The sequence below is a fragment of the Actinobacillus lignieresii genome, assembly GCF_900444945.1.
Classification (GTDB): Bacteria; Pseudomonadota; Gammaproteobacteria; order Enterobacterales; family Pasteurellaceae; genus Actinobacillus; species Actinobacillus lignieresii.
In genome coordinates, this window is sequence record NZ_UFRM01000001.1 from 706,885 (window position 1) to 764,555 (window position 57,671).

Consider the following 57,671-nt stretch of genomic DNA (forward strand, 5'->3'; position numbering starts at 1 on the left):
TTACAAGCGATGTCGGCGGCGGCGGAGTTTTTACAGGCGGAAGGTTTTGTGCAAGATCCGTTGGAGGAACAGCACAGCCCCGCTCCCAATATTTTGCATAAATACCATAATCGTTTGCTGTTTATGATTAAGAACAGTTGTGCGATTAATTGCCGCTATTGTTTCCGCCGTCATTTCCCTTATGATGACGTAAAAAGCGGTAAAGCGGTTTGGCAACAAGGACTGGACTATATTGCGGCACATACGGAATTAGAAGAAGTGATTTTCTCCGGCGGTGATCCGCTGATGGCGAAAGACAGTGAATTAGACTGGCTGATTTCCGCTTTGGAACAGATTCCTCATATCAAAACTTTACGTATTCACACCCGTTTACCGGTGGTGATTCCGAGCCGTATCACCGAACAATTGTGTGACCGATTATCAAAATCTCGTTTAAAAGTGGTAATAGTGACTCATATCAATCACCCTAACGAAGTGGATGAGGTTTTAGTCGAAAGGTTGAATAAGTTACGCCAAGCAAATGTTGTGTTACTCAATCAATCCGTTTTACTCAAAGGAGTAAACGATAATGCGCAAACATTGAAAGCATTAAGCGATAAATTATTTGATAGCGGCGTACTGCCGTATTATTTACATTTATTGGATAAAGTGGAGGGCGCAAGTCATTTCTTTATCGAAGATAGACAAGCGGCGGAAATTTATAAAGAACTGCAGAGAATAACATCGGGTTATTTAGTACCGAAATTAGCCAGAGAAATTGCGAGAGAGCCAAATAAAACATTGATGGGATAGCGTATAAACAAGCGGTTAAATTTTGCTGATTTTGCAAATTTTGACCGCTTATATGCAAAAGGGCGAATAATCTTATTCGCCCTTTTTCGTTAGTTTCGATTAGAAATTCGCATTACGCGGTGCACGTGGGAACGGAATTACTTCACGGATATTTTGTAAACCGGTTACATAAACGATTAAACGTTCAAAACCTAAGCCGAAGCCGGAGTGCGGAACCGTACCGTATTTACGTAAATCGCGGTACCACCAGTAATCTTCCGGATTTAAGCCCATTTCAACCATACGTGTGTCTAATACGTCTAAACGTTCTTCACGCTGTGAACCGCCGATAATCTCACCGATTCCCGGTGCTAATACGTCCATTGCCGCCACGGTTTTACCGTCATCATTTAAACGCATATAGAACGCTTTAATATCTTTCGGATAGTTTTTTACCACCACAGGTGATTTAAAGTGTTCTTCAGCTAAGAAACGCTCGTGTTCGGAAGAAAGGTCAATCCCCCAAGATACAGGGAATTCAAACTCTTTGCCGGATTGTAATAAAATCTCAATGGCATCGGTATAATCCACTTGAGCGAACGGTGAGTTAATAAAGTTTTCTAAACGACTGATTGCGTCTTTATCAACGTGTTTGGCAAAGAATTCCATGTCATCTTTGCGTTCTTCAAGCACCGCGCGGAAAACGTATTTCAACATATCTTCCGCTAATTTAGCATTGTCGTTTAAGTCTGCGAATGCGACTTCCGGTTCCATCATCCAAAATTCGGCTAAGTGGCGAGTAGTGTTTGAATTTTCTGCACGGAAAGTCGGACCAAAGGTATAAACTTTACTTAATGCGCAAGCATAGGTTTCGGCATTTAGCTGCCCCGATACAGTTAAGAATGACTCTTTACCAAAGAAATCTTGGTTAAAATCCACCTTTCCAGTCTCAGTACGAGGTAGGTTTTCTAAATCTAAGGTTGAAACACGGAACATTTCACCCGCACCTTCCGTATCCGATGCAGTAATTAAAGGCGTAGCCACCCAATAGAAGCCTTGTTCGTGGAAGAAACGGTGAATCGCTTGAGCTAAACAGTGGCGAACACGAGCTACCGCACCAATTAAGTTTGTGCGAGGGCGTAAGTGGGCAACTTCACGCAGATATTCGATAGAATGGCGTTTTGCTGCCATTGGGTACGTATCAGGATCTTCAACCCAACCAACCACTTCAACTGCAGATGCTTGTAATTCTACGGCTTGCCCTTCTGCCGGTGATTCTACTACTTTACCTCTTACAACAACGGAACAGCCGGCCGTTAGACGTAAAACCTCACTATTATAATTTGGTAAATCGTTATTAATAATGGCTTGAATTGGGTCAAAACAAGAACCGTCATAAACGGCTAAAAATGATAAACCTGCTTTTGAGTCACGGCGGGTACGTACCCAACCGCGTACCGCAACTTCTTCGCCTACCGCAACTTTGCCTGATAGGATCTCCGAAACTGTTGGAAATTTAGACATTGAATACCTCAATCTTTATGGTGAGTTTTACAGAAAATAATCGTTCGGTATTTTACAAGAATAAGTAAGGAAATAAAGGAAATTGTCGATTTTTTTGGATATTTACGCCTTTCTAAGAAAAATAAATTGAAAATCCTTGATGAATCTTTATCCTTAACAAAAATTTCTTATATACGCGTTCCAGACTATGTTTACCCGTTCTAAAACTTTCACTTTTCAATTACATCGTTTTTTGCATAGAAAGATTCATCAAACACACCAAATATCTCGAAAAAGCGTTGAATTTACTTGTTTATTTATCGGTGCGGCTTTAGTCGCGTTTTTTTCCTTAGGGTTTGCTAAGCTGGCGGAGTTCGGTTTACATCTCAATGCGCAATGGACGAGCGCATATCCGCTCGCCGTTTGGGTTGTTATGCCGTTAGGTATGGCTTTTCTCGCTTGGTTTACTGTGAAATATACGCCTTATGTGGCAGGAAGCGGTATTCCGCAAGTGATTGCGTCGATGAGTTTACCTCATGGTGCAATAAAAGGTAAATTAGTCGCGTTTGGACAAACGTTATGGAAAATCCCGCTCACTTTCTTAGCGATGATCTGCGGTGCTTCCGTCGGGCGAGAAGGCCCTTCCGTTCAGGTCGGGGCGGCGGTAATGTTGGCATGGGGGAATTTCTGCCGTAAGCATGGCTATGCATTTAAAGGATTGAGCGCAAATGAACTTATGGCGGCAGGTGCGGGAGGCGGATTGGCGGCGGCATTCAATGCTCCGCTTGCCGGCGTGATTTTTGCCATAGAAGAACTGGGAAGAGGCGTTCTGTTACGCTGGGGCAGACGAGTCGTACTCGGTGTGTTGGCTTCGGGCTTTATTTTGATTGCGCTTGAAGGGAATAATCCTTATTTTCCTCAGTATCAGGGGGCGACTTCCGTCCCTAAAATGATCTTGTGGGTGGCGTTATGCGGTACGGTATGCGGAGTACTGGGCGGCATATTTGCCCGTTTATTAGCAAAAGGCGTAGCCGGCGTTTCTCCCCCTAAAATTAGGGGCTGGGTTCGCCGACACCCTATCTATATTGCGTTTATATTAGGATTAGTCCTTGCCGCATTGGGACATTTCTCTCAAGGTCAGACCTACGGCACGGGATATGATGTCGCGGCAAGAGCTTTAGAGGGCGAAGAAATCACACCGCAAGCGGTCGGAATTGCCAAACTCTTTGCAACGGTCGCCACTTATTGGACGGGTATTGCCGGCGGAATATTTACGCCGTCTTTAACAATAGGTGCGGGAATCGGCAGCGAAATATGGTTTTTGAGCGGCGGTACGGTTGATCAGCGATTATTGGTTTTATTGTGTATGGCGGCGTTTTTGGCAGGTGCAACGCAGTCGCCGATCAGTGCCAGCGTAGTCGTTATGGAAATGACGGGGAGCCAACCGGTTCTTTTTTGGGTGCTGATTGCAAGCCTGATTGCCTCAATCGTTTCCCGCTATTTTTGTCCAAAACCTTTTTATCACTTGGCTGCGGGTCGTTTCAGACAAAGAGTACAGGAAGAAGAAAAACGTGAGAAATCCCTTCTAAAACAAGAAGATAAAAGGATTAAATAAAAATATTATATTTTATTTAAAATATTTGGAACTTTTTTAAAACGGCTCAGTCTTAAATAACGCTAACTGACAGAATTTATGTAAGTTTTTTTCATTTCCTTAGGTAAGACCTCCCCCGGCATCGCTTTCTTGGTGTCGGGTTTTTTATGCCCGCAATTCTTTTAATTTGTAAAATTTCCTGCAAATTTAACCGCTTAGCTATGCTACAATGTGACTAATTTTTCCTAATTGAAGCGATCAATGAATAAAAATCTTACTTTTTTCTTTTATGATTATGAAAGTTTCGGCGTGAGTCCGGCGTTAGATCGTCCGGCACAGTTTGCCGGTATTCGTACCGATAGCGATTTTAACGTTATTGGTGAACCGGTGATGTTTTATTGTAAGCAAACACCGGATTATTTACCTTCGCCAGAAGCAGTGATGGTAACCGGTATTACTCCGCAACAGTGTAACGCTGAAGGTGTGCCGGAACCGGAATTTGCCGCACGAATCCACGCTGAATTCAGCCAACCGAATACCTGTATTTTAGGCTATAACAATATTCGTTATGATGACGAAATGACCCGTTATACCTTTTTCCGCAATTTCTTTGATCCGTATGAATATAGCTGGAAAAACGGCAATTCTCGCTGGGATCTGTTAGATCTAGTGCGAGCTTGTTATGCACTGCGTCCGGACGGAATCGAATGGGTAACGGACGAAAACGGTGTGCCGAATTTCAAATTAGAGAATCTTACCAAAGCGAACGGCATTGTTCATGAAAATGCGCACGATGCAATGGCGGATGTTTATGCCACGATTGCGATGGCGAAATTGATTAAGCAAAAGCAGCCGAAACTTTTCCAATTTTTCTTTGAACATCGTGGTAAGAAAGAAATTGAGAAAATGATTGATACCGGTGAAATGACCCCGTTGGTACACGTTTCCGGTATGTTCGGTAATGCGCGTGCTAATACCGCTTGGATTGCACCGATTGCGTGGCATCCGACCAATCAAAATCAAGTATTATGTTGCGATCTATCCGGCGATGTTAGTGCCTTACTGACAGATTCGGTGGAAGAATTGCGTACTCGTTTATACACTAAAAAAGAAGAGTTAGCTGAAAGTGTTGCACCCGTGCCGCTAAAAGGGGTGCATATCAATCGTTGTCCGATTATTGCACCGGCAAAAGTGTTGTTGCCTGAAAATGCGGCTCGCTTAGGCATTGATCGTGAGCGTTGTTTGGAAAATCTCAAATTACTGAAAGCGAATAAAAGTTTAGTGCGTGAGAAAGTGACCGAAATTTTTATGGAAGAACGGCGCTTTGAACCTTCTGCGAATGTGGAAACGACTCTGTATGACGGCTTTTTCTCACCGGCAGATAAAAATAATATGTCGATTTTGCGTACGTTACCGCCGCAAGAATTGGCGCATCACGGCTTACAATTCGCCGATGAACGAGTAGAAGCTTTGTTATTTCATTATCGAGCCAGACATTATCCCGAAACATTGAGCCGAGCGGAACAGATTAAATGGCAGAAATATTGTCATCAGCAGATAGATGCCAAATCGGCACAATTTGCCGAAGCGATTGATAGCTTATTCCAAATTCATCACGATAATCCGGAAAAGGTAAAATTATTGGAAAATTTGACCGCTTACGCTGCACAAATTGCGGAGTTTCAGGTAGTTAAACACACCGCTAATGCGCAAAGCGAGCAGCTAGTTTCAGCCTTAAACCAAGTGGCGGAACAGGGTATGGATAAAGCGGCGAAGTTGGAAATGCTAAAGGCATTAATTAAATAAGTGGGAGAAAACGGCTATGCAACAACCTTTAGAACATCATCCGTTTGAACCTGTGCTACCGACCTCTGCAACCGTAGTGATGATGGGGACTTTTCCGCCGACAGGTGAAAAACGCTGTATGGAATTTCATTACCCGAATTTCCAAAATGATATGTGGCGTATTATGGGCGCGGTTTTCTATGATGATACCGACCATTTCCGTGTCGGCGATGAAAAACGTTTTGATCCGATAAAAATCGAAGCGTTTTTACGAGAAAAGGGCATTGCGTTGTGTTCATCGGCACAAACGGCAATTCGTTTAAAGGGTAACGCTTCGGATAAGGATTTAAAAATCGTTGATCCGGTGGATATGTCGCAATTATTAAAAACGTTACCCCATGTAAAATGGATTTTTACCACCGGCGGTTTAGCAACGGATACGTTACTCGGTTTATTAAATGAGAAAATTAAAGCACCGAAAACAAACGCGTGGATTCACTATCCGTACTGTGCCGAGCGTGAACTTTTCCTTTACCGTTTGCCTTCTACCTCTCGGGCTTATCCATTGAGTTTAGCTAAGAAAATCGAGGCGTATCGACAATTTTTTATTCAAGCAGGATTACTTTAACGCATGAAATATGATTTACATTCACACAGTACCGCATCGGACGGTATGCTTAGCCCAACCGAACTGGTTCAGCGTGCGTTAGAGCAACAAATCGAAATGCTTGCCTTAACCGATCACGATACCGTAGCGGGGATTCAAGAAGCAAAACACGCAGCACAAGGGCAACCGATTCGCTTTATTGCCGGCGTGGAAATTTCTATCGTTTGGGAAGGCAAAAGTATTCATCTTGCCGCTTTAAATGTGGATGAAACGCATCCTGCATTAGTGGCATTGTTAGATAAGCAAGCGTTACTGCGTGAGCAAAGAGCGGTCGAAATCGGCGAAAAACTTGCAAAAGCCGGTATTCCGAACGCTTATGAAGGGGCAAAAGCGTTAGCAAGCGGAGAAGTTACCCGTGCGCATTATGGGCGTTTTTTACACGAAAACGGTCATGTACGAAGTATCGAACACGCCTTTAAAAAATATCTCGGTGGCGGTAAGCCGGCTTACGTTAAGCCGATGTGGTGCAGTTTAGAAGAAGCGATTGAAGTTACGCATCAAGCGGGCGGTGTGATTTGTATTGCGCATCCGTTACGTTATAAATTAACCGGACGTTGGATTCGCCGCTTAATCGCTGACTTTAAATTAGCCGGCGGTGACGGTATTGAGGTTGCCGGCTGCGGGCAAACACCGGATCAACGCCAACTGATCGCTCGTTGGGCAAAAGAGTTTGATTTATATGCTTCGGTCGGTTCGGATTTCCATTACCCGACCGGTTGGATTGAGCTTGGCAGAGGGCTAATACTGCCGGCGGATTGCAAACCGATTTGGGATTTATTTTAAGGAAAAGGGCGTGTTAAACGCCCTTTGATTTATCGAACTTTATTCACTTTAAATTGGCTAAACTCAGTCATTACCTCGCCTAATTCGGCTACTCGCCGTTCAATCTTAGCCATATCCGGTTTTTCAGCAGTAATCGCAATCCGCATTAATCCGAGTGAACGTTCAAATTTTCCATAGTGAGTTAAGCTCATCTCACGGATCGGTTTTTCGTATTTCGCCCAATTTTTACCGAAATGGCGTGCCGCCGTTCTGATTTGCTTAAGCTCTTTGGTTTGTACCGCACGTTGCAAATTGTGATAAAGCGGTATCATTTGTTTAACGAAAGTTTGCTGTTTCGCCGCATAGTCCACCGGGTTTTGTGCTTTCTCAAAACGATATAGATGCTTAGCGACATTTTCTACGTTGGCTAGATCCGTAGTTTTAATCGCTTGGTTTAAAGCGTCCGCTACATTGTTGCCCGCTTCCGAATGATGTCCCTCAAACTGATTAAAGGCTTGCTGTAGAGCGGTCAAATTTTGCTGAGATTTTGCAACTTCACCTTTTTTAAGTTCTGCCATTGCTTCAGAGAGTTGTACGAATAACGGGCTAACGTCTACTTTCGCTAATGTGATTGAACTAGCAAAGAGCAGAGGAATGATGATTAATTTTTTTAATGTCATTTGCTATTCCTTAGAGTAAATCGAATAAGGCTTTGCCAAGATAATCATGTTCGTCTTTTACACCGGCAAAGCAGGCAAATAAGCCGCTGCCGATATGGGTAATATATTCGTTCATTTTGTCGATATTTCCTAAAGCGTTTTGCACTTTGATAAATTGCTCGGGGCTTTGTTGGAACGAAATAAACAGTAAGCCCGAGTCAAATTGCCCTTTATCGTCAATACCGCTGGCGTAGGAGAACGAACGTCTGAGCATTTTTACTCCCGTTTTATGGGCAAGGTGCGTATGTGAAATTTCCGGCATCACCGGATTACCTTTATCATCTTTTTTCGCCAGATCGAATTTTTCAAATTCATGTTTATAGCCGAGTGCCGCACCGGAATCACGATAACGACCGAAGGTTTCTTCCTGCGATCTTAAATGCGTACGATCCCAGGTTTCTAAGAACATTTTGACACGGCGAACGGCTAAATAGGAACCGCCTTTCAGCCAACCGTCTTGTACCCAGACCACATTGTCCTGAGCTTTTAAACTCTCGGCATTTGCCGTACCGTCTTTAAATGCAAATAAGTTACGCGGCGTTTCATTATTTAAAAATGAATTAAAGCCCATTTGCGACCATTTCATTTTGACTTCACCGCGAGCCGCACGTACCAAATTACGCACTGCATGGAAGGCGACTTGAGGATCATCGGCACAGGCTTGAATACAAATATCGCCGCCGCTAAATTCGGCTTGCAATTGATCACGAGGGAAGTGCGGTAAATCTTGTAATTCGATCGGTTTATGCTTTTCAATACCCAGTTTTTTAAAGAACGAAGCACTTACACCGAAAGTGATAGTGAGATCTTGCGGGTCCAAACTATCCGCTTCACCGGTATCCGCAGGCGGAACATACGCGTTGTTGCTATAAGGCTTGACATTTTCACCTTGTGTCAGATTATTACTATAACGCGTCCAAGTTTGGAAAATCTCTTTCACTTTTGCAATATCGGCGGTATCTAAATCCAAGACGAGAAAATAGATATGTTTTTGTGCAGGGGTAACAATGCCGGCTTGGTGTTTACCATAAAAAGGATATTGGTTATGTGCTTGCGCAGTGAGTTGTCGTGATTCTAAAGCAAAAGCAGGAGCCGACAATAAGCCAGCTCCTACCAATGCGGTATTTTTTAGAAAATCACGGCGAGAATGGATTTCTGCCATAATTTATTCCTACCTTATTTCTCTAAGAGAACGCCTAATTGCGCCAACGGCTCGCCCAGTTGGTTTACTGCCTCGGCTAATGCTTTAACATCGTTTTTTGACAATTTGTTATAAGCTACGTAATCGTAACCGTTTTTCGCTTTATTGTGTTTTGCCAGTAAGCTATTGACCGCAGCAAAGCGAGCGGCGATTTCCGCCGAAAGTTTCGCATCGGTTTTGTCTAATTGCGGTTTAAAGATTTCATAGATTTTTTCCGCCCCCTCAATATTCGCTTTGAAATCGTAAAGGTCGGTTTTAGAGAAAATTTCCTCTTCACCGGTTACTTTAGTGGTGGACACCTCATTTAATAAATCCACCGCACCGGTGATCATTAATTCGGGAGTAACTTCCGCCGTCGGAATTTTGGCGCGTAATTCTTTAACGTCTTTTAGCAGTTGTTCCGCAGTCGCTTTTGTACCTTTAGTGGTATTTTTCTCCCATAAAACTTTTTCGATTTTATGGAAGCCGGACCAATCTTTTTCCGTTTTGCCTTCTTCGGTTAAATCGGCAAGGCGTGCGTCAATACGAGGATCCAAATCGCCAAAACTCTCGGCAATCGGTTCGGAACGTTCAAAATACATTCGTGCAAGCGGGTAAATTTGTTTCGCTTTTTGCACATCGCCTTTATCTAGATAAGCAACAAATTTCTCGGTGTCGGTAACTAAGCGGTCGATTTGCTCAACCACAAATTGTTTATAAGTTTCGGTTTCTTTGCTTAAGTCTAATGCAAAAGATTGAGTCGTCAGTAATACACCGGAAAGCAGCACGGCTAATTTTGTTAAACGCATAAAATTTTCCTCTATCTAAGAATAGTGTGGTAATCATATTCTTATTAATAATCATTATCAAAACAATGGTGTTGATTTTGTGATCTGATTCACATTTTAATTTGTAAATTTTTTTAGAAAATTGACCGCTTGCTTGTGCTAAAATCCTATCCGAAATTTCTTGGATAGGATGTGATATGAGCAAGCAAGGCAAACCTTTTATTTTACATAGCCCGTTTAAACCCTCTGGCGATCAGCCGTCAGCGATTGCCAAATTGACCGAAGGGCTAAATGACGGATTGGCGCATCAAACGTTACTGGGGGTAACCGGTTCGGGTAAAACCTTTACCATTGCTAATGTGATTGCTCAACTCAATCGTCCGGCAATGTTGCTTGCGCCGAATAAAACGCTTGCTGCTCAGCTGTATGCCGAGATGAAAGCCTTCTTCCCAGAAAATGCGGTGGAATACTTTGTGTCTTACTATGACTATTACCAACCGGAAGCCTATGTGCCGAGTAGCGATACTTTTATCGAAAAAGATGCGTCGATTAACGAACAAATCGAACAGATGCGACTGTCGGCAACCAAATCATTCCTTGAACGCCGAGATACTATCGTAGTGGCTTCTGTTTCCGCCATTTATGGTTTGGGGGACGTGGACGCTTATATGCAAATGATGTTGCATTTGCAAGTGGGGGCGATTATCGGCCAACGAGAGATCCTCGCTCGTCTTGCCGAATTGCAATATACCCGTAACGATCAAGCATTTCAGCGTTCGACTTTCCGTGTGCGTGGCGAAGTGATTGATATTTTCCCTGCCGAATCGGATGAAATAGCGTTACGGGTTGAATTGTTTGACGATGAAATCGAAAGCCTTTCGTTGTTTGATCCGCTTACCGGACATAGTTTGGGCAAAGTACCTCGCTATACCATTTATCCGAAAACCCACTACGTTACCCCTCGTGAACGCATTTTGAATGCGATTGAAGAAATCAAACAAGAGCTGGTGGAACGCCGAGAATACTTCATCAAAGAAAATAAATTGTTGGAAGAACAACGTATTACTCAACGCACGCAATTCGATATTGAAATGATGAATGAGCTGGGCTATTGCTCGGGGATCGAAAACTATTCACGCTATCTGTCGGGCAGAAAAGAGGGCGAACCGCCTCCGACATTATTCGACTATATGCCGGCGGACGGCTTGCTGATTATTGACGAAAGCCACGTTACCGTACCGCAAATCGGCGGTATGTATCGAGGCGACCGAGCCAGAAAAGAAACGTTGGTGCAATACGGTTTCCGCTTGCCGTCTGCGTTGGATAACCGCCCGTTACGCTTTGAAGAATTTGAACGTCTTGCGCCGCAGACGATTTATGTATCGGCAACACCGGGTAACTACGAGCTAGAAAAATCAAACGGCGATGTGGTGGATCAAGTGGTTCGCCCAACGGGATTATTAGACCCGATCATCGAAGTTCGTCCAGTCGCTACGCAGGTTGATGACGTACTATCCGAAATTCACAAACGAGTAGCGGTAGATGAACGTGTACTAATCACTACGCTAACCAAGAAAATGGCGGAAGATTTAACCGATTACCTCGATGAACACGGCGTGCGTGTGCGTTATCTGCATAGCGATATTGATACGGTTGAACGGGTAGAAATTATTCACGACTTGCGTATGGGAATGTTTGACGTATTGGTCGGCATCAACTTATTGCGTGAGGGCTTGGATATGCCGGAAGTGTCGCTGGTGGCGATTTTAGATGCGGATAAAGAAGGCTTTTTACGTTCCGAACGTTCATTAATTCAGACCATCGGACGTGCAGCTCGAAACCTGAACGGTAAAGCAATTCTTTACGGCGACCGCATTACTAACTCTATGCAAAAAGCGATTACCGAAACCGAACGCCGCCGAGAAAAACAACAAAAATACAACGAAGAACACGGTATTACTCCGCAAGCCCTCAACAAAAAAGTAGGCGAATTGCTCGACATCGGACAAACCGACAAGCCGAAACGAGGCAAACAAGCGGTTAAAATCGAAGAAAAATCTGCAAATACCTACAAACCAAAATCCCGCAAAGAGCTGGAAAAAGAACTCAAACAACTCGAACAACAAATGCGAGATTTTGCTAAGGATCTTGAGTTCGAAAAAGCGGCTGCGGTAAGGGACAAGATTGGGGAGTTGAAGGCGGTGTTGTTGGAGGTTTGATAGAAAAAAGCCCGATTACTCATCGGGCTTTAAGTTTTTATTATTTGACTTTTCTTTTTATCATATTATATACATCTCTAGCATTAGCTAAATTAAATAGATAATTAATAAAAATATACAAAGCCATTGTTAATATAAACATAAGATAGCGAAATAATATATGTTGCTCTCTTAATTTCTTATCTAGAAAATCTTGTTCTTCTTTGCTGGTAAATAAACTGCAAATAGTTTCCAGGTTATTTGGATGTATCTTGAATTTTATTTTACCTTCTTCACAGTGGTAAGCTGTTATTTCATTTTCTTGATTGCTAGGAGTGTAAAAAATATCGGAGTAACTAAACTTTCTTACCTTGTCATGACTTATCCAATAAGTCTCTCTACTATCTGTAAATTCTAGCAAGGCATAATTTCCAATAGATAAATTTATTAATATAGGTAGAAGAGCTAGAAAGCATATAAAAGCAATGATGAATCCGGCTATAGTACTTAACAATTTTCTTTTACTTGGTACATTACGAACACTTAGTGTTTCAATATCAAATTCTCCTTTAAGCTTAGATAGCAACCTATAATCTAATTCATATTTTCTTATCCATTTTTCAAATTCCTGCTTATGTTTTAAACTTGTTGCATTGGTTTATAATAAAAATTAAATTTTTCAATTTCTATTATGTCATTAATCAAAGAACCTTTCTCATTATTAGTTTTATCTTTCCCTATAATAAATATAAGCAACCGATGTGTAATGGAAAACGCTGACTTTGCCCTGCATTTATAATATAAAATAATTAGTAAGATTATAATTGGGGTGAGAATATAATAGACTATATTTGAATATTTTTGAAAGAAGCCAAAAAATCATTTCAATATCTTGCATAAAAAAATCCTCTTTAAAAATTTGATATTCGCAGTAGAATCTGTAGTCTATTTGCTCTCATCTATCTATACAAGCTAGTTAGTAAAAATTTTTAGTTTTCAATGAAACCTCAATGGCTTCTGCCTCCTGACTTGTACTTTTTTGTAAGATATGCCAAAAGTGTTACCTAGGGTAATTTTTATCTTATAGATTCCCCTCTCTCTGATTTTCGCAAAGTCGTTACTTTGCTCAAATCTGTCTCTCTCCCGCAAGGGGGAGAGAGACAGTTTGTTAAAGCGTGTAGCGAAACAAGCAGAGAGAGGGGAAAATATCCTTAAATTAGTTTAATTTACGATGTTATCTTAGATTAAACTGACTTTTTCTTTTTTATGTGGTGGCTTTGTGAAATTTGCGAGAAATCAGACCGCTTGCTTGTGTTAGAATAAATAGACATTTGAAGAGGAGAATAGTATGGATCTTGCCTACCTAGCCGAATTGCCGAGAGAAGAATTTATTGAGCGTAGAAATCGTGTGTTTGAGCAAATGCAGGATAATTCTGCGTTGGTGGTGTTTACCGAAACCGAGAAACGCCGTAATAGCGATTGCGATTATTTGTTCCGACCTGATAGTTATTTCTGGTATTTAACCGGTTTTGCCGAGCCGAAATCGGCATTGTTGCTGATTAAAAAAGACAGTAAAAATGAGAGTGTGATTTTTTTGCGTAAAAAAGATCCGCTAATGGAAACGTGGAACGGCCGCCGTTTGGGGATTGAAAAAGCCCCTGAAACCTTGAACGTGGATTTGGCATTTGATATTGAGGATATTGTGCGTGTTTTTGCAGAAAAAACGCAAAATTTGACCGCTTATTACTATGCGAAAGGCTTACAAGAATGGGGCGATAGCATAGTGGCGGAACAGTTTGCTGACGTGATTGACTGGCAGCCGATGTTGTCGGAAATGCGCTTAATTAAATCGACAGCGGAGATCGCTTTGATTCAGCAAGCCTGTCATATCTCGGGATTGGCACATATCCGAGCAATGAAACAAACTCGCCCAAATCGTTATGAATTGGAAATTGAGGGCGAGATTCAGCACGAATTTACCCGCTTTGGGGCGAGATTTCCTGCTTATAATTCGATTGTGGCAAGTGGTGAAAATGCCTGTATTTTGCACTACAACGAAAATGATCAGGTATTAAAAGACGGTGATTTATTGCTGATTGACGCAGGGGCGGAATTTGCTCATTATGCGGGCGATATTACTCGAACCTTCCCGATTAGTGGTAAATTTTCTGAACCGCAACGAGAGATTTATCAGCTCGTGTTGGACGCAATGAAAGAAGCAGCTAAATGGCTTATTCCGCAAAGCTCGATCAAAATTGCCAATGAAAAAGCGGTGCAAGTGCTAACCGAAGGTTTGGTTCGCTTAGGCATTTTGAAAGGCGAAGTCGAACAGTTAATCGCAGAGAAAGCCTATCGCCAATTCTATATGCACGGCTTGGGGCATTGGCTTGGTTTAGACGTTCACGATGTCGGCAATTATGGCACTGAGCGAGATCGTCCGCTTGAAATCGGTATGGTGCTAACCCTTGAACCGGGTTTATATATTTCAAGTGAGGCGGATGTACCTGAGCAATACAAAGGCATTGGTGTGCGTATTGAGGATAATTTATTGATTACTGAATATGGCAATAAAAATTTGACAAGCGGTTGCCCGAAAGAAATTGCTGATATTGAAGCAATTATGAATGTTCAGTAGATAGGAAAAGTAAATAACCACAGAACGCACGGAATACACAGAAATTTTTCGTATGACGTGAGAACTGTGGTTTTTTATTGGCTAAAGCTCGATATAAAAATAACCACGAAATACATAGCGTTCACAGAATAAATTTTCCGTGTATTCCGTGTAGTCCGTGGTTTTACAAAATAGTGACTAAAGCACTTTTACAATCGCTTCGCAAAGTGCATCAATGTTTTGGTCGGTGATACCTGCAACATTGATACGACCGGAACGTACCGCATAGATTGCGAAGTCTTCACGTAGGCGATCCACTTGTTCCGGTGTTAAACCACTAAATGAGAACATACCGTTTTGTTGTGCAATAAAGTCGAAATCTTGTTTTGCACCTTTCTCTTTTAATAATTGCACCATTCGATTACGCATATCTTTAATGCGATCACGCATTTCATCTAATTCAGCTACCCATTCTGCACGTAACGCTTCATCACCTAATACGCGAGCAACCGCATTTGCACCATGCGATGCCGGGTTAGAGTAAAGCACACGAATAATTGATTTAATTTGGGTGAAGGCTTTATTAGCTACTTCGGCATTTTCTGCAACTAAGGTAAATGCACCGACACGCTCGCTATATAAACCGAAGTTTTTCGAATATGAACTTGCGATTAATAATTCTTTGTGGTTTTTCACAAACGCACGTAAGCCGTATGCGTCTTGGTCTAATCCGTTACCGAAACCTTGGTAAGCAAAGTCAAATAACGGTAACCAGCCTTTTTCTGCAGAAAGTTTCGCTAATGCGTCCCATTGTTCAGGGGTTGGATCGATACCAGTCGGGTTATGGCAGCAGCCATGTAATAACACCACATCACCGGCTTCCGCTTGGCTTAAATCGGCAAGTAAGTTATCCCAATCTAAACCATGCGTTTCAGGGTTATAATAACGATAGCCTTTTACATTTAAACCGACCGCTTCTGCAATCGCATTGTGGTTTGGCCAAGTCGGGTTTGAAATCCAGATATTTTTTGCTGACGTTTGGCGTTTGATAAATTCCGCTGCAATACGTAACGCGCCCGTACCACCTAAACTTTGTGCGGTTTTTGCACGACCTGAAGCGATAATTTCCGCCCCTTTACCGAATAAAAGTTCTTGCGTATAAGCGTTAAATGCTTGTACACCGTCAATCGTGAGGTAGTTTTTATTCGTTTCTTGTTCTAATAATAACGCTTCCGCTTTTTTTACCGCTTTCACGATAGGTGTTTTACCTTCCGCATTCATATAAACACCAATACCGAGGTTGATTTTCCCTGCACGTTGTTCCGCTTTAAACGCTTCGCCTAAACCTAAAATCGGATCTGCCGGAGCAGCCTGAATGTGGTTGAACATTGACATAATGTGTCCTCTATAAAGTTGTGTTTGAAATTAGAAATATTTATACAACCCATTAGCTATTTTAGCAATAGAGAAGCGGTCTATTTTTGAAAATTTTTTGCAAATTTCACAAGAAAATAGACCGCTTGTACTTATTTGAGTTTATTAATCGCCCAATCTAACCCTGAATGGAAATCATTGGTTAAATGCGGACGAAGTTGTTCGAGTAATTGGATCAACTGAGCTTGTTCCGGATGACATAAATTGATATGTCCGACTTTACGTCCGGCACGAACCTCTTTGCCATACCAATGTAGTTGTGAGAACGGTACTTCTAGCCACGCATTATTGTGTTCGATACCAATCAGATTGACCATTACGCTCGGTGCAATTTGTTTAAGTTGCGGTGTCGGCAAGTCGAGTAATGCACGTAAATGCAATTCAAACTGGCTGATTGAACATCCTAATTGGGTCCAGTGTCCGCTGTTATGTACGCGCGGGGCGAGTTCATTAATTAATAATTTATCGCCTACCACAAAACATTCCATTGCCATTACGCCGACATATTCTAAATCTTGCATAATCGTGCTGAGCATTTGTTCAGCTTGGGTCTGGTAAGTTTGCTGATTCGGTAAATTCACATCACAAACGGAGTAACGTAAGATACCGTTTTGCTGCAAGTTATGACTAATAGGATAGAAACGGGTAGAGCCGTCACGGAAACGAGCGCCGACAATTGAAATTTCGCCGTCAAACGGAATAAATTTTTCCGCAATCACTTCACCGAACAGATCCGGTGTGATTTGGTCAATGCTGTCTTGCGTCACAATCCATTGACCTCTGCCGTCATAGCCGCCGGTACGGCGTTTTACCACCACTTTTTCACCGACATTGCTGAATACGCTTTGCCACTGTTCGGCGGATTCCAATAATTGCCATGGCGAAGTGGAAAGTTGGAGCTTGTCTAATAAGGATTTTTGAGTAAAACGATCCGCCGTTGTGCCGAATACGTTTAAATTGACAAAGTTTTTATGATTGCCGAGTAATTGTGTGAGCGGCGTTTCTGCCCAACGTTCGATTTCTGCGGTAATGATACTGTTTGGCTCAAGCTCAAAAACCGGCGCATCAAAAGCAAGCGGTTTTACTTCAATATCAAGCGGTGCGCCGGCATAGCGTAACATTCTGCCGAGCTGACCGTTACCAAGCACATAAATTGGGGGATAAATGGCACTTTTTTGCATTTTTTATGATTCCGTTTGCGGAAAGTTTGAGGCTCGATTTGCAATTTTTGGGGTAAATTTGACCGCTTGTACGGCTCGGAAACCCCAAACTTTCTGTGTTTATCAGAGATTAAAAATATTCGGCGAGCGGTTTACTCAAGTTTTGATTTAGCAAGACTAACAATTTGATACGTGCTTTCTGACCGCTTAAACCGGTGGTAAAAATCACATTTTGTTGTTTAAGCTGCTTACCACCGCCTAAATAGTCGTACACATCCTGAGTAACGCCGTTAAACGCACGAGAAACTAATACAACAGGAATATCGGCACGTAATAGCGCATCTAAACCGGCTAAACAACTCGGTGGTAAATTACCTGCACCTAATGCTTCAATTACCACGCCGTTACAGCCGTGATGAGCTAATTGTTCCAATAAGAAACTGTCCATACCGGCATAGGCTTTAACCAGCTGTACGTTAGTACGGGTAACGGTTTGTATCGGGAAGCGTTCGTATTCGGTTAATTGTTGGAAATACAGTACGCGGTTTTTCGCAATTAAGCCGCAAGGTCCGAAGGTTGGCGTTTGGAATGTCGCTACGTTGGTCGTATGCGTTTTAGTCACAAATTTAGCGTTATGAATTTCATCGTTCATCACCACTAATACGCCTTTATTTCGACTTTCCGGACAAAGTGCAACCAAAATCGCACTTTGTAAGTTAATTAAACCGTCCGAACCCAATTCGTTACTTGAACGCATTGCGCCGGTAATTGCAACCGGTACATTTACATTCAGCGCTAAGTCAAGGAAATAAGCGGTTTCTTCTAACGTATCCGTACCGTGGGTAATCACGATACCGTCATACTGTTCTTCATTTACCGCTTTTTCAATACGTGTTTTTAATAATGACCAATGCTGTAACGTGATATGCGGCGAAGGCACATTAAGCACAGATTCTTGGCTGAGTTGAGCCGGGTGATTTAAACGTTCTAATGCGGCAAGCAGCGGATTTTTTTCGGAAGGCGAAACTTTACCGTCTTCGCCTTCACTCATCGAAATCGTACCGCCCGTATGTAGGATTAAAAGTTTCTTTGTCATGAATTAATATAAGTTAATTGCGTGGATCCGGATTATCTAATACCGATTGCGTTTGTTCATTGCGGAATGCGTGTAACTTTTGAGCTAACTCAGGGTTAAACGCCGCTAAAATTTGAGCAGCGAGTAAACCGGCATTCGCCGCACCCGCAGGGCCAATCGCAAGCGTACCGACCGGAATACCCTTAGGCATTTGAACGATAGAGTATAAGCTATCTACACCGCTTAACATCGAACTTTTTACCGGAACGCCTAATACAGGAACGATGGTTTTTGCCGCAATCATACCCGGTAAATGCGCCGCACCGCCTGCCCCTGCGATAATCACTTTATAACCGTTTTGTTCCGCACTTTCTGCAAATGAGAAAAGTTTGTCCGGCGTACGGTGTGCCGAAACCACTTCAACGTGATAAGCAAGATTAAACTGATCTAAGATTTGTGTTGCTTCCGACATGGTCGCCCAGTCGCTTTTTGAACCCATAACAATTGCAATTTCAGGTTTTTCAGACATATTGATTCCTTTTGAAACAAGAGGGGAAAACTTTTTCAGTATAACATAATAGGCAAACGTTTGCTTGTGAATTTATACGGACGAATCAGACCAAATAATGTAAAGAATTATCGACAAAGCACAATTTAAAACTATCAACCCAGTTGCTAAATGTGTTACGATATACGACCATTTTTAAAATTTATGTGTTTGCAAGCAGAATCGGAGACAGAAGATATATGACGAGTAGTGCGAATAAACGTTCAGTAATGACCCTTTTTTCAGATAAAAACGATATTTACAGCCATCAAGTACGTATCGTATTGGCAGAGAAGGGCGTTCCTTATGAAATTGAAAATATTAGTCCTGATACGATTTCTGAAGATTTGGTGGAAGTAAACCCATACGGCAATGTGCCGACATTAGTTGATCGCGATTTAGTATTATTTAATTCACGTATCATTATGGAATACCTAGACGAGCGTTTTCCTCATCCGCCGTTGATGCCGGTATATCCCGTATTACGCGGTAAATGTCGTTTAACTATGCACCGTATCGAACAAGATTGGTACTCATTAATTGATATTGCAAACAAAGATCCTGAATCTAAAGAAGCGAAAAAAGCGTTGATGGAACTTCGTGACGAAATGTTGGCATTAGGTCCTGTCTTTGCCGCAACACCGTATTTTATGAGCGAAGAATTCAGTTTGGTCGATTGTTACGTTGCGCCGTTATTATGGAAAATGCACAGTTCAGGAATTGAATTTAGCGGTGCGGGCAGTAAGGCAATTAAAACCTATATGACTCGCGTATTCCAACGTGAGAGCTTCGTTCAGTCTATCGGCGGTGCGGCTCCGAAACACTTAATGGATGATAAAGACTAATGAAACCTTTGCGCCCTTATCTTTACCACGCGTACTACAACTGGATTTTAGATAACGATAATACGCCTTATTTATTAGTAAATGCGGAATATCCGGATGTAGATGTGCCGGTCGAATTTGTTCGGGACGGCAAAATTATTTTGAATATCGCACCGCGTTCCATCGGACAATATGTGATTAATGACGAGTCAATCAGCTTTAATGCTCGTTTCCAAGGGATGTTGCGTGATATTTATATTCCTTTTGGTGCAATGGAAGCCATTTATGCGCAAGAAACCGGCGACGGAATTATGTTCCAAGACGAGGCTTATTATAGTGAACAAGCATATAGCGAAAGGGTTAATCAGCAAGCCGACAGAGAAGAAAGTAAGCCTAAAGCTAAGAAAAAACCGACACATTTGAAATTAGTCAAATAGATAAATAAGCGGTTAAATTTCTTAAGTTATTTGCAAATATGTTCCGAACAAAAAAATACCACTATTAGAAAATAGTGGTATTTTTTGTTTTTATAAGGCTTACGCCGTTTGTATTACCGGAATTTGTGAACGTGTTACACCCGCCATATCGGTCAGTTCGTCCATACGATTGATGGTAATATATTTACCTTGTACCGTAATCATACCGCTTTTCTGGAAACGTCCTAATAAACGACTGATAGTTTCAATGGTTAAACCGAGATAGTTGCCGATATCGCCGCGAGTCATAGTCAGACGGAATTCACGAGCGGAAAAACCGCGTGCCGCATAACGTTGAGATAAATTATGTAAAAACGCCGCTAACTTTTCTTCCGCACTCATTTTTGAAAGTAATAAAATCATTTCTTGATCACTTTTAATTTCATTACTCATCAAACGCATAATTTGATGACGGATTTTAGGCATCTTGCCGGCGAGATCGTCTAAAATATCAAATGGAATCTCACAAATCATCGACGTTTCGAGCGCTTGTGCGAAACCGACATGTTTCATATTCATAATCGCATCAAATCCGACCAGATCACCGGGTAAATGGAACGCCGTAATTTGTTCTTCGCCGCTTTCGCTAATCGTATAACTTTTAATTGTACCTGAACGAATCGCATAGATAGAACGAAGATCATCGCCGGATTGGAAAATGATTTGAGATTTTTGAACCGGTTTTTTGCGTTCGATAATATTGTCAAGCTGAGTTAATTCGTGTTCGCTCAACGTAAAAGGTAAGCAAAGTTGGCTAATACTGCAATTCTGGCAATGTATAGTGCAAGCCGTTCGGCCTGTATGTTTAGCGTCAGGTACAATTTTCATAAGGGCTACCGTCTTTTAAAATAGGTAAAAGTTTGATTTCAAGCAAATTTTAACATTATTTATTAGGATAATAAAGTCGGTAATCGGTTTATTTAACCTTAAAAAGTTATTTTCAATCTTATGCTTATATGCTCCGAATTAAAAAATATTTCAGACATTGAAATGTTTTTTCAAAAATGAGATCTAGCTCAAGTTTTCTCTAAAAAGAATATGCTAGTATCTTTAAACAAAAAATGATTAGGCATACAAGAAGGAGTCTATTTATGTATAAACATATTTTAGTTGCGGTTGATCTCTCTGAAGAAAGTCTTGTTTTACTTCGTAAAGGCGCGGATTTAGCGGAAAAATGCGGCGCAAAACTTTCTTTGATTCATGTGGACGTTAATTTCTCCGATCTTTATACGGGATTAATTGATATTAATATGTCTTCGGTACAAGATAGCGTACTGGAAGAAACCACTAAAGCGTTAGACGAATTATCGGCTAAAGTGAATTATCCGGTTTCGGAACGTCTTAACGGCACGGGCGATTTCAGTCAAGTATTGGAAGATGCGGTTGAAAAACACAAAATTGATTTATTGATTACAGGGCATCATCAAGATTTTTGGAGTAAGTTTATGTCATCTACTCGCCAAGTAATGAATAATGTCACTGTTGATATGTTAGTTGTACCGTTAGCTGATGAATAATTGTAATGCCGACAACAATTTACATAAAAGCAGATAAATAACGTTAAACTCAACCGCTTAAAAGTTCTTTAGCTTTTCAAGCGGTTGTTTTTTAATAAATTATAGTAAATATAAGAAGTTTTTCATTAAAAAAGCCGTAGTCAATTATCAAAGGAATGAAAAACGTGTAGAATAAAGACATTTATCACTAGTTATTTACTTATACATTATTTAGAGTGTTATTAAATGAAAACAACTTCAGAAATCAGACAATCTTTCTTGGATTTCTTCCACAGTAAAGGACATACCGTTGTACCGAGTAGCTCATTGGTACCTGAAAATGACCCTACCTTATTATTCACTAATGCCGGGATGAATCAATTTAAAGATGTTTTTCTCGGCTTAGAAAAACGTCCTTATACTCGTGCGACCACCGCACAACGTTGCGTGCGTGCCGGCGGTAAACATAATGATTTAGAAAACGTAGGCTATACCGCGCGCCACCATACATTTTTTGAAATGATGGGTAATTTCAGTTTCGGTGATTACTTCAAACATGATGCGATTCAATTCGGTTGGGAATATTTAACTTCTCCGCAATGGCTTGGTCTGCCGAAAGAAAAATTATATGTAACCGTTTATGAGACGGACGATGAAGCTTATGACATTTGGAATAAAATCATAGGTGTTCCGACCGATCATATTATTCGTATCGGTGATAACAAAGGTGCGCCGTATGCTTCGGATAACTTCTGGGCAATGGGTGACACCGGTCCGTGCGGTCCTTGTACCGAAATCTTCTATGATCACGGCGAAACTTTCTGGGGAGGTTTACCGGGTAGTCCGGAAGAAGACGGCGATCGTTATATCGAAGTATGGAATATCGTATTTATGCAATTTAACCGTCTGGCAGACGGTACCATGGAAAAATTACCGAAACCGTCCGTAGATACGGGGATGGGTTTAGAGCGTATGACCGCTGTAATGCAACACGTGAACTCAAACTATGAAACGGATATTTTCCAAACGCTCATCAAGGAAGTTGCCGGTTTATTGAATGTAAGCGATTTAGATAATAAATCGTTACGTGTAGTGGCGGACCATATCCGTGCGTGTTCGTATTTAATTGCGGATGGCGTAGTTCCGTCAAATGAAGGTCGTGGCTATGTGTTACGTCGTATTATCCGTCGTGCGGTTCGTCACGGTAACCTTTTAGGTGCAAAAGAAGCGTTCTTCTATAAATTAGTACCGACACTTGCAACCGTAATGGGTCATGCCGGCGAAGTTTTAACGCAAAAACAAGCGCATATTCAAAAAACATTAAAAGCGGAAGAAGAACAATTTGCGCGCACGCTTGAGCGTGGTTTGGCATTATTAGAAGATGCGCTAACAAAAGTTGAAAACAATACGCTTTCGGGCGAAGTGGCATTTAAACTTTACGATACTTACGGCTTCCCGTTAGATTTAACTGCCGACGTATGCCGTGAACGTGAGATCACCATTGATGAAGCAGGTTTTGAAGCGGAAATGACCGCTCAACGCGAGCGTGCGAAAGCAAGTAGCAATTTCGGTGCCGACTACAACAATGTGATTAAAGTGGAAGGTCAAACCGATTTTATCGGCTATGATAATCTAGAAGCTCAAGCGACTATCGTCGGTTTATTTAGTAACGGTAAAGCGGTTGATACGATTCAATCCGGCGAGTCAGCGGTGATTATCCTAGACCAAACGCCATTTTATGCCGAAATGGGCGGACAAGTAGGGGACAGCGGTCTAATTTCAACGGAAATTTGCAATTTTGCAGTAAATGATACGCAAAAATACGGTCAAGTATTCGGACATATCGGTCAATTAACATCGGGTAGTTTATCAATCGGTGATAAAGTTACTGCAAGTGTTGAGCGTAGTCGTCGTGTAGCTATTACGGCAAACCACAGCGCAACTCACTTATTACATTCCGCATTAAGAGAAGTATTAGGTGATCATGTAGCGCAAAAAGGTTCGTTGGTTTCCGAGAATATTTTGCGTTTTGACTTCTCACAGCCGGAAGCAATTAGTAAATCTCAACTAGAAGAAATCGAACGTATTGTAAACCGTAAAATTCGTGAAAATATTCAGGTAACGATTGAAACCATGGATATTGAATCGGCGAAGAAAAAAGGTGCAATGGCATTATTCGGCGAAAAATACGGTGATGTTGTTCGCGTTGTCGGTATGACGGAATTTTCTATTGAGCTTTGCGGTGGTACTCATGTACAAAGAACCGGCGATATCGGCTTATTTAAACTGGTATCCGAAGGTGCGGTTGCCGCAGGAATCCGTCGTGTTGAAGCGGTAACTGCGGAAACGGCAATCGAATGGTTACACAATCAGCAAAAAGTATTGCAACAAAGTGCGGAATTCTTAAAAGCGGACAGTAATTCATTAGTTGAAAAAATTCAACAATTGCAAGATAAGGCAAAACGCACGGAAAAAGAACTGCAGCAGCTTAAAGATAAACTTGCCGCACAGGCGGGTTCGGAATTAGTGAAACAAGCTAACAAGATTAACGGTGTTAATGTTGTAGTGCAAAAACTTGAAAATGTAGAAGTTAAATCGTTACGTACTATGGTTGATGATTTAAAAAATCAACTTGAAAGCGCCATTGTCGTGTTCGGTACGGTAGCGGACGATAAAGTTAATTTAATTGTCGGTGTAACGAAAGATTTATCAAGTAAAGTGAATGCGGGTGAATTAGTCGGCGCTATGGCGCAACAAGTCGGTGGTAAAGGCGGCGGTCGAGCGGATATGGCAATGGCAGGCGGTTCTGAACCTCAAAACTTAGATGACGCACTCAAATTTGCGGAAGAATGGATTCAGGCAAAACTTTAATTAAATTATTAGGCAAGATCTACGGATTGATCTTGCCGTAAGTTCTAAATTTTTAGAGCTTTTGACTCGGGAGGCTACATGCTTATACTCACTCGTAAAATTGGGGAAAGTTTACTAATAGGAGATAATGTTGAGATTACCGTTCTCAGCGTTCGAGGCAATCAAGTTAAATTAGGTGTAAATGCGCCGAAAGAAGTTTCTGTTCATCGAGAAGAAATTTATCAAAGAATCAAAGCATTAGCGGATGATGTCGCTAGTGACACGCAACAGTAAATATTTTTATCACTAACAGAGTAAGGACGAATCTATGAGTAAACTCACTTGTTTTAAAGCCTATGACATTCGCGGTCAATTAGGCACAGAATTGAATACGGATATTGCATACCGTATCGGGCGTGCTTTTGGGCAATACCTCAAACCGAAAAGTATTGTTGTCGGTGGGGATGTTCGTTTAACAAGTAACGAATTAAAAAGTGCGGTGACTAACGGCTTGTTAGATTCGGGAGTGAACGTCATTGATTTAGGCCTTACCGGTACGGAAGAAGTTTATTTCGCCACATCGTTCCTTAAAACCGACGGCGGTATTCAAGTAACGGCAAGCCATAACCCGATGGATTATAACGGGATGAAATTAGTCAGAGAAGGTTCTCGTCCGATTAGTGCCGATACGGGCTTAGCCGATATCCAACGCCTAGCCGAAGAGAATAATTTTCCACCGGTTACGCAAAGAGGGACTTACACGCAAAAAAGCGTTCAGGGCGAATATGTAGAACACTTACTCTCTTATATTGACTTAGATAAACTTACCCCGAAAAAACTAGTAATTAACTCGGGTAATGGTGCGGCAGGTCATATCATTGATGCGATTGAAGCACAATTTAAAGCGCGTAACGTGCCGGTAGAATTTGTTAAAGTACATAATAATCCGGACGGCAATTTCCCTAACGGTATTCCTAACCCGATTCTGCATGAAAACCGTGAGGATTCAATTAAAGCCGTATTAGCGAATCATGCGGATGCGGGGATTGCATTCGACGGCGATTTCGACCGTTGCTTCTTCTTTGATGAAAAAGGCGGGTTTATCGAAGGTTACTATGTAGTAGGCTTATTATCTCAAGCATTCTTAGCGAAAAATAAAGGTGCTAAGATTATTTATGATCCGCGTTTAATTTGGAATACGGAAGAATTAGTATCGGAAGCGGGTGGCGAAGCGGTGATGTCAAAATCGGGTCACTCGTTTATTAAAGAGAAAATGCGCGCAGTAGATGCGATTTATGGTGGTGAAATGTCTGCTCACCATTATTTCCGTGATTTCTTCTACTGTGATAGCGGTATGATTCCATGGTTATTAACGTTAGAACTATTATGTACGACAGGTAAACCGTTAAGCGAATTAGTCGGTGCTCGTTTGGATAAATTCCCGTCACCGGGTGAAATTAACAGTAAATTAACCGATGCTAAAGCGGCTATTGAACGTGTTAAAGAAGCGTATAAAGACGGAAAAGTCGAAACTTTAGACGGTATCAGCGTTGAATTTGAAAACTGGCGTTTCAACTTACGCAGTTCAAATACCGAACCTGTTGTACGTTTAAATTTAGAAACTCGCGGCGATAAAGTATTAATGCAAGAGAAAACTGATGAAATCCTTGCATTACTTCGTCAGTAACGAGTAAAATTTAGATGAAATTAGACCGCTTGCTTATACGAGCGGTCTTTATTATGAGATACGATATCGTATTTGATTTAAACGGTGCTATGCACCTTATAAGGATTATGTAATGAAAGTAATTATTCCGGTAGCGGGTTTAGGGACGCGAATGCTTCCTGCAACCAAGGCAATTCCAAAAGAAATGCTGACGATTGCGGATAAACCGCTTATTCAATATATCGTGAACGAATGTGTAGCGGCTGGTATTAAAGAGATCGTATTAGTGACTCATTCTTCAAAAAATGCTATCGAAAACCATTTTGATACGTCTTTTGAACTTGAAACTATGTTGGAAAAACGCGTTAAACGCCAATTATTAGAAGAAGTGCGCTCAATTGTGCCAAAAGACGTTACATTAATGCATGTACGTCAAGGTCAAGCTAAAGGTTTAGGTCATGCGGTATTATGCGGTAGAGCGGTAGTCGGTAACGAACCTTTTGCAGTCGTATTACCGGATGTAATTTTAGCCGATTTTACTGCGAATCAAAAAACGGAAAACCTTGCGGCGATGATCAAACGTTTCAACGAAACACAACATAGCCAAATTATGGTTGCACCGGTACCGAGAGAAGATGTAAGTAGCTATGGCGTAGCGGATTGTGCAGGCGTGGAAATTCCTGCCGGCGAAACTGCAAAAATCGTGAAGATGGTTGAAAAACCGAGTGTAGAAGAAGCACCTTCTAATTTAGCGGTTGTCGGTCGTTACGTATTCTCTGCCGGCATTTGGGATTTATTAGAGAAAACACCGGTTGGTGTAGGCGATGAGATCCAATTAACCGATGCTATTGATATGTTAATTGAGCAAGAAACGGTAGAAGCATTTCATATGACAGGTCGTACTTTCGACTGCGGCGATAAATTAGGTTATATGCAGGCATTTACCGAATATAGTTTACGTCATGATAAGTTCGGCAATGACTTTAAAGAATTTATTAAAAAATTAGCTAAAACGTTATAACCAAGAATAACTAAGGACGCAATTAGCGTCCTTATATTTTAGATAGTTTTTCTTCCAACTCTTCAATAGCCTTTTGGCATTTCATCTTACGATATTCGGTTTCTTCAATTTGCAATTGCCAAGTGTTTTTTTCGGCTGCAGTATAGCTTTTTTCCAATAACCAACTGATTTTCTCATTCAATGCTCTTAACGCTTTACGATATTCATCTAATCGACGGGCAGGGGGGAGGGCGTGAATGTTTTTTGGGAATGAAAAAGACGTAGTAAATACTTCTCTAGCAGATAAATCCGCTTTTTCAAGCATAAAAACGGCATGGTTTAACGCATCAAACTGGCGAAGAAGTTTGGTGGCATAGAAATCGGCGTAATCTTCCGTTGTTTGTTGAGAAAGCAACTGTGCCGTGTGTATTATCTCTTGTATAAAATCACTCACTTTTTTCTGATTTTGCGAAAAGAGATTTCCTTTCACGATCACTTCTTGCTCTAAAAAAGGAGAAAATACCGTTAATTTTTGTTGAATAACTTGAGGGAAGTCTGAAAACATAGTTAATTACATTGTGTTTTTCTATATTATAGAATGGTTCGGAACAATTGTAATGCGTTATTTATGTTTAAAAAAACAACTAAAAATTTACTTTTTTCCGGAAATGTGATTTCAGTCACAAAAAAATGCTTTATGGGAAAAAGTTAATAAATATCAAGAATTTAAGATAAAGTCATTATAATTCAATATGTTACGAATTACCTAAAAATGGAGTATATAACCATTTTTTAAACGTTTATTGTTTTTTTAAATCAAAAAACAATGTAACCATTTGTTTTTATTATTGTTTTTGGTTTATTTCAAAGAGAGAGTTTACCTATTGACATAGATAAATGATTTTGCCATTATTCACTCGCAATCAGCATTTACTTAAACTTTCATAAGTAAATGTCAGTTTTGGAAAATTACTCTTACACCTTATCGAGAGTAATTTTAAATAAACTTAAAATTAAAAATTAAGGTGAACATTATGAAAAAAACTCTAGTTGCATTAGCAGTAACGGCATTCGCAGCATCAGCTTCAGCTGTAACAGTGTATGACGCAGAAGGTACTAAAGTACAGGTTGATGGTTCTTTACGTTTAGTGCTTGAACAAGCAAGTTCAAAAACTAAATATGCAAACGGTAAAACAGTAAAAAATAAAAATGCGCATTCACAATTACGTAATGCTGGCTCACGTTTTGGTGTACGTGTAAATCATGACTTAGGTAATGATTTCTATGCATTAGGTCGTTTAGAAATTCGTTTTGATAAAAACAATTCAGATGACCAATTTGGTGATTTATACGCTAAACGTGCATATGTTGGTTTAGGTAGCAAACAGTATGGTGAAGTAACATTTGGTCGTCAATTAACAATTGCTGATGATTACGGTCAAACAGATGATTACGAATACGGTATCGTACCATCATATATCGCAACTTCAGGTAACCAAGTGATCCGTTATGACTATAAAGGTATTGAAGGTTTACAAATTGGTGCAAACTATAATTTCGCTGAAAAACGTAATGCGAGAGGTGAAGTTTTAGTAAATGAACTCAAAAATGCATATGGTTTAGGTGCGGTATATGAAACGCAATTAGGTGGTAACACATTTAATGTTGAAGGTGGTATCGGTCGTTCTAACTATGCAACAGGTACAAACCACAAACATTACCAAGATGGTTATGAATTAGCATTAGGTTATGCTATTGGTGACTTTAAATTAGTTTCCGATTTCGGTTATAAATATGAGAAAAATGGTGCAGCGCGTACTAAAGCATTCTTTGTAGCTCCAGGCTTCCAATACCAAGTTATCCCTGCTTCACGTATCTATGGTAACTACCTATATGAACGTGCAGAAACAACAGTAGATGAAAAAGATGCAGCAAAAGCGAAAAAACACGGTTTCTTATTAGGCGTAGATTATCAATTACATAAACAAGTTGTAGCATTTGTTGAAGGTAAATACGTTCAGTCAAAAGATTATATTGCAGGTAATGGTTATAAATACACTGGTAAAGAAATTGACAAAGCTATCGGTGTAGGTATGCGCGTATTCTGGTAAATTTACCAAATGCTTAACTAAATAAGCTTTAAAAAACCCCAGTAGTAAAACTATTGGGGTTTTTGTTTTCTTAAAGTTCTAAATTATAAATATAGTGGTATAGGAACACGTACATTTGATTGAATTGTATAATTAAATTTATATTTAACATAATCTATCTTATGCGAAGTTTTATGAATTCATAATATGAGTTGTATATATTACAAATAATTATCTATTTAATAGATTTATCTATAAATATAAAATAAATACTTATCTTAGTTTTGTTATATATGATAAACTTTATCACGGCTTTAAAAAGATAAAGGTAGGTATTATGTATAACTCACTAAACAAAACTTTTCGTGCTAGTGCCATTCCGTCCTTATTATGCGACTTTTATAAAACGTCACATCGTATGATGTATCCTGAAAATACTCAAATTATTTATAGCACTTTTACGCCTCGCAGCAATCAACAAGCACCTTATCTGACTCGTGTAATTTCCTTTGGATTTCAAGCATTTATTATCAAATATTTAATCCATTATTTTAATGATAATTTTTTTAACCGTTCGCAATCCGACGTTGTATCAGAATATTCGCAATTTATTGCACAAACGCTACAAATGGTCGATAAAGGCGAACACATTGCTCAATTACATCAATTAGGCTATTTACCTATTCGTATCAAAGCTATTCCGGAAGGACAAGCGGTTGCGGTTAAAGTACCGATGATGACTATTGAAAATACCCATCCGGATTTCTTTTGGCTCACAAATTATTTGGAAACCCTGATCAATGTTTGTTTATGGCAACCGATTACGTCCGCCTCAATTGCATTTGCTTATCGCTCTGCTCTCATTCGATTTGCAGAAAAGACTTGTGATAATTATGATCATATTCTATTCCAATCTCATGACTTTTCAATGCGAGGAATGAGTTCTTTAGAATCGGCAGAAATGTCCGGTGCGGGTCATTTAACTTGTTTTTTAGGCACGGATACGATTCCGGCGATTTCATTTATAAATAGTTACTACGGTTCACAACATTTGATTGGTACGTCTATTCCTGCCTCAGAACATTCGGTGATGAGTGCGCACGGTGTAGATGAATTACTGACCTTTCGTTATTTAATGAAACAATTTCCGGATAATATGCTCTCGATTGTTTCGGATACGACCGATTTTTGGCATAACATCAGCGTGAATTTGCCATTACTGAAAGATGAAATCATGGCTCGCCCTATGTATGCTCGAGTGGTTATACGTCCGGATAGCGGTGATTTTTTTGCAATTATTTGCGGAAATCCGACCGCTTGTGATGAGCATGAACGCAAGGGGCTTATTGAATGTTTATGGGATATATTTAGTGGGACAGTGAATGCTAAAGGCTATAAAGTGTTAGATCCGCATATCGGTGCAATTTATGGCGATGGCGTGACTTACGATAAAATGCTGTCTATTTTAGAAGGACTCGAACGAAAAGGATTCGCATCCAGTAATATCGTATTCGGTGTGGGTGCGCAGACTTACCAACGCAATACGCGAGATACGCTCGGTTTTGCCGTAAAAGCAACCTCGATTACGATTAATGGAGTTGAAAAAGCGATTTTTAAAAATCCGAAAACGGATGACGGGTTGAAGAAATCGCAAAAAGGTCGGGTAAAAGTTCTTTCATCCGAACATTATATTGACGGATTAACTTCACAAGATGATTTTTCTGATGATTTACTCGAGCTGGTTTTTGAGAATGGCAAATTAATGAAACGTATTAGTTTCGATCAAATTAGAGCGACTATTAATATGCAAATATAACACCAAGGAATACTCGGATGGGTCTAGATAAAACTTCCGAGTATTCCGTAATGATTAAAATAACGCAAATTATTTCGTTAAATCAACTTGATATACCGCAAAGCCGATTTCGTCCGTACCGACTAATGTCATCGGATATTGCGCTTTTTCTTTAATAAATGCCGCCGCTTTTTCAGTCGGGGAAGTTTCAAAACGAATATCTAATTTCGTTTTGGCATTAATCGGTGCGATACGCCAGTTTTTATCGGCAGTCGGTACTACATGACCTTTTGCTTTACTTTCTGCCGAAATATAATTTGAAAGCACTTGGCGATTTTCATCCGGAGCGGCAAACACTATATGCTTATCGCCGGTACCCGGGAATTTTGCTCCGTATGCACGATAGTTATTGGTGGCGATTAAAAATTCCTGTTTCGGATCAACCGGTTTTCCATTAAAGGTTAAATTCACCACACGGTGCGAGTTTTCATTAATTAATTTACATTCGCCATCGTAACGAGCCGGTTGCGTAATATCAAATTGGTACTCTACTCCATCGATCACATCAAAGTTATAAGTACGAAAACCTTGCCAATCTAATAGACTTTGCGGTTGTGTACTGGTCGGGTCGATTTGTTTAAACATACCTGCGCTACATTCCAACCATTCTTTCAACTCTGCTCCGGTGACTTTCACTACCACAAGCGTATTTGGATATAGGTATAAATCCGCCGCATTACGGAAGGTTAATTGACCTTTGTCCACTTCGGTAAAACCGCTTGGATCATTTTTACGCACGCCCGCTTTAAACGGTGCGCAGGCACTTAATACCGGTAAACCGGCAAGTTCCGGTAAACCTTTAACAACGTTTTCAACATAGGCTTTTTGCGCTTGATTTACAATTTGAATTGTCGGGTCGTCTTGCACTAAAGCTAAATAGCTGTACATATTATCGGTCGCTTTACCAATCGGTTGCGATACGAATTTACGTGTTGCTTCATGGGTTTCTTTAAGTAATGCCGCAATTTCCGGATGGTTATCTACGGTTGCTTTTTTCGCTTCGGCATTATAAATCGGGCGAAGCGCCGCTTTACCATCAACTACCGCCCATTTGCCGTTTTGTTCGGCTAAACTCAAATCAACTACACTGATATTATTGCCCCAATAACCTGCCATGCTTTCCGGAACGCCTTTCATCGTACCTTTGACAATATCGGCATTCGGCGATTTTTCAAATTCTTTATTTGGGAATAGACGATGCGAATGACCGAAAATAACCGCATCGATGCCTTTTACATCGGCTAAATAGAATGCCGAATTTTCCGCACCTTCTTTATAAGGTTTATCGGACGGCCCAGTGTGTGCTAAGGCGATAATGACGTCAGCCCCCTTCTCTTTCACGATAGGCACGTATTTTTCTGCGGTTTTTACAATATCGCGAGCTTCCACTTTACCTTCAAGGTTTGCTTTATCCCAAACCATCACTTGCGGCGGTACAAAGCCGATATAGCCGATTTTAATCGTTTGTTTTTGACCGTGCGTATCAATAATGGCCTTTTCTTGAATAAAATAAGGTTGGAAGAAAGGCTCGTCCGTTCCCGGTTTAACGATATTCGCATTGATAATAGGATGATTCGCTTGCTTCATTGCGCCGGTTAAATAATCCAAACCATAGTTAAACTCATGATTTCCTAGTGTTCCCACTTCGTATTTCATTGCATTTAAAGCAGCGATTGCCGGATCGGCTTTTCCTTGTTTAGCACCTACGGCAGCTTGATAATCGGCAATCGGATTACCTTGAATTAAGTCGCCGTTATCAACTAACACGCTATTTTTAACTTCTTTTCTCGCCTGTTCAATTAAACTTGCCGTACGGGTAAAACCGAATTTCTCTGTCGGTGCGTCTTTGTAGTAATCGAAATCCGTTAAAAAGCCGTGAATATCGGTGGTAGCGATAATACGCAAATCCGCTTGATTGCCGGCTTTTGCGAAAGCGAATTTATTCGTTCCGAGTATGAGCATGGTACTTGCACCTAATTGTATAAAACGTCGTCTGTTTAACATTGTATTCTCCTACGTTATCAATATATTGGATATTGCAAATTATTGTAGAAAAATAATCGCTTGTACTCTAGTGCTTTTTATAGGTTTGATGATATTCGCCAAATTAACGGACGGTAATCTGCACAAATTAAGCTAAAAATGAGAATAATTCTTAAATTTTGAGCAATTTTTAAGGATATTTTTTGAATAGGAATTTATTTTAGCGCATGAAACGTGTATGCTTATAAAGACGTACGCATATTTGCGTCACACAAGTTATCAATCCTTTCATAAACAAAGAAATAAAGGTGTTTGACATGTCTAAAAACTTAATCCTTATCCTTAACTGCGGTAGTTCTTCTTTAAAATTTGCGGTGTTAGATCCTAAAACGGGTGACGAGAAATTATCCGGTCTAGCAGAAGCATTTAACTTAGAAGATGCTCGTATTAAATGGAAATTAAACGGCGAAAAAGGCAATGCAGATTTAGGTGCAGGTGCAGCGCATAGCGAAGCATTAACTTTCATTGCAAATGAATTATTATCAGAAGAATTAAAATCCAGTATCGGTGCTATCGGTCACCGTATCGTTCACGGTGGTGAGCAATTCACTTCATCCGTAGTAATCAATGATGATGTAGTTAAAGGCATCGAACACGCAATTCAATTCGCACCGCTTCACAATCCGGCGCATTTAATCGGTATCAAAGAAGCATTCCGTATTTTCCCTGAGTTAAAAGAGAAAAACGTTGCGGTATTCGATACGGCTTTCCACCAAACTATGCCGGAAGAAGCATTTTTATACGCACTTCCGTACAAACTCTATAAAGAACACGGTATCCGTCGTTACGGCGCTCACGGTACCAGCCATTTATTCATCACCTCACAAGTTGCCGAATTAGCGGGCAAACCGGTAGATCAAACCAATGCGATTATCTGTCACTTAGGTAACGGCGGTTCCGTATCTGTGGTACGTAACGGTAAATGTATCGATACGTCAATGGGTTTAACACCGTTAGAAGGTTTAGTGATGGGGACTCGTTCGGGCGATATCGACCCTGCAATCGTTTTCTACCTATACAAAAACTTAGGTATGTCAATGGAGCAAATCGAAGATACGTTAGTGAAAAAATCGGGTCTTTTAGGTTTAACTGAAGTAACCAGTGACTGTCGTTATGCGGAAGATAACTACGAGGATGCGTCAAAACCTGAAGCAAAACGTGCATTAGACGTATATAGCTACCGTTTAGCAAAATACATCGGTGCATATATGGCGATCTTAGGTGATGACCACTTAGACGCTATCGCATTTACCGGCGGTATCGGTGAGAACTCGGGTCACGTACGTGAATTAGCGTTAAATCACTTAAAATTATTCGGCGTTAAATTAGACGTTGAACGTAACTTAGCGGCGCGCTTCGGTAAATCCGGCGTTATCACTGCGGACGACTCAACATTCAAAGCAGTCGTAATTCCGACTAACGAAGAATTAGTGATTGCACAAGATACGGCTAAATTAGCATTATAATTCCCAAGGGCAGATATTCTGCCCTTTTACTATTTCACACAAACGGAATTTAAATATGTCCAGAACTATTATCTTAATCCCAACAACAACCGGTGTCGGCTTAACGAGCGTTAGTCTCGGTTTAGTACATGCTTTGGAACAAAAAGGTTCTAAAGTCGGCTTTTTAAAACCAATCGCGCAACCTATCAGCGGCGAAGATACGTTAGACCGCTCTACTTCGATTATTCGTTCGGCGCAAACGACAGAAGTCGGCGAGCCGTTTATGTTGAGCGAGGCGGAAGCGTTAATCGGTCAAAACCAATCGGACGTTTTATTAGAAAAAGTGGTTGAACGTCATCAACAACTCAGCAAAAACAATGAAATCGTTGTTGTTGAAGGTTTAATCCCTACTCGTAAAAATTCATACGCTAACAGCGTAAACTATGATATTGCTCAAGCATTAGATGCGGAAATTATCTTAGTTGCCGCACCGGGTTCGGATAAACCGACCCAATTAAAAGAGCGTGTAGAAGCGGCCGCTTCAGAGTTCGGCGGTCGTCATAACCCTAACTTATTAGGCGTAATTATCAATAAATTTAACGCACCGGTTGATGAGTCGGGTCGTACTCGTCCGGACTTAACCGAAATTTTCGATTCGTTCCAACACAGCACACAAAATATTGCGGAAGTGGAAGCGTTATTTGCAAAAAGTCCGATTAAATTACTCGCTTGTGTTGAGTGGAAATCCGATTTAATTGCAACACGTGCTATCGACTTAGCGAAACACTTACGTGCGGCTATTATCAATGAAGGTGAATTACAAACTCGTCGTATCCGTGGCGTAACATTCTGTGCGCGTAGTCTTCCGCATATGGTTGATCATTTTAAAGCGGGCAGCTTATTAGTGACCTCTGCAGACCGTCCGGAAGTATTGGTTGCAGCGTCTTTAGCGGTAATGAACGGTGTGGAAATCGGCGCAATCTTATTAACCGGCGGCTATAAAATCGAAACACCGATTGCAAAACTTTGCCAACAAGCATTTGAATCCGGCGTTCCGGTGTTCCGTGTAGAAGGTAATACATGGCAAACTGCACTTAGCTTACAAAGTTTCAGCTTAGAAGTGCCTGCTGATGATAAAGAACGTATTTCATCGATTAAAGAATATGTTGCAAGCCAATTTAACCACGGTTTCATTGATGAAATTTCTAAAGCGGCAACACGCGCTCGTCGTTTATCGCCGGCAGCATTCCGTTATCAATTAACCGAATATGCACGTCAAGCGAAAAAACGTATCGTATTACCGGAAGGCGACGAACCTCGTACCGTTAAAGCGGCGGCGTTATGTGCCGAACGCGGTATCGCGGAATGTGTGCTTTTAGCAAATCCGACGGACGTTCGACGTGTAGCGGAATCTCAAGGTGTGGTATTAGGTAAAGGTATTACGATTATCAATCCTGAAGAAGTACGTGAAAACTATGTGGCTCGTTTAGTCGAGTTACGTAAAAATAAAGGTATGACGGAAGTGGTTGCACGTGAGCAATTAACGGATACGGTAGTACTCGGTACAATGATGCTAGAAGCCGGCGAAGTGGACGGTTTAGTATCGGGTGCGGTACATACTACGGCAAATACGATTCGTCCGCCGATGCAAATCATCAAAACCGCACCGGGTAGCTCGATTGTTTCTTCAATCTTCTTTATGCTATTACCGGATCAAGTGCTTGTGTACGGTGACTGTGCGGTGAACCCGGATCCGACGGCAGAACAATTAGCTGAAATTGCAATTCAATCTGCGGAATCGGCGAAAGCGTTCGGTATCGACCCGCGTGTGGCAATGATTTCTTACTCAACCGGTACTTCAGGTTCCGGTGCGGATGTTGAGAAAGTGAAAGAAGCGACTCGTATCGCACAAGAAAAACGCCCTGATTTAATCATTGACGGTCCGTTACAATATGATGCGGCGGTAATGGAAGATGTTGCACGCTCTAAAGCACCGAACTCTCCGGTAGCGGGTAAAGCGACAGTATTCGTATTCCCTGACTTAAATACCGGTAATACGACCTATAAAGCGGTACAACGTTCTGCGGATTTAGTGTCTATCGGCCCAATGCTTCAAGGTATGCGTAAACCGGTGAATGACCTCTCTCGCGGTGCGTTAGTTGATGATATCGTTTATACGATTGCATTAACCGCAATCCAAGCGACACAAGGTTAATTATCTTACAAATAGCGAAATGCCCTCAAATGAGGGCATTTTTTATGCTAATAAGCGGTGATATTTCTCAATCTTTTTGCCCCAAAAAAAAGCCCTGCGATATCACAGGACTTTTCTCATTATGCTTCTTTTGTTAAATCTTTAACTTCAGTTTCAACAGTAACTTTTTTTACCGCTTCAATGCCTTTTTGGCAGTTTTGTTTTGTCGCATATCCTTCACCACCGGTTGCGATTGTTTGATGGTTGCCGGATTTTAAACGCCAGCGAAATTCGCCTTTTGCATCTTTATAAATTTCAAAATACATACCATTTTCCTTATCTGAAAATCCCAAACTTATGTTTGGTATGAATAGCTTACCTATTCTGGTATAAATTGCAATTTATTCGGTAAAAATTACCGCTTATTTACGTATCTTTTAATCTTGTAGAACGATTACCGCCCCACGCTTTCTAAAATGCGATCCGCAAACTTACCGATACTGATGCCGAAATTATTCGATTTGTTCCAGTCCATTAAGGTACGGAAATTATTTGATACGAGGAAAGCTCGTCCGGCTTCTTTATCCGGCCGAACCAACCATAATTTATTACCGTTTAACGCACTTAATTTTGCCGTTTCTCGAGCGGTCGGATACGCCAGATAAACACCCCAAGACTGCCATTCTCCGAGGGTTTTAGCTTTGTTTGCTTCAATACCGGAGAAAGACAGATCAATCGGGCTGGCAAGTTTTACCTCTACGCCCCAAGGCACTTCATCATCCCAACCTACGGTTGAAAGATAAGAAGCGATAGAGGCAAACGCATCGGCTTCCGTATTCCAAATATCTTTTTTGCCGTCACCGTTGCCGTCCGTCGCGTAATTCAAATAGGCGGTCGGCATAAACTGAGTTTGCCCCATTGCCCCCGCCCAAGAACCTAGCATTTCATAACGATTGATCGTACCGTCATCCAACATTTTCATCGCATTGACGAATTCTTGGGTAAATAATTTTTCACGGCGTCCGTCAAAAGCAAGTGTGGCTAACACGGACAATACGTCAAAATCGCCTTGGTAACGACCAAAACTGCTCTCCATCCCCCACAACGCTAAAATATATTCTTTCTGAACATTATATTTGTTACTGGCATGAGTTAATTGCGTATTAAATTCATACCAATATTCAGCGGCCAAATTCACTTTATTTTGAGTGAGCACCTTACTTAAATAGTTAGTGACACCGTTCGGATTCGGCGGTGGCGAAGGCGTATTCGGATCACGCTTACGAGCCGCCTGAGCTTGATCCAACTGAATGGATCTGGCGTTATATCGAATAAATTTTTGGGTATTTAATACGTTATCCGACACACCGGCACCGGCAGCCTTTTGCTTAAGAAAATGTACGTAATCATTAAAATTATTGAGCGTACGCGCTTTAGTGTATTGAGCGTCCATCGGAAGCTCCGGATACGTACTATTTTTATTTGAACATCCGGCAAGGAATAAGCTAAACATTACCGGAATCGTTAAAAATCGTAATTTCATAGCATTTATATAGTAAAGCGATCTTTAAAACCGACCGCTTGTAAATTAAATATTTACCATTCTGCTTGGGCGAATGACATTATCGGTCGTAATTTCCGCGACACCGAGAAATTGCATATTATCCGAAAACAAACGAACTTGCCCGTAAATTTGATCGTTATTTTCAAATTTCACTCTTTGACCGAAACCGACCGCCTTAGTCTGCTCTGCGGTTAAGTTTAGTTTCGGTAGGCTTTCTACTGCGGTACCTAAAGGTAAAAGATATTTATCTAATTCTTCAAGCGGTTGGTTTTCACTTAAATTTTGCAAATCCGCATAGCTCATCATCGCTTCAATCGGATAATTTGCCACCGCTAAACGGCGTAGAACCGTCACGTGCGCGCCACAGCCCAATATTTCGCCTAAATCATCGACTAAAGTACGAATATAAGTGCCTTTCGAGCAATGTACCTCTAACGTAAGATAAGGTGCGACATATTCGATAAAACGCAATTCGAAAATCGTAATCGGGCGCGCTTCTCTTTCTACCGTAATGCCTTGGCGAGCATATTCATAGAGCGGTTTACCGTTATGTTTTAATGCGGAAAACATAGTCGGCACTTGTAAAATATCGCCGCGAAATTGCTCCAATGCCGTAATAATTTCCGCTTCACCTACGTTCACCGCACGGGTTTCAACGACTTGCCCTTCTGCGTCCGACGTATCGGTACGTTCGCCTAATTTTGCAGTAACTTGATAACGTTTGTCCGAATCAAGCAAAAATTGCGAAAATTTAGTCGCTTCACCCAAACAAATCGGCAGCATACCGGTCGCAAGCGGATCTAATGCGCCGGTATGCCCCGCTTTATTCGCTTGAAACAGGCGTTTAACCTTTTGCAGAATATCGTTTGACGACATTCCTTGCGGTTTATCTAATAAAAATACGCCGTGAACATCACGCCCTTTTTTACGAGGTCTGGACACCTATTCTTCCTCTTTATGTTTAGCTTCGTCGTTTTTAATCACGTTCGAGACAAGGTTAGACATACGCATACCTTCGACTAAGGATTGATCGTAAATAAAACGAAGCTCCGGTACGATACGTAAACGCATAGCCTTACCGACTAACGAACGAATATACGGGCTTGCTTTTTCTAAGCCTTTCATACCCTGTTCAATTGCGCTTTGATCATTATCGAATAAGAATGTTACGAAGATTTTCGCATACGCCAAATCACGGCTTACTTCCACATCCGATACCGTTACCATCCCGATACGAGGGTCTTTTACCTCTCGTTGTAAAATGACAGCGATCTCTTTTTGTAACTCTTGCGCTACACGATCACTGCGTTTAAATTCTCTGCTCATGTTTTCTCCAAAATGCAAACGAGGCACTCCAAAAGCGCCTCAAAATTTTGTTGGGATTATACCCTAATTTGTCTTTTTTAGCGATGTTAAGCCAAAAACAAGCGGTCAGTTTCCACTAAATTTTTGCAAATTCATGCAGAAATCTGACCGCTTGTGAGTAATGAAACGAGATTAGATACTACGTTTCACTTCAACCACTTCGAATACCTCGATTTGGTCGCCGACTTTCACATCGTTATAGTTTTTCACGCCGATACCGCATTCCATACCGTTACGTACTTCCGAAACGTCATCTTTAAAGCGACGGAGAGATTCTAACTCGCCTTCAAAGATGACCACGTTATCACGTAATACGCGGATTGGGTTGTTACGTTTAACCACACCTTCGGTTACCATACAACCTGCGATCGCACCGAATTTCGGATGACGGAATACGTCACGTACTTCAGCCAAGCCGATGATTTCTTGTTTGAACTCAGGCTGTAACATACCGCTCATTGCCGCTTTGATTTCGTTGAGCAATTCGTAGATGATTGAGTAGTAACGTAAGTCGATGTTTTCCGCTTCGATAACACGACGAGCAGAAGCGTCCGCACGTACGTTGAAACCGACTATAATCGCATTTGAAGCTGCCGCTAATGTTGCATCCGTTTCGGTAATACCGCCGACACCGGAACCCACTACTTTCACTTTTACTTCGTCGGTTGAAAGTTCCGCTAATGATTGACAGATTGCTTCTACCGAACCTTGTACGTCCGCTTTTACAATTACGTTTAATTCTGCAACGTCACCTGCCGTCATATTGCTAAACATATTTTCAAGTTTCGCTTTTTGCTGACGAGCAAGTTTCACTTCACGGAATTTACCTTGACGGAATAACGCTACTTCACGTGCTTTTTTCTCGTCACGTACAACCGTTGCTTCGTCACCGGCAGCCGGTACGCCGGAAAGGCCTAAAACCTCAACCGGGATAGACGGACCTGCAGAATCCACTTCTTTACCGTTTTCATCACGCATCGCACGTACACGACCGTATTCAAAGCCGCAAAGTACGATATCGCCTTTGTTTAATGTACCGGATTGAACAAGAATGGTTGCCACCGGACCACGACCTTTATCTAGGTAAGATTCGATTACCACGCCGCTTGCCATACCTTCTTTAACCGCCGTTAGTTCCAATACTTCCGATTGAAGTAAAATCGCTTCCAACAAGTCATCGATACCTAAACCTTTTTTCGCTGAAACCGGTACGAATTGCACATCGCCACCGAATTTTTCCGAAACCACTTCGTGTTGAAGCAATTCTTGTTCTACACGATCAGGATTCGCTTCCGGTTTATCAATTTTGTTTACCGCAACCACAATCGGCGCACCAGCCGCACGTGCGTGCTGAATCGCTTCGATTGTTTGAGGCATTACACCGTCATCCGCCGCTACGACAAGTACCACGATATCCGTTGCTTTCGCGCCGCGAGCACGCATAGAGGTAAACGCCGCATGTCCCGGAGTATCTAAGAAGGTAATCATCTTGCCGTCTTCGGTTTCAACGTGATAAGCACCGATATGCTGCGTAATACCGCCCGCTTCGCCGGCAGCGACTTTCGCTTTACGGATATAGTCAAGTAATGAGGTTTTACCGTGGTCAACGTGACCCATGATGGTAACAACCGGCGCACGTGTTACTTTTTCCGCATCCACGTCACGATCTTCCATTACCGCATCTTCAAGTTCGTTCTCGTTACGTAAAATTACTTTATGACCCATTTCTTCCGCAACAAGTTGAGCGGTTTCTTGGTCGATAACTTGGTTAATCGTAACCATTTCACCCATTTTCATCATAGTTTTGATGATTTCGGTTGCTTTTACCGCCATTTTATTCGCAAGTTCCGCAACAGTGATGGTTTCGCCGATAACGACATCCGCTTTGTTCACTTGAACCGGTTTAGTGAAAGCTTGTTGTAATGCCGAACCTTTTTTCGCATTTTTACCTTTACCTTTCACATCTTTTTGGTTGCGACGGTCTGCGTTACGTTCGTTTTTATCTTCACGATCGCCTTTTTTCGCTTTATTTACACCGCCTTTACCACGTCCGCGGTTTGCTTCGCTACGACGGTCGTTATCGCGATCCGCTTCACGCGCATAAGAAGATGTGAAACGATCATCTTCAAATTCTTCGCCGTTTTCAGCCGCTTCTTCACGAGCGATTTCCGCTAAACGACGGGCATTTTCCGCCGCACGTTTTGCTTCCATTTCCGCTTTTTGGCGCGCTAATTCTTCTTGTTTACGACGAAGTTCAGCTTCTTCTTTTTTCTTCGCTTCTTTTTCCGGATCAAGCGCTTTTTCTTGTTTAGGTTGTTCCGCTTTCGGTGCGGCTGCTTTCGGTTTGCTGTTCGGCATTACCGGTACGGCAGGTGCGGATTTTTTGGTCGCTTCTACTTTTGCTTCTTCCGCTTTTTTAGCCGCTTCTGCTTCCGCCTTCGCTTGCTCTGCCGCTTTTTCCGCTTGAGCTTTTGCTTCCGCTTCTTGTTTCGCTTTTAACGTCGCTTCTTCCTGCGCTTTTTTAACCGCTGCCGTATCAATTTTACGTGACTTACGTACTTCAACTTGAACTTTACCGTCCGCGACAGTAGTTTTAGTACGACGTTGTAAGCTCAATTTTTTAGGCGCTTCGTTTTTAATTTCGTTATCACTCATTGTTTTATCTCCTCACAACGATTAGCTAAACCAGCAAATTTGACGTGCAGCCATAATTAATTCGCTTGCTTTATCCGCTGATAATTCTTCAATATCCGAAAGGTCGTCAGTTGCTTGTTCCGCCAGTTCTTCAAGCGTTGTGATGCCTTTTTCAGCCAGTTTAAATGCAATATGGCGATCTAAACCTTCTAAATTTAATAAACGATCTTCAATATGCGCTTGTTTTAACGCTTCTTCTTCCGCTAACGCTTTTGCGGTAATTGCGTTTTTCGCACGAGTTTGTAATTCTTCCGCTAGATTTTCATCTTCGATACCGTCAATTGCGGTTAATTCGCTTACCGGAATGAATGCGATTTCTTCTAAGCTAGAGAAGCCTTCATCCACTAATAATTGAGCGAATTCATCGTCGATTTCTAACGCAGAAACAAATAAACTAATAACTTTGTTATCTTCCGCTTGATGTTTCTTATCTAAATCTTCGGTAGTCATTACATTTAACGTCCAGCCGGTTAATTGTGTCGCTAAGCGTACGTTTTGACCGTTACGACCGATTGCTTGGGCTAAATTTTTACCTTCAACCGCAATATCCATCGCATGTTTATCTTCATCCACGACAATCGCGCTAACTTCCGCCGGTGCCATTGCATTAATGACAAATTGCGCCGGATTATCGTCCCAAAGTACGATATCCACACGCTCTCCGCCCAATTCGTTACTAATTGCTTGCACACGTGCGCCGCGCATACCGACACAAGCACCTACCGGGTCGATACGTTTATCGTGTGATTTCACTGCGATTTTCGCACGAGAACCCGGATCACGAGATGCGCCTTTAATTTCAATCACATCTTCACCGATTTCCGGTACTTCAAGTTTAAATAACTCTTCCAACATGACCGGTTTTGCACGTGTTACGAAAAGTTGCGGGCCTTTTGATTCCGGTTTGATCGCATATAATACGCCGCGTACACGGTCGCCTGGACGGAAGTTTTCACGCGGAAGCATATCTTCACGCACGATTACCGCTTCCGCTTGATTACCTAAATCCAAGATAATTTGCTCGCGGTTTACTTTTTTAACGGTTGCAGTAATGATGGTATTTAATTGTGAACGGAATTGTTCAATCACTTTATTACGTTCCGCTTCACGAATTTTTGTACTGATCACTTGGCGTGCGGTTTGCATCGTAATACGGTCGAACGGAATCGAATCCACTTCGTCTTCAACGATATCGCCTAATTGCACGCTAGGATTTTCGTATTGCGCCGCTTCTAAGCTGATCTCACGTGTCATGTTATGTACTTGTTCAACCACAATCCAGCGGCGGAAAGTTTGGAAATCACCGGTTTTACGGTCGATAACCACACGCACATCAATATCCATCTCTTTTTTCTTTTTAGTCGAAATGGCTAATGCCGTTTCAAGCGCTTCAAAGATAGCTTCTTTTGGCAGTAACTTCTCGTTAGATACCGCTTCTGCGGCTAATAAAATTTCTTTACTCATTTTTGGGATTAACCTTCTAGAAATTAAAAACTGGAACTAAGTTTGCTTTTTGAATATTACCGAATGCAAATTGACGAGCTTCGTTATCTACAGTAAGTGTAATTAAATCGCCTTCCACACTCTCTAATTTGCCTTGCCATTTACGACGGTCAAACATGGGAATACGTAAATGAATTACAATCTCTTGCCCGATAAAACGTTGGTAATGAGCAAGGGTAAATAGTGGGCGATCTAAACCCGGTGATGAAACCTCTAAGTTGTATTTATCCGCAATCGGATCTTCAACATCCAGAATTGCGCTCACTTGACGGCTCACATCACTACAATCATCAATCGTTACACCGCCTTCTTTATCAATATATAAGCGTACGGTTAAAAAACGTCCTGCTCGCTGACACTCGATACCGACTAATTCGCAGCCCATTGATTCAATGGTATCGGAAACGAGTTCTTCTAATTTTTGTTCTAAAGTTGCCAAGGAAGCCTCCTAAATGACAGATATAAAAAAAGAGCCTTAACCAGCTCTTTTGATACGATTATGATGTACCGGCCACAAAAAAACCCCAGACGGAAAACCGTGGGGCTTTAAGCGGTTTGTTTTATACCATATTTTGTACGTTTATGTTCGTTATCGAAAATCAGTACAGACTATATAAAACAAAACTCACAGTTTTAACCAAAACTATGAGCCTTAAAACTGGTTGCGGGGGCCGGATTTGAACCAACGACCTTCGGGTTATGAGCCCGACGAGCTACCAAGCTGCTCCACCCCGCGTCTGATGTGGCTTATTATAGAGATTTCTAAAACCAATACAAGCACTTTTTGCGAATTTATTTTCGTTTGGTGAACAAAGCAACAAATTACTGCCCAACCCAAATCAAAAAATCGCTCACGGTGTGGAATGAGCCGAAAATCAGGATAATGTCGGTTTTACTCGCTTTGGCGAATAATGATTCAGCCGCTTCGGGAACGGTTCGGTAATAACAAGCGGTCGAATCTGGCAAAACGTTTGCAAGTTTTTGATAGACCGCTTCACCTGACTGTCCTCGATATCCGGCTAAACCGGCGCAATGCCATTCGTCAATGATATTGGCTAACGGCGTTACGATTCCGCTTAAATCCTTATCGACTAATGCACTAAATACCGCATAAATCTTTTGGTTCGCCTGTTTTAGTGACGTTAGTCGCTCTGCCAAATATTTTGCCGCATGCGGATTGTGTCCGACATCAATGATCACTTGAGCAAGCGGTCGCTTTCCGGAAAAGTTTGCAAAATCTTGTTCGGTTAACGTTTGGAAACGTGCGGTCATTTGTGCTTCTTGCAATGCGGCTCTAACCACTTGTTCATTTATTTCGAACGGAAGCTGAGCCAAAGCGGCTAAAGCGGTACCGGCATTCGGAATAGGAATTTGCGGCATCGGTAAATCTTGCCAATCAATAAATTCCGATTGCCAGTGGAAGCGGTTAATTTCTACGGAATACTTCCAATTCACATTACGTCTTATTACTTGGCAATTAAGGGCTTTCGCTTGTTGTAAAATACTTCTCGGGCAATCCGGTTCACCGATAATCACCGGTATATTTTCACGGAAAATGCCCGCTTTCTCTCGCCCGATGTCTTCTCTGTTATCACCAAGAAAATCCACATGATCGATATCGATTGAAGTAATTATCGCTAAATGCGGATCAACAATATTGGTTGCGTCTAAACGTCCGCCAAGTCCAACTTCTAAAATGACGATATCCAAATTTGCTTCTTTAAAAAGTTGCAACGCCGAAAGCGTACTAAACTCAAAATAGGTTAAAGAAGCGGTCTTTTTTTGTTGGATTTTTGCAAATGATTGCACGTGCGCTTCGTCATTGAGTAAGTCGCCTTGAATTCTTACCCGTTCGTTATAACGAATTAGATGAGGCGATGAATAGACGCCGACTCGATAACCGGCTTTTAGCAAAGCTACTTCTAATAAACGGCAAGTTGAACCCTTGCCGTTAGTACCGGCAACGGTGATAACATAAGGCGCCGGTTGAAGTAAGTCTAATTCTTGTGCTACGCCTTTAATGCGTTCTAAGCCCATATCAATCGGCTTAAAATGTGATTTTTCTAAGTAATCCAACCATATGGCGAGGTTATCATTAATAGTCGGAACAGTTAAAGTATTCATCATATCTTTCTTAAAAAGAAAGCCACGTATCACGTGGCTTAAGTTATACTTAAAGAAAATTAGGCTTCTTCAACAATTAATTCTGCCGTTTTAAAAGGCGTTGGCTTATTGGTCATTTTCGCACATAAACGAGCAAGCGTATCACGCATATCTTTACGTTGCACAATCATATCAATCGCACCGTGTTCTAATAAGAACTCTGCACGTTGGAAACCTTCCGGTAGTTTTTCGCGTACGGTTTGTTCGATAACACGCGGGCCGGCAAAACCGATTAACGCTTTAGGCTCCGCAATATTAATATCGCCTAACATCGCTAAACTTGCCGAAACGCCACCTAATGTCGGGTCGGTTAATACGGAAATAAACGGTACGCCTTTTTCACGCATTTTCGCTAAGATCGCACTGGTTTTCGCCATTTGCATTAAAGAGAACAATGCTTCTTGCATACGAGCACCGCCAGATGCCGAGAAACAGATAAACGGAATATTGTCCGCTAAAGCTCGCTCAGCCGCACGCACGAATTTCGCACCGACAACCGAGCCCATTGAGCCGCCCATAAATTCAAAGTTAAATGATGCAACCACAACCGGCATATTATGTAACGTACCGTACATGGTAATAAAAGAGTCTTTCTCACCGGTTTGTTTTTGCGCTGCGGTTAAACGATCTTTATATTTTTTTAAATCTTTAAATTTTAAGACGTCTTGCGGTTCTAATTCCGCCGCAATCTCTTGTGCGCTATCTTGGTCTAATAACGATAATAAACGAGTACGTGCATCAAAACGCATATGGTGATTACATTTCGGGCAAACGTGCATATTACGTTTAAGTTCTTCGCTGTATAGCACCTGTTCACAGCTGGTACATTTTGTCCAAACGCCTTCCGGCACTTTAGATTTGCTACTGCTTGACGATGAAGAGGTTCTACCTAAAATTCTTTCAATCCAGCTCATTTTTTAACCTTATTCTTTTGACAAAAAATTATTGTTATTAAAGCATAAATTCAGCCTTTTGAATATGCTTTAGTCGTACAATCTGCTCTGATCAGCCGAAATATCAGCTATATGTGTAAGTACGATAAATAAATGCAGCGATGAGAATACATAACATCACTAAAATTTGTATTAATCGTTTCTTTGTTAATTTTTCAGCCGCCATATTTCCACATTAGAAAACTTGTTCATTTTGATTATTTTAACAATTTTCTGTAGAAAGTGTGAATTTTTAGTTGAATCTCATCACTAACCTGCCAAAATAAGCGAAATATTATATAAATTAACCGGAAAAGTTTATGGCTACTATCAATCAATTTCTTGAAGTCGTTGCAAAATTACGTGATCCCGAAACGGGCTGTCCGTGGGATATAAAACAAAATTTCGATTCTATGCTCCCCTGCTTATTAGAAGAAACTTACGAAGTCGCAGAAGCCATTCATACTAAAGATAGAGCCTCTTTGCGCGAAGAATTAGGCGACTTATTATTACAAGTCGTATTTCTTAGTCAATTGGCAAAAGAAGAAGGAACTTTTACTTTTGACGACGTACTAAATGACATTCATCAAAAATTAATTTACAGACATCCTCATGTATTCGGCGATAAAACCGCCTCAAACAGTGAAGAAGCTTTAAAAAACTGGGAAGAACAAAAAGCTGCCGAAACTAAACGCCGACAACAGGAGTCCGTTTTAGATGATGTTCCTTTCGCTTTACCGGCATTAACTCGAGCAAATAAACTGCAAAAACGTTGCGCTAAAGTCGGGTTTGATTGGGATAATCCGCACGCCGTATTGGCTAAAGTCGAAGAAGAATTGCAGGAGGTCAAAGATGAAATGGCGCAATACCCTCAAAGTGCAAGTAAATTGGAAGAAGAACTGGGAGATTTCCTATTTGCCGCCGTTAATCTTTGCCGCCATTATAAAATTGATGCCGAAACAAGTTTACGGAATGCGAACGTTAAATTCGAAAACCGTTTTAGAAAAGTGGAAAACGCAGTGAAAGCGCAAGGGAAATCCGTACAAGAATGCTCTCTGCACGAACTTGATTTTATTTGGGATCAAATAAAATCACTATAATGAATTGACAAACCTTGATAAAGTTGTAAATTATCATAACTATGTCAATTAGTTACAGTAATAAACATAATTAAATAAAAATAGGAATTATTTATGCCTAGAATTTTACTCGTTGATGACGATATTGAACTGACGGAACTGTTAGCCGAATTACTTTCGCTGGAAGGTTTCGAGATTCATTGTGTGCATAACGGCCAAGATGCACTTACGGAATTAGAATTACAAAGTTATGATCTTATCCTTTTAGATGTGATGATGCCGGTATTAAACGGTATTGAAACCTTAAAACAATTACGTCAAAAACACTCTACGCCGGTATTGATGTTAAGCGCCAGAGACGATGAAATTGATCGCGTCCTCGGTTTAGAATTAGGCGCAGGCGATTATTTACCTAAACCTTTTAACGATCGCGAACTAGTTGCTCGTATTAAAGCGATTTTACGTCGTACGACGTCCAATATTTTATCAAATCCCGATGTCATTACTTATTCCAACCAGTCTCCGGAAGAAAATAGCAAACAACTTTCATTCGGCGGTGTCGAATTGCATCCGGGTCGCCAACAAGCAATTTTTGAAGGTCGAGATTTAGATCTGACCGGTACGGAATTTGCATTACTCCAAATGTTAATGCGCAATCCGGGGCAAATTCTTTCCCGTGAATGATTAAGTTTAGAAATTTTAGGCAAACGCCTTACTCCTTATGATCGTGCTATCGATATGCATATTTCTAATCTTCGTAAAAAATTACCGGAACGAAACGATAACTTGCCTTGGTTTAAAACATTACGCGGTCGAGGTTATTTACTCGTTACTGAAAAATAAATCCTTTTTTTGAAATCCCTCGCTTATCGAGGGATTTTCTTTTTAAATTAAGTGTAAAAATTCATGTCTAAATATATTGCTTATATCTTAAGTAAGATTAAATCGGTGAGAAATTATCTTGCTTACCAACTTTTTGCTTATTTCGGATTAACTTTCGCTATCTTACTTGCTATTACACTGGCCATCCCTAATTTTGATGCCCGTTCATTCTTACCGATTGAAACGGATGAACGAGATTTTTTCCAGCAAGAAAGTCATAGTACGGAAATGCAATATAATTTAGACGAAATTTTTGAGCGTAAACTTTCCGTAGCGACGACAAACGGCTTTGACGTTATCCTATTAGACTGGAAAACGGGTGTTTTTGTCGGTGTTGATCCGCATACGATAAAATCGTTCCAAGTATTTTTATACCGAGCGGATAGTCCGGCAGAACCGTTACAACGTCGCTTCGGTAATTTAGAAATATACGGTCCGTTTTTAGTAAAATCCAATAAAAGGGAATATTTCCAATATTTCGCCCAGTCCGTTGATCCTCAAGAAGAACTGTTCAATCAAATTTTTGATTCGCCGTGGCTGATGTTATTGATTGTACTGGGGGTAAGTATTCCTATTCTATTATGGCTGTCATGGAAAATCTCTCGTCCGGTAAAAGCGCTTCGTCTGTCGGCCAATGCGGTGGCTACCGGTAACTTTGCTATAAACCCCGCTTTAGAAACGGAAGGCATTAACGAGTTACGTGAAGTGGGGAAAAGTTTTAACCAAATGATCACTTCATTACAAGATTTAACTTTACACCAACAACGTTTAATATCTGATATTTCGCATGAACTGAAAACGCCGCTTGCACGCTTGCATTTGGCAACCGCATTAATTCGTCGCCGTAACGGCGAATCGCCGGAACTAACTCGGATCGAAAATCAAATCCAAAAATTGGATACCATGGTTCATGATTTATTAGTTCTCTCGCGACAACAAGTCAATCAGCATTTGACCCGCGAAATTTTCTCTATAAATAAAATTTGGGACGATTTGTTGGAAGATGCGAAATTCGATGCCGAACAAAATCATCTTGATTTATTTATTAGTCAGCGAATAACGCATCCTGAAAATTTCTTTATTAACGGTAACCAAAATATTTTGGCAAGTGCCATGGAAAATGTTATTCGTAATGCACAAAAATATGCCAAGAAAAGCATTAAGGTTCTGACTTATATTGATAATACGGATTTAATTATTGCGATTGATGATGATGGCAAAGGCATTCCCGAAACCGAATATCAACAAATATTCCGTCCTTTCTATCGTGTCGATGAAGCTCGTGACCGTCAAACCGGCGGTACGGGGCTGGGGCTTGCTATCGTGGCGAATGCGGTTCAACAGCATAAAGGTAGCGTACAAGCGATGAAAAGTCCGTTAGGCGGCTTAAGAATTGAAATTAAGTTACCTTTATGGATTGAATAAATTAGCAAGCGGTTTATTTTGCAAAAAATTAAGCAAAAATGACCGCTTGTTTCTACTCTATAACCTTTCTTTATATATTTAAATACATAATCTATTACGCTAAAATTCGTTTAAGTACCCTATCTAAGAATATCGGCAATAAAATGAAACTGATTGAAATTGAAAAACTGAACAAATATTTCGGTTCGGGTGAAAATACCGCACATGTATTAAAGAACATTAATCTTACTATTGAACAAGGTGATTTTGTTGCGATTATCGGTGCTTCCGGTTCGGGTAAATCCACCTTAATGAATATTATCGGTTGCTTAGACACCGCAAGTTCCGGCGTATGTAAAATTGACGGAAAAGAAACGTTAAATATGACGTCCGACGAACTTTCCGATTTACGTCAGCGTAAGTTCGGTTTTATTTTTCAACGTTATAACCTGCTCCCCGCTCTTACGGCAAACGAAAACGTTGCACTCCCTGCAATTTATGCGGGAATGGACAATACTTCACGTAAAGCAAGGGCTAATCAATTATTAGAGAAACTCGGCTTAGCCGATAAAACGGGAAATCGTCCGAATCAGCTTTCCGGCGGTCAGCAGCAACGTGTCAGTATTGCCCGAGCTTTGATGAACGGCGGCGAAATTATTTTAGCAGACGAACCTACCGGTGCATTGGATTCAAAAAGCGGTGAAACCGTACTTGAGATCTTAAAAGATCTGCATAAAGAAGGTCATACGATTATTATGGTGACCCATGATGCGAATATTGCGGCGAATGCCAGTCGAATCATTGAAATTAAAGACGGCTATATTATTCGAGACGAACGTCAGCAACCTTATTCGGAAGATCTGAAACTCACTAAGCGTGAATATAAAAAACCGCGTTTTTTTGACCAATTAATCGAATCGTTTAAAATGGCGATTAATGCGATTACGGCACATAAATTACGTGCATTATTAACCATGTTGGGCATTGTAATCGGTATTACCTCGGTAATTTCCGTTGTGGCATTAGGACAAGGTTCTCAGCAACAAATCCTTTCCAATATTAATAGCTTGGGTACCAATACTATGACGATTATGAACGGTACCGGTTTCGGCGATCGTCGAGCGAATTTGACTAAAAATTTAACCATTAGTGACGCTATGATGCTGAACAAGCAACAATTTGTAGATAGTACCACCCCTTCGAGTAATTTAAGCGGTACGGTGATTTACGGCAATACGAATGTAACCGCCTCAATCAATGGCGTAGGCGAACAATTTGTCAATGTTAAAGGGTTGAAAATGATTTCAGGGCGTTTTTTTGATGCCGATGAAGTTAAATTATCATCACAAGTTGTCGTGATTGACGGCAATACCAAAAAAGATCTCGGTTTAACCGACCCCGTCGAAGGCAAGGTCATTTTGGTGGATAAAAAACCGCTTACCGTTATCGGTATGGCACAAGAATCAAATAATTTGAATCAAACCAGTTTAAAAATGTGGATGCCTTATACTACGCTTATGCAACGTATTTCCGGCGAAAAATTTATCGATTCATTGACGGTAAAAGTGAAAGACAATGTTGAAAGCCAAACGGCGGAAAAAAGCATTAACGAACTACTTACCGCTAAGCACGGTAAAAAAGATTTCTTTGTGATGAACAGCGATACCATCAAACAAACGATTACCAGTACCACCAATACGATGAAATTATTGATTTCGTCTATTGCGATGATTTCTTTGATTGTCGGCGGTATCGGTGTAATGAATATTATGTTGGTATCGGTAACGGAACGTACTAAAGAAATCGGCGTACGTATGGCAATCGGAGCAAAACAAAATAATATCTTGCAGCAATTCCTAATTGAAGCGATATTAATCTGTTTATTAGGCGGTATTATCGGGATTCTGTTTGCAATTGCGATAATTTTCTCGTTCAATACCTTAGGTACAAATTTCAAAATGATTCTCTCGCCTGCTTCCGTAGTATTGGCGGTATTCTGTTCTACGTTAATCGGTGTCGTATTCGGTTATATGCCGGCAAAAAACGCCTCCAAACTCAATCCGATTACCGCATTGGCACAAGAGTAATTCATTCACGACAAGCGGTTGAATTTAGCGTTAAATTTGCAAATTTTTCATAAATTTTAACCGCTTGTTTTTCTTTTAAAAAAAAGGAATAAAAATGGGACTGTCGAATCTCGAACTTGAACAAATTATTGATGAAAAATTAAATAGCAAAGCGATTACAGACTATGCACCGAACGGCTTGCAAGTGGAAGGTAAGACGCATATTCAACGAATTATTACTGGCGTGACCGCAAGTCTGCCGCTGATTGAAAAAGCGATAGAGAAAAAGGCCGATGCGATTTTGGTGCATCACGGTTATTTTTGGAAAAGCGAATCGCCTTGCATTCGCGGAATGAAAGGTAAACGCATCAAACAATTACTCGTAAATGACATTAATTTATTCGGTTATCACCTGCCGTTGGATATTCATTCGGAATTAGGCAATAACGCACAATTGGCGGCGAAATTAGGTGTGACGAATCTACAAGGCTTGGAAGATCGTCCTAATTCCATTCCTGTCTATGGTGCGCTGGATACGCCGATTTCCGCACAAGAATTAGCGAAGCGTATCGAACAAGCGCTTAATCGTAAACCAATTTTGTGCCATGAATTTATTGCGGATTATCCGCATAAATTAATCCGAAAAGTCGGCATTTGTACCGGGGGCGGACAAGGTTATATCGATTTAGCGGCAAGTAAAGGTTGTGATGCGTTTATTTCCGGTGAAATTTCGGAACAGACTACCCATTCCGCACGTGAGCAAGGTATTTATTACTTCGCTTGCGGACACCACGCAACGGAACGAGGCGGCGTAAAAGCACTCGGCGAATGGCTGGCAAAAGAATACGGCTTAGAAGTGGAATTTATTGATATTGATAATCCGGCGTAATCTTTGAAAGAACCTAAAATGCAAAAGTCGTATCGGAAAAGATACGACTTTTTTACTGGGATTTAGTCTTCAGATAAACGAGAAATATCGTGATAAGAAGCCAATTTACGAATCGTACGGGAACGACCTCGAATTAATAACGTTTCGGTAAACATCATACTGCCTTTGCGTTGCACGCCTTTTAACAAATCGCCGGTAGTAATACCCGTTGCGGCAAACAACACATTATCGTCACGTACCAAGTCTTCCAATTTTAATACTTTATTAACCGGTACATTCATTTGCGCACAGCGAGAAAGCTCTTTTTCTGCGGCGGAAAGATTTTCCGGCGAATTACCTTTGACTTGATTACGAGGAATAAGGCGACCTTGAATATCGCCGCCTAAAGCGCGAACCGCAGCGGCGGCAACCACTCCTTCCGGCGCACCGCCGATACCATAAACTAAATCCAAATCGCTATCCGGTAAGCAACATTGTACTGCGGCGGCAACGTCGCCGTCAGGAATCGCCATAACTTTTACACCTAATTTCTGCACGGTTTTAATAATTTCATCGTGACGCGGTTTCGCCAAGATTGCCACCGTCATTTGTGTAAGCAATTTGCCTTTTTTAGACGCAACACGGCGAATATTTTGCTCAAGCGGCAGATCCAAGTCGATCATACCTTTTGCTTCGCTATCCACCACCAGTTTTTCCATATACATATCCGGTGCTTGGAGAAACGTTTCTTTGCTACCTGCCGCTAAAACCGATAACGCCCCGGCTTGCCCCATCGCCGTCATACGAGTACCGTCAATCGGATCCACCGCAATCGCTACCTCTCTATCTTCCGGTTGAGAACGACCTACTTTTTCACCGATATATAACATCGGCGCTTCATCAATTTCCCCTTCGCCGATAACGATTTCACCACGGATCTCCATCTTATTTAATACTAAGCGCATTGCCTTAACCGCAGCATCATCTGCGGCATTTTTATCACCTCGACCGATCCACTCGTAAGCGGCAAGTGCGGCAGCTTCCGTTACCCGAGAAAACTCAAAAGAAATAGCACGTTTCATCTTATGTTCCTTATATAAAATAACCGATATTATTTATATTTTATCAGCTCGCAATCGATTAGGTTACTAAAAAATCGGCAAATGAAGAAAAATTCCAAAATGTATGAACTTTTCAATGAAATCAACACCTAATTGAGTTATAATTCTTACACTTTACATATCTGTTTTTAAGAGGGAACCAATTATGTCATTACCAATTCTTGACCAACTTGAAGAAAAAATTAAACAAGCGGTGGAAACCATTCAATTACTCCAATTAGAAGTGGAAGAATTAAAAGAAAAAAATACTACCGTAGAGCAAGAAAAAGAAACATTACGCCAAGAATACGAACAATTAAAATCCGAGCAACAAAGTTTCCAAGATCGTTTACGCTCGCTTCTAGGTCAAATCGATAACGTATAATTGTTCCTTTTCAATAGAACGGCTAATTTGCATTAGCCGTTTTTTATTTGTATAACATTATGGCAAAACTCTATTTTTATTACTCCTCAATGAATGCGGGCAAATCAACCACCCTGCTTCAATCCTCTTATAATTACCAAGAACGAGGTATGAATACGTTGGTTTATACCGCAGCGATTGATGATCGTTACGGCATCGGTAAAGTTAGTTCTCGTATCGGAATTTCACAAGAAGCATTATTGTTTCAGTCGGACACTAATTTATTTAACGAAATCGAACTGGCTCATCAAACAGAAACGTTACACTGTATCTTAATTGACGAGGCCCAATTTTTGACCAAAGCGCAGGTCTATCAATTAACCGACGTGGTGGATAAACTTAAGATTCCGGTGCTTTGTTATGGTTTACGTACCGATTTCCAAGCCGAACTTTTTGAAGGCAGTCAATACCTATTGGCATGGGCGGACGAACTGCAAGAACTTAAAACGATTTGCGATTGCGGTCGAAAAGCGCATTTTGTGATTCGTATGAACGAAAAAGGTGAAGCGGTCGCCGACGGAGACCAAATTCAAATCGGCGGAAATGATAAATATCTTTCCGTATGCCGTTATCATTACAAACAAAAACTCAATAAACTCTAATCTAATTTATAAGCGGTTGTTTTTACAAGATTTTTTACAAAGACAACCGCTTTTTCTTTATCTTTCTTTTCCTCAGTTTTTATCTCCTACATTTAAGTCTTTATTTCGTCTTTCAGTTAAATAATAAGTGAGCATTCGCTCAGTAAAATGGAGTGTAACGATCTATTTACAAAGATAAGCAAGCTAAAAACACTCACTCCAAGATCCGCATTACACTCCAATTTAGGTATGACAATGTTTAAATTATACGCTTAAATGTGAGCATTTGCTCAATATATGTGCGGATTAATGCTATTTACGTGCTTGTAAGCAGGAATATACAGAGGAATTTATTATCGGAGAGGGTTTTGTAGGATCTTACAAAATAAAAAAGGTACGTTTTTTATGCGTACCCTTCTCATATTTTTTGTATTTTTATACAAAAGAATAAGTAAAACGATTTATCGTTTGTGAGGCAATTTTTCCCAAGTGACTTCATTACGCAAATAGACGGGTTCTATTTGTAGCGCGGATAGCGCTTTACCCTGCTCTAATTCCAGTTCTGCCAATTTAAGCATTGATTTTGCCGAAGGTAAGGTAATATCACTGATTGAAAGGGGGAGTTTTGCCTCTGCAAATTGTGAATATGCCGCCCAACCGGTACCGACGACGACGGTATTTGCTTTAAGTTGAATTTGATTAATTGCGGATTCCAGAGAACATACTTGCTCGGTTACAATTTCTTGCCAAGTTTGCTCCACTCTTTCATATTGGGCAAAGTAAACTTCGTTCATACGAGCGTCAATCAGTGCAACGACATTTGTTGCGCCCGTTTGCTCATAAGCGGCTTGTGCCATAGCCAATAAGTTAGAAATCGGTACTACGGGTAGATTTGCTCCCATTGCAAGCCCTTGAGCGATTCCCACTCCGACTCGTACACCGGTAAAACTTCCCGGGCCTCGACCAAATACGAGCGCATCCACTTGTTTAATGGAAATATTCGCTTGTGCCAATAATTCGTCAATCATCGGCAAAATACGTTGTGTGTGTGTTCTCGGACTTAATTCATCTAATGAAGTTAGTTTTCCGTTATGTTGTAACGCTACCGAACAGGCTTCCGTAGCTGTATCAATAGCAAGAATGGTTTTGTTCATGAATTTATTACCTTAAAACGACAGAAAACACGGAAATAAGCGGTCAATTTTACAAAGAATTTTGTAAAACCCTCTATTTCCGTGTTTTGATAAATTTACTGAATTAAATATGTTTGCGGCGTTGTTCAACCGCATCAGCCAAAGCAAACAACGCTTTTTCGCTATCTTCCCAACCGATACAGGCATCCGTTACACTTTGTCCGTAAACCAAATGCGCTAAATTACCGTCACCTAATTCTTGGCGACCTTCCACTAAATGACTTTCAATCATCACACCGGAAATCAGTTCCGAACCGCTTGCAATTTGTCGGCATACGTCCGCACAAACGTCCATCTGACGTTTAAATTGTTTTTGGCTGTTGGCATGACTGAAATCAATCATTACGTGCGGTCGGCGACCGGATTTCTCGATATCCGCACATACTTTGGCGACCGATTCGGCATCATAGTTCGTCCCTTTATCACCGCCGCGTAAAATGATATGGCAATCCGGATTACCTGCCGTAGAAACAATTGCGGAATGTCCGAATTTGGTGACTGATAAGAAATGATGCGGAGCTTCCGCCGCACCGATTGCATCTAATGCGATTTTTACACCGCCGTTTGTCGCATTTTTAAAGCCGACCGCACAAGATAAACCGGACGCTAATTCACGATGAACTTGCGATTCGGTCGTGCGTGCACCGATTGCACCCCAACTCATAAAGTCCGCCATATATTGCGGTGTGATCATATCTAAAAATTCGCCTGCCGCCGGTACGGTTAAATCGTTAATATCCGATAATACTTTACGAGCGATACGTAAACCGTCGTTTAACGCGTAAGTTTCGTTAAGATAAGGATCATTGATTAACCCTTTCCAACCGACGGTCGTGCGCGGTTTTTCAAAATAAACGCGCATTACCACTTCAAGGTTTTGATTAATCTTAGGATTCGCACGAATTGTTTTTATACGTTGTGCATACTCTAGCGCCGCTTTAGGATCATGGATGGAACAAGGTCCGATCACCACCAATAAACGGTCGTCCGCACCGTGAATAATTTTATGAATGGCTTTACGTGCTTTTTCTACGGTTTCGGCGGCAATATCGCTTGCGGGAAAACGTTCCAATAGCGCAACCGGCGGTAAAAGTTGTTCAATATTCGTAATACGAAG

48 protein-coding genes, 1 tRNA gene and 2 pseudogenes (2 of these 51 only partly in view) are annotated in these 57,671 nt (G+C 41.0%); 25 read left to right on the forward strand and 26 right to left on the reverse strand.

Annotated features, from left to right (window positions below; translation table 11 throughout):
• A protein-coding gene (gene epmB, locus DY200_RS03265; protein ID WP_115586909.1) for an EF-P beta-lysylation protein EpmB crosses the window boundary here: on the forward strand, positions 1-792 show its 3' portion. The gene continues 210 nt to the left of window position 1, outside the view; 792 of the gene's 1,002 nt are visible here — the last part of the coding sequence; its start codon lies beyond the left edge, outside the window; the stop codon is at positions 790-792.
• Between the two features lie 99 nt (positions 793-891).
• On the opposite strand, the gene asnS is transcribed toward epmB, so the two are convergent.
• Positions 892-2,295: an asparagine--tRNA ligase gene (asnS, locus tag DY200_RS03270; RefSeq protein ID WP_115586910.1), complete on the reverse strand. Its 1,404-nt coding sequence runs from the start codon at positions 2,293-2,295 to the stop codon at positions 892-894.
• 187 nt (positions 2,296-2,482) lie between these two features.
• Here asnS and DY200_RS03275 point away from each other — a divergent pair, with 187 nt between their 5' ends.
• The 4 genes from DY200_RS03275 (at position 2,483) to DY200_RS03290 (ending at position 7,103) form a co-directional block, all read left to right on the forward strand.
• A complete protein-coding gene (locus DY200_RS03275) occupies positions 2,483-3,889 on the forward strand; it encodes a chloride channel protein (RefSeq protein ID WP_115586911.1) in 1,407 nt (468 codons plus the stop codon).
• 240 nt (positions 3,890-4,129) lie between these two features.
• Positions 4,130-5,674, forward strand: a complete 1,545-nt coding sequence (sbcB, locus tag DY200_RS03280; protein ID WP_115586912.1) for an exodeoxyribonuclease I — start codon at positions 4,130-4,132, stop codon at positions 5,672-5,674.
• A 16-nt stretch (positions 5,675-5,690) separates the two neighbouring features.
• Positions 5,691-6,281 carry a DNA glycosylase gene (locus tag DY200_RS03285; RefSeq protein ID WP_115586913.1) on the forward strand — a complete coding sequence of 197 codons (591 nt, stop codon included), beginning with the start codon at positions 5,691-5,693 and terminating at the stop codon, positions 6,279-6,281.
• 3 nt (positions 6,282-6,284) lie between these two features.
• Positions 6,285-7,103 carry a PHP domain-containing protein gene (locus DY200_RS03290; protein WP_115586914.1) on the forward strand — a complete coding sequence of 273 codons (819 nt, stop codon included), beginning with the start codon at positions 6,285-6,287 and terminating at the stop codon, positions 7,101-7,103.
• A 29-nt stretch (positions 7,104-7,132) separates the two neighbouring features.
• On the opposite strand, the gene DY200_RS03295 is transcribed toward DY200_RS03290, so the two are convergent.
• Genes DY200_RS03295 through efeO form a run of 3 tightly spaced genes read right to left on the reverse strand, consistent with a single transcriptional unit; the run spans position 7,133 to position 9,790 of the window.
• On the reverse strand, positions 7,133-7,762 hold the full coding sequence (locus DY200_RS03295; RefSeq protein WP_115586915.1) for a Fe2+/Pb2+ permease: 630 nt from the start codon (positions 7,760-7,762) through the stop codon (positions 7,133-7,135).
• 10 nt (positions 7,763-7,772) lie between these two features.
• On the reverse strand, positions 7,773-8,963 hold the full coding sequence (gene efeB, locus DY200_RS03300) for an iron uptake transporter deferrochelatase/peroxidase subunit (protein ID WP_115586916.1): 1,191 nt from the start codon (positions 8,961-8,963) through the stop codon (positions 7,773-7,775).
• Positions 8,964-8,977: 14 nt separating this feature from the next.
• Positions 8,978-9,790, reverse strand: coding sequence for an iron uptake system protein EfeO (gene efeO / locus DY200_RS03305; protein WP_005604121.1), 813 nt, complete (start codon positions 9,788-9,790; stop codon positions 8,978-8,980).
• A 176-nt stretch (positions 9,791-9,966) separates the two neighbouring features.
• Between efeO and uvrB the strand changes: the two genes are divergently transcribed.
• Positions 9,967-11,988 (forward strand): excinuclease ABC subunit UvrB, encoded by a 2,022-nt coding sequence (gene uvrB, locus DY200_RS03315; protein WP_115586918.1) that lies wholly within the window; start codon positions 9,967-9,969, stop codon positions 11,986-11,988.
• Positions 11,989-12,028: 40 nt separating this feature from the next.
• Here uvrB and DY200_RS03320 read toward each other — a convergent pair.
• A pseudogene (locus DY200_RS03320) lies at positions 12,029-12,610 on the reverse strand (DUF6216 family protein); the annotation flags it as partial.
• Complete coding sequence (locus tag DY200_RS10830) at positions 12,607-12,816, reverse strand: DUF6216 family protein (RefSeq protein ID WP_338418679.1); 210 nt, start codon at positions 12,814-12,816, stop codon at positions 12,607-12,609. The pseudogene DY200_RS03320 and the gene DY200_RS10830, both read right to left, overlap by 4 nt.
• A gap of 499 nt (positions 12,817-13,315) precedes the next feature.
• Here DY200_RS10830 and pepP point away from each other — a divergent pair, with 499 nt between their 5' ends.
• Positions 13,316-14,602, forward strand: coding sequence for a Xaa-Pro aminopeptidase (gene pepP / locus DY200_RS03325; protein WP_115586919.1), 1,287 nt, complete (start codon positions 13,316-13,318; stop codon positions 14,600-14,602).
• Between the two features lie 177 nt (positions 14,603-14,779).
• Here the strand turns inward: pepP and DY200_RS03330 are convergent, their stop codons facing one another.
• The 4 genes from DY200_RS03330 to purE form a co-directional block, all read right to left on the reverse strand.
• Positions 14,780-15,976, reverse strand: coding sequence for an amino acid aminotransferase (locus tag DY200_RS03330; protein WP_115586920.1), 1,197 nt, complete (start codon positions 15,974-15,976; stop codon positions 14,780-14,782).
• A 131-nt stretch (positions 15,977-16,107) separates the two neighbouring features.
• Positions 16,108-17,196, reverse strand: a complete 1,089-nt coding sequence (purK, locus tag DY200_RS03335) for a 5-(carboxyamino)imidazole ribonucleotide synthase (RefSeq protein WP_115586921.1) — start codon at positions 17,194-17,196, stop codon at positions 16,108-16,110.
• Positions 17,197-17,305: 109 nt separating this feature from the next.
• Complete coding sequence (locus DY200_RS03340; RefSeq protein WP_115586922.1) at positions 17,306-18,271, reverse strand: asparaginase; 966 nt, start codon at positions 18,269-18,271, stop codon at positions 17,306-17,308.
• Positions 18,272-18,284: 13 nt separating this feature from the next.
• A complete protein-coding gene (gene purE, locus DY200_RS03345) occupies positions 18,285-18,779 on the reverse strand; it encodes a 5-(carboxyamino)imidazole ribonucleotide mutase (RefSeq protein WP_005600812.1) in 495 nt (164 codons plus the stop codon).
• A 218-nt stretch (positions 18,780-18,997) separates the two neighbouring features.
• Here purE and sspA point away from each other — a divergent pair, with 218 nt between their 5' ends.
• Together sspA and DY200_RS03355 are read left to right on the forward strand one after the other, a co-directional pair.
• Complete coding sequence (gene sspA / locus DY200_RS03350; protein WP_005619778.1) at positions 18,998-19,642, forward strand: stringent starvation protein SspA; 645 nt, start codon at positions 18,998-19,000, stop codon at positions 19,640-19,642.
• Positions 19,642-20,058, forward strand: coding sequence for a ClpXP protease specificity-enhancing factor (locus DY200_RS03355; protein WP_115586923.1), 417 nt, complete (start codon positions 19,642-19,644; stop codon positions 20,056-20,058). The genes sspA and DY200_RS03355 overlap by 1 nt, the downstream gene beginning before the upstream one ends.
• Before the next feature lie 99 nt (positions 20,059-20,157).
• On the opposite strand, the gene DY200_RS03360 is transcribed toward DY200_RS03355, so the two are convergent.
• On the reverse strand, positions 20,158-20,925 hold the full coding sequence (locus tag DY200_RS03360; protein WP_115586924.1) for an FNR family transcription factor: 768 nt from the start codon (positions 20,923-20,925) through the stop codon (positions 20,158-20,160).
• Positions 20,926-21,188: 263 nt separating this feature from the next.
• Between DY200_RS03360 and DY200_RS03365 the strand changes: the two genes are divergently transcribed.
• From DY200_RS03365 to galU, 5 genes are all read left to right on the forward strand, one after another.
• On the forward strand, positions 21,189-21,614 hold the full coding sequence (locus DY200_RS03365; RefSeq protein WP_115586925.1) for a universal stress protein: 426 nt from the start codon (positions 21,189-21,191) through the stop codon (positions 21,612-21,614).
• A 225-nt stretch (positions 21,615-21,839) separates the two neighbouring features.
• Positions 21,840-24,464, forward strand: coding sequence for an alanine--tRNA ligase (alaS, locus tag DY200_RS03370; protein WP_115586926.1), 2,625 nt, complete (start codon positions 21,840-21,842; stop codon positions 24,462-24,464).
• Positions 24,465-24,542: 78 nt separating this feature from the next.
• On the forward strand, positions 24,543-24,737 hold the full coding sequence (csrA, locus tag DY200_RS03375) for a carbon storage regulator CsrA (protein ID WP_005596946.1): 195 nt from the start codon (positions 24,543-24,545) through the stop codon (positions 24,735-24,737).
• A 34-nt stretch (positions 24,738-24,771) separates the two neighbouring features.
• Complete coding sequence (locus DY200_RS03380; protein ID WP_005600807.1) at positions 24,772-26,130, forward strand: phosphohexomutase domain-containing protein; 1,359 nt, start codon at positions 24,772-24,774, stop codon at positions 26,128-26,130.
• 112 nt (positions 26,131-26,242) lie between these two features.
• Complete coding sequence (galU, locus tag DY200_RS03385; RefSeq protein WP_005600805.1) at positions 26,243-27,130, forward strand: UTP--glucose-1-phosphate uridylyltransferase GalU; 888 nt, start codon at positions 26,243-26,245, stop codon at positions 27,128-27,130.
• A gap of 31 nt (positions 27,131-27,161) precedes the next feature.
• Here the strand turns inward: galU and priC are convergent, their stop codons facing one another.
• Entirely contained in the window at positions 27,162-27,674 is a 513-nt protein-coding gene (gene priC / locus DY200_RS03390; RefSeq protein WP_115586927.1) for a primosomal replication protein PriC, read from the reverse strand.
• Positions 27,675-28,143: 469 nt separating this feature from the next.
• Between priC and DY200_RS03395 the strand changes: the two genes are divergently transcribed.
• The gene (locus DY200_RS03395; RefSeq protein ID WP_012262896.1) at positions 28,144-29,220 is read left to right on the forward strand and encodes a porin; all 1,077 of its coding nucleotides are present in this window, start codon (positions 28,144-28,146) and stop codon (positions 29,218-29,220) included.
• Between the two features lie 316 nt (positions 29,221-29,536).
• Positions 29,537-31,015: a nicotinate phosphoribosyltransferase gene (locus DY200_RS03400; RefSeq protein ID WP_115586928.1), complete on the forward strand. Its 1,479-nt coding sequence runs from the start codon at positions 29,537-29,539 to the stop codon at positions 31,013-31,015.
• 69 nt (positions 31,016-31,084) lie between these two features.
• Here the strand turns inward: DY200_RS03400 and cpdB are convergent, their stop codons facing one another.
• Positions 31,085-33,058 carry a 2',3'-cyclic-nucleotide 2'-phosphodiesterase gene (gene cpdB, locus DY200_RS03405; protein WP_115586929.1) on the reverse strand — a complete coding sequence of 658 codons (1,974 nt, stop codon included), beginning with the start codon at positions 33,056-33,058 and terminating at the stop codon, positions 31,085-31,087.
• A gap of 296 nt (positions 33,059-33,354) precedes the next feature.
• On the opposite strand from cpdB, the gene DY200_RS03410 reads away from it, so the two are divergent.
• A complete protein-coding gene (locus DY200_RS03410; RefSeq protein ID WP_115586930.1) occupies positions 33,355-34,563 on the forward strand; it encodes an acetate kinase in 1,209 nt (402 codons plus the stop codon).
• Positions 34,564-34,618: 55 nt separating this feature from the next.
• Positions 34,619-36,757: a phosphate acetyltransferase gene (gene pta / locus DY200_RS03415; protein WP_115586931.1), complete on the forward strand. Its 2,139-nt coding sequence runs from the start codon at positions 34,619-34,621 to the stop codon at positions 36,755-36,757.
• Between the two features lie 119 nt (positions 36,758-36,876).
• Here the strand turns inward: pta and DY200_RS03420 are convergent, their stop codons facing one another.
• The 10 genes from DY200_RS03420 to accD form a co-directional block, all read right to left on the reverse strand.
• On the reverse strand, positions 36,877-37,062 hold the full coding sequence (locus tag DY200_RS03420; RefSeq protein ID WP_005596927.1) for a YegP family protein: 186 nt from the start codon (positions 37,060-37,062) through the stop codon (positions 36,877-36,879).
• A gap of 128 nt (positions 37,063-37,190) precedes the next feature.
• Positions 37,191-38,279, reverse strand: a complete 1,089-nt coding sequence (locus DY200_RS03425; RefSeq protein ID WP_115586932.1) for a lytic murein transglycosylase — start codon at positions 38,277-38,279, stop codon at positions 37,191-37,193.
• A 45-nt stretch (positions 38,280-38,324) separates the two neighbouring features.
• Positions 38,325-39,242: a tRNA pseudouridine(55) synthase TruB gene (truB, locus tag DY200_RS03430; protein ID WP_115586933.1), complete on the reverse strand. Its 918-nt coding sequence runs from the start codon at positions 39,240-39,242 to the stop codon at positions 38,325-38,327.
• Positions 39,243-39,626, reverse strand: coding sequence for a 30S ribosome-binding factor RbfA (gene rbfA, locus DY200_RS03435; protein ID WP_014991505.1), 384 nt, complete (start codon positions 39,624-39,626; stop codon positions 39,243-39,245).
• Positions 39,627-39,797: 171 nt separating this feature from the next.
• Entirely contained in the window at positions 39,798-42,320 is a 2,523-nt protein-coding gene (gene infB / locus DY200_RS03440; protein WP_115586934.1) for a translation initiation factor IF-2, read from the reverse strand.
• A gap of 21 nt (positions 42,321-42,341) precedes the next feature.
• Entirely contained in the window at positions 42,342-43,823 is a 1,482-nt protein-coding gene (nusA, locus tag DY200_RS03445) for a transcription termination factor NusA (RefSeq protein WP_115586935.1), read from the reverse strand.
• A gap of 16 nt (positions 43,824-43,839) precedes the next feature.
• A complete protein-coding gene (rimP, locus tag DY200_RS03450; protein WP_005596913.1) occupies positions 43,840-44,301 on the reverse strand; it encodes a ribosome maturation factor RimP in 462 nt (153 codons plus the stop codon).
• 220 nt (positions 44,302-44,521) lie between these two features.
• Positions 44,522-44,598 (reverse strand) — tRNA-Met (locus DY200_RS03455).
• An 86-nt stretch (positions 44,599-44,684) separates the two neighbouring features.
• Positions 44,685-45,989, reverse strand: coding sequence for a bifunctional tetrahydrofolate synthase/dihydrofolate synthase (folC, locus tag DY200_RS03460; RefSeq protein WP_115586936.1), 1,305 nt, complete (start codon positions 45,987-45,989; stop codon positions 44,685-44,687).
• 56 nt (positions 45,990-46,045) lie between these two features.
• Positions 46,046-46,939, reverse strand: coding sequence for an acetyl-CoA carboxylase, carboxyltransferase subunit beta (accD, locus tag DY200_RS03465; RefSeq protein WP_005604033.1), 894 nt, complete (start codon positions 46,937-46,939; stop codon positions 46,046-46,048).
• Positions 46,940-47,277: 338 nt separating this feature from the next.
• On the opposite strand from accD, the gene mazG reads away from it, so the two are divergent.
• The 5 genes and pseudogenes from mazG (at position 47,278) to DY200_RS03490 (ending at position 53,277) form a co-directional block, all read left to right on the forward strand.
• Positions 47,278-48,057: a nucleoside triphosphate pyrophosphohydrolase gene (mazG, locus tag DY200_RS03470; protein WP_115586937.1), complete on the forward strand. Its 780-nt coding sequence runs from the start codon at positions 47,278-47,280 to the stop codon at positions 48,055-48,057.
• A 93-nt stretch (positions 48,058-48,150) separates the two neighbouring features.
• Positions 48,151-48,879, forward strand: a pseudogene (locus DY200_RS03475) (response regulator).
• Between the two features lie 63 nt (positions 48,880-48,942).
• On the forward strand, positions 48,943-50,343 hold the full coding sequence (gene cpxA / locus DY200_RS03480; protein ID WP_115586938.1) for an envelope stress sensor histidine kinase CpxA: 1,401 nt from the start codon (positions 48,943-48,945) through the stop codon (positions 50,341-50,343).
• A gap of 143 nt (positions 50,344-50,486) precedes the next feature.
• On the forward strand, positions 50,487-52,409 hold the full coding sequence (locus tag DY200_RS03485; protein ID WP_115586939.1) for a MacB family efflux pump subunit: 1,923 nt from the start codon (positions 50,487-50,489) through the stop codon (positions 52,407-52,409).
• Positions 52,410-52,503: 94 nt separating this feature from the next.
• Positions 52,504-53,277 carry a Nif3-like dinuclear metal center hexameric protein gene (locus DY200_RS03490; protein WP_115586940.1) on the forward strand — a complete coding sequence of 258 codons (774 nt, stop codon included), beginning with the start codon at positions 52,504-52,506 and terminating at the stop codon, positions 53,275-53,277.
• A 62-nt stretch (positions 53,278-53,339) separates the two neighbouring features.
• Here DY200_RS03490 and glpX read toward each other — a convergent pair whose 3' ends face one another.
• Positions 53,340-54,338 carry a class II fructose-bisphosphatase gene (gene glpX, locus DY200_RS03495; protein WP_115586941.1) on the reverse strand — a complete coding sequence of 333 codons (999 nt, stop codon included), beginning with the start codon at positions 54,336-54,338 and terminating at the stop codon, positions 53,340-53,342.
• A gap of 184 nt (positions 54,339-54,522) precedes the next feature.
• Between glpX and zapB the strand changes: the two genes are divergently transcribed.
• Positions 54,523-54,741, forward strand: a complete 219-nt coding sequence (gene zapB / locus DY200_RS03500; protein ID WP_005596893.1) for a cell division protein ZapB — start codon at positions 54,523-54,525, stop codon at positions 54,739-54,741.
• A 59-nt stretch (positions 54,742-54,800) separates the two neighbouring features.
• On the forward strand, positions 54,801-55,382 hold the full coding sequence (locus tag DY200_RS03505; protein ID WP_005596891.1) for a thymidine kinase: 582 nt from the start codon (positions 54,801-54,803) through the stop codon (positions 55,380-55,382).
• A 440-nt stretch (positions 55,383-55,822) separates the two neighbouring features.
• Here the strand turns inward: DY200_RS03505 and tsaB are convergent, their stop codons facing one another.
• Together tsaB and aroG are read right to left on the reverse strand one after the other, a co-directional pair.
• Entirely contained in the window at positions 55,823-56,515 is a 693-nt protein-coding gene (gene tsaB / locus DY200_RS03510) for a tRNA (adenosine(37)-N6)-threonylcarbamoyltransferase complex dimerization subunit type 1 TsaB (RefSeq protein WP_115586942.1), read from the reverse strand.
• Between the two features lie 103 nt (positions 56,516-56,618).
• Positions 56,619-57,671, reverse strand: the 3' portion of a protein-coding gene (gene aroG / locus DY200_RS03515; RefSeq protein WP_005596886.1) for a 3-deoxy-7-phosphoheptulonate synthase AroG. 21 nt of this gene lie beyond the right edge of the window; the window shows 1,053 of its 1,074 coding nt (coding positions 22-1,074); its start codon lies beyond the right edge, outside the window — the gene reads right to left on this strand; it ends in the stop codon at positions 56,619-56,621.

Bases quoted from the DNA above. Each gene is read 5' to 3' on its own strand.
- asnS (WP_115586910.1), bottom strand. From the start codon at position 2,295: ATGTCTAAATTTCCAACAGTTTCGGAGATCCTATCAGGCAAAGTTGCG.
- DY200_RS03275 (WP_115586911.1), top strand. From the start codon at position 2,483: ATGTTTACCCGTTCTAAAACTTTCACTTTTCAATTACATCGTTTTTTG.
- sbcB (WP_115586912.1), top strand. From the start codon at position 4,130: ATGAATAAAAATCTTACTTTTTTCTTTTATGATTATGAAAGTTTCGGC.
- DY200_RS03285 (WP_115586913.1), top strand. From the start codon at position 5,691: ATGCAACAACCTTTAGAACATCATCCGTTTGAACCTGTGCTACCGACC.
- DY200_RS03290 (WP_115586914.1), top strand. From the start codon at position 6,285: ATGAAATATGATTTACATTCACACAGTACCGCATCGGACGGTATGCTT.
- DY200_RS03295 (WP_115586915.1), bottom strand. From the start codon at position 7,762: ATGACATTAAAAAAATTAATCATCATTCCTCTGCTCTTTGCTAGTTCA.
- efeB (WP_115586916.1), bottom strand. From the start codon at position 8,963: ATGGCAGAAATCCATTCTCGCCGTGATTTTCTAAAAAATACCGCATTG.
- efeO (WP_005604121.1), bottom strand. From the start codon at position 9,790: ATGCGTTTAACAAAATTAGCCGTGCTGCTTTCCGGTGTATTACTGACG.
- uvrB (WP_115586918.1), top strand. From the start codon at position 9,967: ATGAGCAAGCAAGGCAAACCTTTTATTTTACATAGCCCGTTTAAACCC.
- pepP (WP_115586919.1), top strand. From the start codon at position 13,316: ATGGATCTTGCCTACCTAGCCGAATTGCCGAGAGAAGAATTTATTGAG.
- DY200_RS03330 (WP_115586920.1), bottom strand. From the start codon at position 15,976: ATGTCAATGTTCAACCACATTCAGGCTGCTCCGGCAGATCCGATTTTA.
- purK (WP_115586921.1), bottom strand. From the start codon at position 17,196: ATGCAAAAAAGTGCCATTTATCCCCCAATTTATGTGCTTGGTAACGGT.
- DY200_RS03340 (WP_115586922.1), bottom strand. From the start codon at position 18,271: ATGACAAAGAAACTTTTAATCCTACATACGGGCGGTACGATTTCGATG.
- purE (WP_005600812.1), bottom strand. From the start codon at position 18,779: ATGTCTGAAAAACCTGAAATTGCAATTGTTATGGGTTCAAAAAGCGAC.
- sspA (WP_005619778.1), top strand. From the start codon at position 18,998: ATGACGAGTAGTGCGAATAAACGTTCAGTAATGACCCTTTTTTCAGAT.
- DY200_RS03355 (WP_115586923.1), top strand. From the start codon at position 19,642: ATGAAACCTTTGCGCCCTTATCTTTACCACGCGTACTACAACTGGATT.
- DY200_RS03360 (WP_115586924.1), bottom strand. From the start codon at position 20,925: ATGAAAATTGTACCTGACGCTAAACATACAGGCCGAACGGCTTGCACT.
- DY200_RS03365 (WP_115586925.1), top strand. From the start codon at position 21,189: ATGTATAAACATATTTTAGTTGCGGTTGATCTCTCTGAAGAAAGTCTT.
- alaS (WP_115586926.1), top strand. From the start codon at position 21,840: ATGAAAACAACTTCAGAAATCAGACAATCTTTCTTGGATTTCTTCCAC.
- csrA (WP_005596946.1), top strand. From the start codon at position 24,543: ATGCTTATACTCACTCGTAAAATTGGGGAAAGTTTACTAATAGGAGAT.
- DY200_RS03380 (WP_005600807.1), top strand. From the start codon at position 24,772: ATGAGTAAACTCACTTGTTTTAAAGCCTATGACATTCGCGGTCAATTA.
- galU (WP_005600805.1), top strand. From the start codon at position 26,243: ATGAAAGTAATTATTCCGGTAGCGGGTTTAGGGACGCGAATGCTTCCT.
- priC (WP_115586927.1), bottom strand. From the start codon at position 27,674: ATGTTTTCAGACTTCCCTCAAGTTATTCAACAAAAATTAACGGTATTT.
- DY200_RS03395 (WP_012262896.1), top strand. From the start codon at position 28,144: ATGAAAAAAACTCTAGTTGCATTAGCAGTAACGGCATTCGCAGCATCA.
- DY200_RS03400 (WP_115586928.1), top strand. From the start codon at position 29,537: ATGTATAACTCACTAAACAAAACTTTTCGTGCTAGTGCCATTCCGTCC.
- cpdB (WP_115586929.1), bottom strand. From the start codon at position 33,058: ATGTTAAACAGACGACGTTTTATACAATTAGGTGCAAGTACCATGCTC.
- DY200_RS03410 (WP_115586930.1), top strand. From the start codon at position 33,355: ATGTCTAAAAACTTAATCCTTATCCTTAACTGCGGTAGTTCTTCTTTA.
- pta (WP_115586931.1), top strand. From the start codon at position 34,619: ATGTCCAGAACTATTATCTTAATCCCAACAACAACCGGTGTCGGCTTA.
- DY200_RS03420 (WP_005596927.1), bottom strand. From the start codon at position 37,062: ATGTATTTTGAAATTTATAAAGATGCAAAAGGCGAATTTCGCTGGCGT.
- DY200_RS03425 (WP_115586932.1), bottom strand. From the start codon at position 38,279: ATGAAATTACGATTTTTAACGATTCCGGTAATGTTTAGCTTATTCCTT.
- rbfA (WP_014991505.1), bottom strand. From the start codon at position 39,626: ATGAGCAGAGAATTTAAACGCAGTGATCGTGTAGCGCAAGAGTTACAA.
- infB (WP_115586934.1), bottom strand. From the start codon at position 42,320: ATGAGTGATAACGAAATTAAAAACGAAGCGCCTAAAAAATTGAGCTTA.
- nusA (WP_115586935.1), bottom strand. From the start codon at position 43,823: ATGAGTAAAGAAATTTTATTAGCCGCAGAAGCGGTATCTAACGAGAAG.
- folC (WP_115586936.1), bottom strand. From the start codon at position 45,989: ATGATGAATACTTTAACTGTTCCGACTATTAATGATAACCTCGCCATA.
- accD (WP_005604033.1), bottom strand. From the start codon at position 46,939: ATGAGCTGGATTGAAAGAATTTTAGGTAGAACCTCTTCATCGTCAAGC.
- mazG (WP_115586937.1), top strand. From the start codon at position 47,278: ATGGCTACTATCAATCAATTTCTTGAAGTCGTTGCAAAATTACGTGAT.
- cpxA (WP_115586938.1), top strand. From the start codon at position 48,943: ATGTCTAAATATATTGCTTATATCTTAAGTAAGATTAAATCGGTGAGA.
- DY200_RS03485 (WP_115586939.1), top strand. From the start codon at position 50,487: ATGAAACTGATTGAAATTGAAAAACTGAACAAATATTTCGGTTCGGGT.
- DY200_RS03490 (WP_115586940.1), top strand. From the start codon at position 52,504: ATGGGACTGTCGAATCTCGAACTTGAACAAATTATTGATGAAAAATTA.
- glpX (WP_115586941.1), bottom strand. From the start codon at position 54,338: ATGAAACGTGCTATTTCTTTTGAGTTTTCTCGGGTAACGGAAGCTGCC.
- zapB (WP_005596893.1), top strand. From the start codon at position 54,523: ATGTCATTACCAATTCTTGACCAACTTGAAGAAAAAATTAAACAAGCG.
- DY200_RS03505 (WP_005596891.1), top strand. From the start codon at position 54,801: ATGGCAAAACTCTATTTTTATTACTCCTCAATGAATGCGGGCAAATCA.
- tsaB (WP_115586942.1), bottom strand. From the start codon at position 56,515: ATGAACAAAACCATTCTTGCTATTGATACAGCTACGGAAGCCTGTTCG.